The 57,671-nt window shown below is 41.2% G+C and carries 31 protein-coding genes and 1 pseudogene (2 of these 32 cut by a window edge); 26 read left to right on the forward strand and 6 right to left on the reverse strand.

The window, feature by feature from the left end; genetic code table 11:
- Positions 1-327, forward strand: partial view of a mannonate dehydratase gene (locus IPJ09_20090; protein MBK7373692.1) — the 3' end only. 783 nt of this gene lie to the left of the window's left edge; 327 of the gene's 1,110 nt are visible here — the last part of the coding sequence; its start codon lies off the left edge, out of view; it ends in the stop codon at positions 325-327.
- A 259-nt stretch (positions 328-586) separates the two neighbouring features.
- A complete protein-coding gene (locus tag IPJ09_20095) occupies positions 587-1,894 on the forward strand; it encodes a glucarate dehydratase (protein MBK7373693.1) in 1,308 nt (435 codons plus the stop codon).
- A gap of 232 nt (positions 1,895-2,126) precedes the next feature.
- On the opposite strand, the gene IPJ09_20100 is transcribed toward IPJ09_20095, so the two are convergent.
- Both IPJ09_20100 and IPJ09_20105 read right to left on the reverse strand, forming a co-directional pair.
- On the reverse strand, positions 2,127-3,050 hold the full coding sequence (locus tag IPJ09_20100; GenBank protein ID MBK7373694.1) for a 5-dehydro-4-deoxyglucarate dehydratase: 924 nt from the start codon (positions 3,048-3,050) through the stop codon (positions 2,127-2,129).
- Positions 3,051-3,344: 294 nt separating this feature from the next.
- A complete protein-coding gene (locus IPJ09_20105) occupies positions 3,345-4,754 on the reverse strand; it encodes a T9SS type A sorting domain-containing protein (protein MBK7373695.1) in 1,410 nt (469 codons plus the stop codon).
- Between the two features lie 476 nt (positions 4,755-5,230).
- On the opposite strand from IPJ09_20105, the gene IPJ09_20110 reads away from it, so the two are divergent.
- The 4 genes from IPJ09_20110 to IPJ09_20125 all read left to right on the forward strand — a co-directional run bounded on the left by IPJ09_20110 (position 5,231) and on the right by IPJ09_20125 (position 10,724).
- The gene (locus IPJ09_20110) at positions 5,231-7,600 is read left to right on the forward strand and encodes an ABC transporter permease (GenBank protein MBK7373696.1); all 2,370 of its coding nucleotides are present in this window, start codon (positions 5,231-5,233) and stop codon (positions 7,598-7,600) included.
- 552 nt (positions 7,601-8,152) lie between these two features.
- Positions 8,153-8,512, forward strand: a complete 360-nt coding sequence (locus IPJ09_20115) for a hypothetical protein (GenBank protein ID MBK7373697.1) — start codon at positions 8,153-8,155, stop codon at positions 8,510-8,512.
- A 150-nt stretch (positions 8,513-8,662) separates the two neighbouring features.
- Complete coding sequence (locus IPJ09_20120; protein MBK7373698.1) at positions 8,663-9,781, forward strand: Gfo/Idh/MocA family oxidoreductase; 1,119 nt, start codon at positions 8,663-8,665, stop codon at positions 9,779-9,781.
- A complete protein-coding gene (locus IPJ09_20125; GenBank protein MBK7373699.1) occupies positions 9,732-10,724 on the forward strand; it encodes a glycoside hydrolase family 16 protein in 993 nt (330 codons plus the stop codon). Before IPJ09_20120 ends, IPJ09_20125 begins: the two co-directional genes overlap by 50 nt.
- Before the next feature lie 57 nt (positions 10,725-10,781).
- On the opposite strand, the gene IPJ09_20130 is transcribed toward IPJ09_20125, so the two are convergent.
- The gene (locus IPJ09_20130) at positions 10,782-11,222 is read right to left on the reverse strand and encodes a GNAT family N-acetyltransferase (GenBank protein ID MBK7373700.1); all 441 of its coding nucleotides are present in this window, start codon (positions 11,220-11,222) and stop codon (positions 10,782-10,784) included.
- Positions 11,223-11,501: 279 nt separating this feature from the next.
- Between IPJ09_20130 and IPJ09_20135 the strand changes: the two genes are divergently transcribed.
- From IPJ09_20135 to IPJ09_20225, 19 genes and pseudogenes are all read left to right on the forward strand, one after another.
- On the forward strand, positions 11,502-13,874 hold the full coding sequence (locus IPJ09_20135) for an ABC transporter permease (GenBank protein ID MBK7373701.1): 2,373 nt from the start codon (positions 11,502-11,504) through the stop codon (positions 13,872-13,874).
- A gap of 60 nt (positions 13,875-13,934) precedes the next feature.
- Positions 13,935-16,361, forward strand: a complete 2,427-nt coding sequence (locus tag IPJ09_20140; GenBank protein ID MBK7373702.1) for an ABC transporter permease — start codon at positions 13,935-13,937, stop codon at positions 16,359-16,361.
- Positions 16,362-16,478: 117 nt separating this feature from the next.
- The gene (locus IPJ09_20145) at positions 16,479-18,842 is read left to right on the forward strand and encodes an ABC transporter permease (GenBank protein ID MBK7373703.1); all 2,364 of its coding nucleotides are present in this window, start codon (positions 16,479-16,481) and stop codon (positions 18,840-18,842) included.
- Positions 18,835-19,539, forward strand: a complete 705-nt coding sequence (locus tag IPJ09_20150; GenBank protein ID MBK7373704.1) for a hypothetical protein — start codon at positions 18,835-18,837, stop codon at positions 19,537-19,539. The genes IPJ09_20145 and IPJ09_20150 overlap by 8 nt, the downstream gene beginning before the upstream one ends.
- A 348-nt stretch (positions 19,540-19,887) precedes the next feature.
- Entirely contained in the window at positions 19,888-24,837 is a 4,950-nt protein-coding gene (locus IPJ09_20155; GenBank protein MBK7373705.1) for a T9SS type A sorting domain-containing protein, read from the forward strand.
- Positions 24,838-24,845: 8 nt separating this feature from the next.
- Positions 24,846-25,358 carry a T9SS type A sorting domain-containing protein gene (locus tag IPJ09_20160; protein MBK7373706.1) on the forward strand — a complete coding sequence of 171 codons (513 nt, stop codon included), beginning with the start codon at positions 24,846-24,848 and terminating at the stop codon, positions 25,356-25,358.
- A gap of 32 nt (positions 25,359-25,390) precedes the next feature.
- Positions 25,391-28,231 carry a hypothetical protein gene (locus IPJ09_20165; protein MBK7373707.1) on the forward strand — a complete coding sequence of 947 codons (2,841 nt, stop codon included), beginning with the start codon at positions 25,391-25,393 and terminating at the stop codon, positions 28,229-28,231.
- A 57-nt stretch (positions 28,232-28,288) separates the two neighbouring features.
- Complete coding sequence (locus tag IPJ09_20170) at positions 28,289-33,421, forward strand: fibronectin type III domain-containing protein (protein MBK7373708.1); 5,133 nt, start codon at positions 28,289-28,291, stop codon at positions 33,419-33,421.
- 126 nt (positions 33,422-33,547) lie between these two features.
- The gene (locus tag IPJ09_20175; GenBank protein MBK7373709.1) at positions 33,548-35,203 is read left to right on the forward strand and encodes an IS5 family transposase; all 1,656 of its coding nucleotides are present in this window, start codon (positions 33,548-33,550) and stop codon (positions 35,201-35,203) included.
- 269 nt (positions 35,204-35,472) lie between these two features.
- Positions 35,473-36,036, forward strand: coding sequence for a hypothetical protein (locus tag IPJ09_20180; GenBank protein MBK7373710.1), 564 nt, complete (start codon positions 35,473-35,475; stop codon positions 36,034-36,036).
- Entirely contained in the window at positions 35,940-38,885 is a 2,946-nt protein-coding gene (locus tag IPJ09_20185; GenBank protein ID MBK7373711.1) for a hypothetical protein, read from the forward strand. Before IPJ09_20180 ends, IPJ09_20185 begins: the two co-directional genes overlap by 97 nt.
- The gene (locus IPJ09_20190; protein MBK7373712.1) at positions 38,882-39,301 is read left to right on the forward strand and encodes a hypothetical protein; all 420 of its coding nucleotides are present in this window, start codon (positions 38,882-38,884) and stop codon (positions 39,299-39,301) included. The genes IPJ09_20185 and IPJ09_20190 overlap by 4 nt, the downstream gene beginning before the upstream one ends.
- Complete coding sequence (locus IPJ09_20195; GenBank protein ID MBK7373713.1) at positions 39,298-42,315, forward strand: hypothetical protein; 3,018 nt, start codon at positions 39,298-39,300, stop codon at positions 42,313-42,315. Before IPJ09_20190 ends, IPJ09_20195 begins: the two co-directional genes overlap by 4 nt.
- Complete coding sequence (locus IPJ09_20200; protein ID MBK7373714.1) at positions 42,312-43,163, forward strand: hypothetical protein; 852 nt, start codon at positions 42,312-42,314, stop codon at positions 43,161-43,163. The genes IPJ09_20195 and IPJ09_20200 overlap by 4 nt, the downstream gene beginning before the upstream one ends.
- A gap of 23 nt (positions 43,164-43,186) precedes the next feature.
- Positions 43,187-45,655, forward strand: coding sequence for a hypothetical protein (locus tag IPJ09_20205; GenBank protein ID MBK7373715.1), 2,469 nt, complete (start codon positions 43,187-43,189; stop codon positions 45,653-45,655).
- Positions 45,656-45,692: 37 nt separating this feature from the next.
- Complete coding sequence (locus IPJ09_20210; GenBank protein MBK7373716.1) at positions 45,693-51,410, forward strand: fibronectin type III domain-containing protein; 5,718 nt, start codon at positions 45,693-45,695, stop codon at positions 51,408-51,410.
- Between the two features lie 80 nt (positions 51,411-51,490).
- The gene (locus IPJ09_20215; GenBank protein MBK7373717.1) at positions 51,491-51,877 is read left to right on the forward strand and encodes a hypothetical protein; all 387 of its coding nucleotides are present in this window, start codon (positions 51,491-51,493) and stop codon (positions 51,875-51,877) included.
- A 149-nt stretch (positions 51,878-52,026) separates the two neighbouring features.
- A pseudogene (locus IPJ09_20220) lies at positions 52,027-52,329 on the forward strand (type II toxin-antitoxin system HigB family toxin).
- A gap of 15 nt (positions 52,330-52,344) precedes the next feature.
- Positions 52,345-52,701, forward strand: a complete 357-nt coding sequence (locus IPJ09_20225) for a transcriptional regulator (protein MBK7373718.1) — start codon at positions 52,345-52,347, stop codon at positions 52,699-52,701.
- A gap of 51 nt (positions 52,702-52,752) precedes the next feature.
- Here IPJ09_20225 and IPJ09_20230 read toward each other — a convergent pair whose 3' ends face one another.
- From IPJ09_20230 to IPJ09_20240, 3 genes are all read right to left on the reverse strand, one after another.
- Positions 52,753-53,820, reverse strand: coding sequence for a DoxX family protein (locus IPJ09_20230; GenBank protein MBK7373719.1), 1,068 nt, complete (start codon positions 53,818-53,820; stop codon positions 52,753-52,755).
- 497 nt (positions 53,821-54,317) lie between these two features.
- On the reverse strand, positions 54,318-56,465 hold the full coding sequence (locus IPJ09_20235; GenBank protein MBK7373720.1) for a TonB-dependent receptor: 2,148 nt from the start codon (positions 56,463-56,465) through the stop codon (positions 54,318-54,320).
- 111 nt (positions 56,466-56,576) lie between these two features.
- Positions 56,577-56,807 (reverse strand): hypothetical protein, encoded by a 231-nt coding sequence (locus IPJ09_20240; protein ID MBK7373721.1) that lies wholly within the window; start codon positions 56,805-56,807, stop codon positions 56,577-56,579.
- 521 nt (positions 56,808-57,328) lie between these two features.
- Here IPJ09_20240 and IPJ09_20245 point away from each other — a divergent pair.
- Positions 57,329-57,671 carry the 5' end (the start) of an ABC transporter permease gene (locus tag IPJ09_20245; GenBank protein MBK7373722.1) on the forward strand. 2,021 nt of this gene lie beyond the right edge of the window, so 343 of the gene's 2,364 nt are visible here — the first part of the coding sequence; the start codon lies at positions 57,329-57,331; the stop codon falls past the right edge of the window.

The raw sequence follows: 57,671 nt of genomic DNA on the forward strand, positions 1-57,671 counted from the left end.
ATCGGATCCATCGCTGAAGGGCTTAATGATCCTGCTGTAGAGATATTACCGATCATTAAGTGGGTAGGTGATCGCAACCAAATATTTAATGTGCATCTGCGCAATATCAAAGGCGGATACAATAATTTCCAGGAAGTATATCCTGATAATGGTGTGCTCAATTATATCAAATGTATCAGAGCCTTGCGCGATGTCGGATATGATGGTATGGTGATGCCGGATCATGTGCCCTACCATAGCGACCCAAATGCCAACAGCCAATCCTTTGCTTTTTGCTATGGCTATATCAAAGCGATCATACAGGCTGTGAGTGAAGAAAGTGTCTGACCTTGCAACATGGTATTTGAATGATTGGTCAAACAAATTCGCAATTGAAAAATGAAAATTTTTTAACTACGTTAACCAATTGGAGATTCATTTTTCCTTCAATGGCAGATGTGGAGATGAATTGTAGAATTTTAGGATAAAATGTAACCTGCTTTCTTTAAAAATGGAGATCAGCAGTCTCTCTTTGTAATAGTTCAGTGATTAATGCCTGATGAAAGTTTTATATTTGGAAAAACTTATCGCATTAAACTAACAGAACATGATCCCAGTAGTCAATAGTCCTATAATAAAGGATATCCATATTACGCCAATAGCCACGGTAGACCCACCTTTATTGAACTCAGCAGGCGTGCATGCTCCTTATGCTTTGAGAACCGTACTGGAGATCATCACCCACGATGGCATCACCGGCATCAGCGAAATACCCGGCAACAGAGATATCGACCTGGCCTTAGCAGAAGCAAGAAATATTTTGATCGGAGAAGAGGTATTCAATCTCAATAAAATCAAACAGATCCTTACTCAAAAATTTGGGGTAGAATCGACATTGGATAGAGGCCTGGCCCCATGGGATCAGCGAAAACTTGTCCATATATTCAGTGCTGTAGAGGTAGCCTGCATGGATATCATCGGTAAAGTTTGTGAGATGCCAGTGGTGGATCTTTTAGGTGGTAAAATGAGGGAGGCGGTGCCGTTTGCAGCTTATTTATTTTATAAGTACGAAGGAGCAGGCGGTGAGTTGGGCAATAGTACAGATCCAACAGCAACCGGCTGGGACGCTGCGCGTCAAAAAAGCGCCTTGAATCCTTCAGAAGTGGTCGCACAGGCTATAGCGATGTGTAAAGAATTTGGTTTTACATCCATTAAGCTTAAGGGTGGTGCCTTTTCACCGCGGGAAGAAACGGATGCTATGCTGGCTTTATTTCAGGCATTTGGTCCGGAAGTCCCATTGCGTTTTGATCCCAATGCCATTTGGAAACTGGAGACTGCCATTCAATACGGACATGAGATGGAGGGTGTATTAGAATATTTTGAAGATCCGGTAAGAGGCCAGGATAATATGGCTGCTTTGCGCAAGATTTTGAAAATGCCTCTGGCTACCAATATGTGTACTACTTCCTTTGAAGATATTCCGGGAAGTATACGATTGGGTTCGGAAGATATTATATTGAGTGATCACCATTTTTGGGGCGGACTGAGAGCTTCGATGACACTATCGGGTATATGTGATACTTTCGGTAGAGACTTGTCCATGCATTCCAATAGTCATATGGGGATATCGATGGCGGCGATGGTCCACCTGGGGGCTGCATTGCCGCGTATGCCTTATGCGCTCGACACGCACTATCCCTGGCAGTCAGAGGAAATCATTATGGGTGGTCGATTTAAGTTTGAACAAGGTGCCGTCGCTGTGCCTCAAGGGCCGGGCTTAGGCATCGAACTGGACAAAAAAGCGTTGGAAAGATTACATCAAAATTATCTCCGCTGCGGGCTCACCAAACGAGACGATGAGGTTGAAATGCGGAAATTAAATCCTGATTGGAGGTTTATGGCGGTGAGGTGGTAGCTTGGGCAAATAGGCAAATAGGCATCCCGAAACTTCGGGAGGCAATAAACAATAAGCAATAGGCAAATAGGAAATATGCTATAGATTTGAGCACAGGGCAAATAAATTCGCGTTGTGACGCAAAGTCGCGAAGTCGTGAGGAAAAGATTTTGAATGCATGAGGATTTGAGCGTGGTGCGGAAAGAACCTTGCAAGTTTGTCCGCTGGGTAGCATTTGAAAAGGTACAATCAGCTAACTTACCAATGCATTTCCATTTTCAATGATCAGCTTCAAAGCAGCTACTTCTTGTTCAGAGGGCATCACCAACGGGGCTCTTACTGCTCCTGCAGATCGGCCTATGATGGTGGCTCCAGCTTTGATCAGGCTTACGGCATAACCACTTTTCTTTGAGCGTAATCGTACGAGGGGTATATAAAAGGTGTTTAATATAAGATTGATTGTTGCTTTGTCACCCTGGCGCAGGCTTTTGTAAAAAAGATTGGCGAGTTCGGGTACAAAATTAAATGCCGCTGAGGAATAGGTATTTACTCCAATGGAAAGATAGGCTTCAGCTATAATCTCTGCGGTAGGGACACCACCGATGTAAGAGAGTCTGTTGCCTACGGTTTTGATAGTATCATTGAGATCGGCCATGTTACCTGTTCCATCTTTTAGGCCTATAAAATTGGGGCATTGATCTGCCAGCTTTTTTATGTATTCAGCATTTAATACGCCATTGGATCGGTTATAATAAATCACCGGAAGGCTGGTACGGTCCATGATGGTTTTTGCATACGCGTAGGTGCCTTCAGGGGGACATTCAGTCAGGTAGGGCGGCATTAATAACAAAGCATGAATGCCGGCTTTTTCTGCGATTTTGGCAAACTGAATGGCTTCAGGAATACTCCGGCCCACGCTTGAGATTACGGGAGCATTATCTTTCACAACCTCACAAGCAGTTTTTACTATTTGAGTATACTCTTCCATGGACAGGGAGAAAAATTCGCCGGTGCCGCCAGCCACAAATACGGAAGACACCCCATGCTGCAAAAACCAGGCGATACGCTGAGCATAAGTATCAGGATGAAAATTGCCATGGTCATCCATATCTGTGATGGGGAAAGAAAGAAGGCCATCTTCCAAAGAGACTCGTATCTGGGATAGTTGAATAGACATATATAATTGTTTTTGCGAAAGTGTTTTGAGTCAAAAGTAATTAAGGCTATCTCTAACAACCTCCTTTTGCCCGAACGGTAATTTTAATAAAATTACCAAATAAGTTCTTATAAAATCATACTTCGTTGATTTTCAGTTATCCCGTCAAGATCGACGGGACTAGCGCCTTCAACTCGCCTCGTCTAATTTTATAACAACCAATTTCTGAACAAAACTAGGTAATTAGAGATAGCCTTAATTAGTCAAATAATAAAATTTGCTGATCAGCAAGATCTGTCATCACCTTTTTAGCATCTACATCACTAAAAGTTTATTGGCCATTGAACCATGATCGCTTCTTACCACAATGGTATACATGCCTCGCGGCAGTCCCTGCACACTAAGAGGAGTCTGACCATATGGGGGATGTATACGCCGGATTAGCTGACCGTTAAAGTTGTATATCAGAATATGAACATTTTTAATTGAAGACAAATCATCTGACAAATTAATACGAAAGTCATGGTATTCTAAAACTGGATTGGGCGTGATCACAAATCTGGCTGGTATAGAAATATCCCGGGTAGCAACGGTCACTTCCGGGTTGGTGTAAAAAAAGGTTCTGTTTGATCCATGCAGACCGATAGCTGCTATTCTCGACCCGTCTTCATTGAGCGCTACCGCGTGGATGATGCCCATACTGATATTGTCATTGGGGTTAGGTATTGTTTTGGAATCGATAAACTTAGGGTCGTTGCTCAATATATCCAGCCGGAGTATCTGTGAGGTCAATAAGGATCCATTGAAGGAGCCGATCAATCTTCGGTATCCTACGATCAGATTTCCATTGGGTGCAAATTCAAGACTGGTGATCGCTCTGTCGGTAAAGGGATCATTCAACGAAGTTGCGTTCAAAGGAGTACCATTTTTTTCATCATAGGTGAGAATGGTGGCTACATAGAAAAACGGGTCCTGAGGTAAGCCTCTTACACCGACCCCAATGAAAATTTTGTCATTGGCTGCTGCGATCGAACCACCTGCCACCCCATTCCAGGTATATGTCCGCTGGCGCCATTGTATATCACCCTTGTCATCAAAATGAAAGATAGTCGCAGAGTCAGTAAAATTGTGAAAAGCAAAAGAGGTGAAGCCATTGTTTGTAGCGATCAGTCGATAAGGATATTCAAAAGCACAATCTTCACATGAATTAATAGACTTGGTCCATAGGGTATCCAATTGATCATCGATGGCGGCTAGAAAGATGTCTTCTAAGTCCATACCTTCTGCTCCTTGTGTGGCTTGCAGTATAAGGGCCCGGTCATTCCTGGCAATAGTCGGGTTGTAGATCAAGGGCGCAGACTGAGTCTTGCCGTGAAGCAAAGATCGTTGAAGTACGGAGCCTAATCCGGTATCTATGCGAAACAGTGTGATCCTGGCCAGACTATCAGTGGTGACACATTTAGTACATTCTCCGGCAGCGATGAGGGTGTTGTCTTTATCAAGGACCATATCCTTAATCTTCAATGTAGCACCAGGTGTGTAGGACAGGATTAATCTTTTTATTTCTGCACCGGTAGGAGATAGCTTCATGACGATGCCATTGTCATTCCATTCACCGGCCCACAATAGATTGCCACCAGGCAGTTGGATCATTTTCCAGGGTCTATTGATGTCTTTCCCAAGTTCTCCAAAGACCAGGGCAGTATCGTTTTGGGACCAGGTCATGTATGAAAGCAAACAAAGTATTAGTTTTAAAAAAAGCGATCTATAAATCATGGTGCATGCTTCGAATTATGAATTTACTAGTAATATAGCGATTAGCCTAATGATCAAGCTGTGTGCGCAGACATTGAATTGGGATAGAGCGTCCTGCTTAAGGGTCCTTAGGTAAATTAATTTCTAATAAAGCCATCGACAATGAAATAATCAGTCAAAAATCCACTTTTTGCCATAATTATGGCTGATTATTTGTAAATGAACATCTTGAAAGCTTGTGCTTTATAGAAGGGCGAATCGGGAACCTTATTGATTCAAGTTGATTTTAATACACCAGTGTGCGGAATCGATACAATTCAAAATCTTTGCCGTGATGTAATATATAGATAATCAGATATTTGTGATTTGGCACGGATCATGGCAGTAGTGAACTGTATTAGGCCTGTTTAACTATAATGCTAATTTCAATTTAACTATTTGTGTCCATGGTTACCAACTATTTGAAAATAGCCTGGAGGAATCTCGTCAAATATAAAGGGTACACTTTTATCAATTTAAGTGGGCTAGCGGTAGGGATGGCTTGTTGTATCCTGATTTATTTATGGATCAGTGATGAGTATAATATCGACAAATTTCACAAGTCCGGTGAACAATTGTATTCTGTACTCGAAAAACAATATCACGATGGAAGGATCGATGTGGTTTCATCCTCTCCTGGTTTGCTGGCGGATGAACTGAAAAAGGTGTTTCCCGAAGTTGAAATGGCTTGCTCGGTTGATTGGATTAATGTGCGCACATTTCAAGCAGGAGAAAAGATTATTAAAATGCCGGGCATCTATGCCGGTTCTGATTTTTTTAAAATGTTTTCATATCCCATCATTCGTGGATATACTGAGACAGCTCTGCAAGGGCCGCTCGATATTTGTATCTCCCGAAAAATGGCTAAACAATTATTTGAATCTGAAGAAGGAGCAGTGGGTAAGACTCTAAGATTTCAAAATAGCAAAGACCTTAAGATAGCTGCAGTATTTGATGATATCACCAATAACGCGACTCATCAATTTGATTTTGTGATCAATTGGGATTTCTTTTTGAAAGAAAATGGAGGGGCCAATGACTGGGAAAATAATTTTGCCAGCGCTTACATAAAAATCAGGCCAGATGCCAGTGCTCAAAAAACAGAAGCAAAGCTTGAACGATTTCTAGATGGATATAATAAAGACCAAAACGATGCTTTTTACATCAGGCTATTTCTTCAAAAATACACGGATGCATATTTATACAGCTATTTTGAAAATGGACAACAAGCTGGTGGTCGAATAGAATATGTTCGTTTATTTGGTTGGGCAGGATTATTTATTTTAATTATTGCTTGTATAAATTTTATGAATTTAGCTACTGCCCGATCTACCAAAAGAGCAAAGGAGGTAGGGTTGAGAAAAGTAATTGGAGCTAATTCAAAATCATTGATCTACCAATTTATCGGTGAATCATTCTTGATATCCTTGATTGCCTTCTTGATTGCTTTGACTATGGTGAGTTTGCTATTACCTTATTTTAACCAGCTTACACAGAAACAGATGGTAATGCCATTCGGACAGCCAATTTTTATTGTTGTATTGCTTGGCATTTTGATTCTAACAGCTGTGTTTTCAGGAATTTATCCGGCATTCTATTTAGCTTCCTTTAACCCTATTGCAATACTTAAAGGCCATCCGGGCCTCCCTGGCAAGGAGGGTGTCCTGAGAAAGGGGTTAGTTGTATTCCAGTTTGTATTGACTATTGTATTCCTGGTTGGAACAGTGGTAGTGTACAGACAATTGGATTATATTCAGCATAAGTCTTTAGGATATGATAAAGAAAACCTTTTAAACTTAAGAATAGAAGGAGAGCTTGTTAAAAAATTCAATCTATTTAAAGACCGGGCTGAAACGCTTAAAGGAATAAAATCCATATCAGCCATTTCGGAAAGACCGACCAAAATCGGAAATACTACAGGCGGTATTCATTGGCCGGGCAAGGATGAATCAGTCAACATCCAATTTGTTTGGGCATCTGTGAGTTATGATTTAATCCGGACGATGGATTTACAGCTACTGCAGGGCAATGATTTCTCAAAGGAATTGTCAACTGATTCGGTAGGTTATTTAGTGAATGAGACTGCATTGAAGCGGATCGGGTATCAGGATGCTATAGGTAAGTCATTGAGTATGTGGGGAAGATCGGGCAAAATTATAGGTGTTGTTAAAGATTTTCATTATAATTCTTTGCATCAGATCATCGAACCTTTTATCATAAGATTAGTCCCCGTGATGAGTTATGGCAAAGTCCTGGTAAGAACAGAAAAAGGTGAGACTAAAACTGCCCTGGCAGGATTAGGCAGGCTTTACAAAGAGCTAAATCCTGCATTTCCATTTGAATATGAATTTGCTGATGAAGCATATTCTAAATCGTACCGCTCTGAAGAGGTCATCAGTTCTTTGGCAAATATTTTTGCCGGTTTGACCATTTTTATTTCATGTTTAGGTCTTTTTGGACTTGCGGCATTTACGGCTGACCAGAGAATCAAAGAAATAGGTATTAGAAAGGTGCTTGGAGCCAATACTTTTAATATTATTCGATTGATGTCCGGCGATTTTATAAAATTATTAATTATAGCTTTGATTATTTCTTTTCCTTTAGCTTGGTGGGGTATGAATAAATGGCTTGAAGCTTATCCTTATAAAATAGTCATTGGCCCGGGCATTTTTGCTTTCGCGGGTATCACTATTTTGACCATTACCATATTAACCGTTAGTTTTCAGTCGATAAAAGCCGCTATGGCAAACCCTATGAAATCGTTACGAACTGAATAGCTTCGACAAGCTCCTCTTAAAATTCCAGGACAAGTTCAGCTTTATTGCAAACTCAGATATAAAATACTATTTGACTGGCTCTTAAATCTGATTCTTTAAATTTCGATAAACTCAATTTGAAATCTGAATGTATCCTGGCTGATTATCTGAAACTCCGCTGGAGGAACCTTTTCAAATACAAAATGTTTTCCTTCGTCAATATATTTGGGCGGTCAGCTTCTATGCCAGTCTATAGGTTGATCATGGTGAGATGGGTGGATCAAAAACGGTACTATCAGTTTGAGGCTTAATTTTATGATAGTGGGACAAGGCTCTGAATCGGCGACCCTGGTTTCGATTTCTGCCTTAGCACGCATGTTTAGCTTAATAGCCATCATTTTTCAAACTTATAAATTATTTGGTCAGAAACCGATAGGAACCTTAAAATAGTGTGAGACCTTATCTGTAGAACTAAAATAGTTGTTTGCGTGGCAAAATAACTTCATATTAACTTAATATAGCAAGGCCATACTTTTTATTATTCTGTGCACCTTTAGAGCATAATATTTTTTTATGAGGTATACAGGGTTGACCTTGTTATTGTTGTTTTTTATTTTGCAGGAAAGTTGCGCTTACGACACAGCTTTGCCGGATTGCCGTGCTGATCAAAATACTCCAATTAGTTTTAGATCTGATGTTTTTCCCCTCGTCAACAATACTTGTAATGAATGCCATAGTGAAAGCAATCATTCCGGAGGAATCATATTATCTGACTACCAGATGATTAAAATCTTTGTCGATAATGGTGAATTCTATAACTCTATTTATTATACGGACAATGCTATCCCCATGATGCCTATTGGTGGAAAACTGACTGCATGTGAGCTAAAAGCAATCAAATCATGGATTGATCATCAGAGTCCTGATAACTAATTTGCAGAAGGAAATAAGGTTAAATCAAACATTAGGTAAATCACTTTTAATGAACACTTTTCACAGATATTTTTGTGAGATTATTTAATCAAAAGTTGATGCATAAATCCTCTCCCTCCAGAAGGAATTAATGAATAACTTTGTTACACTATGAATAATCAACATAATTTATTAAATCTGTCCCGACGCACTTTTGTAAAGAACATGTCACTGGGTGCTTTGTCGATCCCATTAAGCACGATGACCGATCACTCTTTGTATGAGGATAAAAAGCTGGGCGTAGCCCTCGTAGGTTTAGGCCGGTACGCATTGAAACTGGCAGAGGGAATAGAGCTTTCTAAATATTGTAAATTGACCGGTATTGTCACAGGTACTCCCGCCAAAGCTGCGGAATGGAGTAAAAAATATAATCTCCCTGCAACCAGTGTCTACAATTATGAAACTTTTGATCGCATCGCAGATAATAAAAATATCGATGTGATCTACATCGTCTTGCCTAATGGGATGCATAAAGAGTATGCGCTGCGTGCAGCCAAAGCCGGAAAACATGTCATCGTTGAAAAGCCGATGGCCATCAATGCTGCGGAGAGCCTGGAGATCATTCATGCCTGCAAAAAGGAAGGAGTGAAACTTGCTGTGGGGTATCGCCTCCACTATGAACCTTATAATATGGAGATGATGAGACTGGGACAGAAAAAAATTTATGGTAAGGTACGATTGGTAGAGTCTGAGCTCGGTTATAATATGACCACCATGGATCCAGGTGACTGGCATTTCAATAAAAAGCTTTCAGGAGGAGGCTCACTGCAAAACCTGGGTGTATATTGTGTGCAGGCAGCCAGGTATATCCTTGGGGAAGAGCCTACTGCAGTCACTGCTTATTTTGGACCTAATTCAAAGCCAGAATTATTTAAAGAAGTCGAAGAGTCAGTGCACTGGACCCTGGAGTTTGCCAGTGGGGCCTTAGGACATTCGACCTGTAGTTCTGCCTACCCCCTGGATAGACTTTTTGCATCAGCCGAGCAAAATACGTTTGAACTCAACCCGGCCATCAGCTATGGACCATTTCGAGGATGGACCCGGGATGGAGAGTTTAAATTTCCTGTGACACATATGCAGCAGGTACAGATGGATGAGATGGCCAAAGTATTGCTGGCCGGAAAAGATTTTCCAGAGCATATCAGCGGTTGGGAAGGATATAAAGATGCCAAAGTGATCGATGCGATCTACCAATCTGCACAAACCGGAACGAGGGTGCTCATCAAATAAGCCCGTAAAGCAAATTAAAAAGAAAAAAAAGTCCAATCCATCTAGATCTGCTTCATTCGTTATTAATTTATTTTTTGTGTTGAAATATATTTCTGTCCTGTTATTGCTTTTTGTCTTTGGTCATATTTTTGGCCAGGGTTCACTTGCGGAGGCAGGGTTGGACACTTTCAAAGGAATGAACCTGGTCTGGCAGGACGAATTTAATCAGCCCGGGCCGCCGGATCCAACTATTTGGAGGCACGAGCAGGGATTTAAACGCAATAATGAATTGCAGTGGTATCAACCTGAGAATGCTAGTTGTCATGATGGTATACTGATTATTGAAGCAAAAAGGGTAGTGCGTCCCAACCCTACTTTTGTTGAAGACAGCAAAGATTGGCAGACAAGCCGGAGAGACATCAGCTTTACCTCCTCAAGCATTCAGACCAGGGGAGCTCAAGCATGGCTCTACGGGACCTTCGTGGTTCGTGCTCGCATAGATACCCTGGTAGGATCCTGGCCTGCCATTTGGACCCTGGGAACAGAAGGCCGATGGCCCTCGAATGGCGAGATAGATATCATGGAATTTTATAGAGTCAAAACCGTGCCTACCATTTTGGCCAATTTTGCCTGGGGTACAGAGAAAGTAAACGTTGCGAAATGGGATGATGCAAAAATACCACTCACTCACTTTACAGATAAATATCCCAACTGGGTGAATCAATATCATATCTGGAGAATGGATTGGGATGAAAACCAGGTTAGCGTATACCTGGATGATGAATTGATCAATGAAATAACCTTAAATAAAAGCATCAATCCTGATGGTACCAATCCATTTAAGCAACCTCATTACCTGCTACTCAACCTGGCGATAGGCGGCAATAACGGAGGTGCTCCAGGTATAGAAACTCATTCGATTAAATTTGAAGTAGACTATGTGCGGGTATATCAGAAAAAATAAATCTTGCTGGTTGGGCAGCGATGATGCATCTTGATAGGCTTATTCATGCACAATTTACTACTTAGAGTATACCCACTCCCAAACCTCCCCATCTTCGGGATCGTCCACTATTCCTTTAAAATGAAAATTATTTTTTTCTAATATTCGGGTCGAAAAGTTTTTTTCAGGAAGTGTGCGGGCTGTGATCAAAACTGATGGATCAGTCTCCAGCGCTTTATTCACCAAAAGCCGACATACCTGGGTTCCGATGCCTTTTTGTTGAAACCTTTCTATGGTGCCATATGCTATCTCTATTTGATTATTGAGAGGCTTTCCTTTAAATGCAGCCATAGCTACTATTTGGCCCTCCTCATCCACTGCATAATAACCAATCCATGGTGGATTATAGCCCACCTTTTTGTAAAAATCGATCGTAAAATAAAGACTGTCCTGACAATCCGGGTGATCTGCAAAGTGTTTGTTTCCCTCTATAGTCGCCAGGATAGGGATTAGCTCCATGTTGCTTTTTTTTGTAAAGGTAACCATTGAATATCATCTTGGATTTAGTAGGCTATAGCATTATTTATAAAAAAAGAAGTGTCAATACCGAGCGATACTGTCCGATATCGTACACTTCCGGGAAGAGGTTTTGTTAATAAAGTATTCATATTTAATGACTTATGTTTTTGGTATAGTTACTGGGTCTGGTTAGTTGATTGTGTAATACTAGAATCGGATAGTTGACTACATTTAAAATGTGTCTGAGTTTGTTGTCTTATTCTTCAGATTTTAAATACCATGCTCAAAAATTTCTTCTACATCGCCTTCCGCAATCTTTTTAAAAACAAGGCTTTTTCATTGATCAATATTTCCGGCCTGGCTATAGGTATGGCCGCCGCTGCGTTGATTTTTTTAGTGATTGATTATCAAAAAAGCTATGATCAGTTTCACCTTAACAGGAGTAGGATCTATGAAGCATGGAACAAAGCTCCGATCAGTGGTAAACTACATGCATGGAACACCACCCCGATGCCACTAGCCAGGGCGATGGAAAAGGATCTGCCTGAAGTAGAGAATACAGCAAGGGTAGACTGGGGATCCAATTATTTATTTTCGATTGGAGATATGAGATTAAAAGCGAAAGGCAATATCGTAGATAGTACTTTTTTAAAAATATTTACTTTCCCGATGATTCAAGGCGATGAAAGGACAGCACTTAATGGGATCTATGATTTGGTGGTGACCGCATCTTTTGCAAAGAAACTATTCGACACTGAAGATGTCATGGGTAAAATAGTCAAAATCGACAACCAGGACAATTTCACTATCACTGGAGTATTGAAAGACCTGCCGCCCAATTCCCGTTTCAATTTTGAATACCTGATACCATGGGCATACAAAGCTGCCAAAGATCAATGGGGCGGTAATTGGGGTAGTAACAATACTCGCACCTATGCATTACTTAAAGAAAACGCATCCATCGAAGCTGCCAATGAAAAAATGAAATCGATGAAGCCATTGTATGACAAGGAAGCAGATCCATCCTGGCAGATGTTTCTATATCCTTTAGATCGATGGCGGCTGTACTCCAAATTCACAAACGGCATAGAAGATGGAGGAATGATCGATTCGTTGAAAATATTTGGCATCATCGCTATTTTTTTACTTTTAATAGCCTGCATCAATTTTATGAACCTGAGCACAGCCCGAAGTGAGAAGCGGGCAAAGGAGGTTGGCATTCGTAAAGTGGTCGGTGCGCAAAGAGGATCATTGATCGGACACTTTGTTGGTGAGTCTATTTTGCTTTCATTTATTGCTGGCATATTTGCCTTGGTGATCCTATATGTTGTGATTCCTCCATTCAACCAACTGATCGAAGAAAAGCTATCTTTAAATATAGGTGATCCGCAATTTTGGCTCAAGGGGCTTGGCTTTATTTTGTTCACGGGGATTATCGCCGGATCATATCCTGCCTTTTTTATGTCTTCATTTAATCCTTCAAAAGTGTTGAAGGGCACTTTTAAAGCAGCCAATGCCCTGATCACACCTAGAAAGTTATTGGTAGTGCTACAGTTCACGTTCGCTATCATATTGATCATTTGCACCAGCATTGTAAAACAACAACTGGACCACGCCAAAGACAGAGAGAGTGGGTATGATCGTGAGAAACTCGTATATACCCGTATGGAGGGGGAGGTAGGAAAAAACTATGACCTCATCCGCAATGAATTGCTTCAGAATCAAGTGGCTTCCTCAGTCACAAAGACCAGCGCACCGATCACGCAGGGTTGGTCAGACAGTTGGGGCTATAAATGGGAAGGCAGTACTCCGGAAGATGAGAAAATAGATTTTGATCAGTTTACTGCAGATCAGGACATCGTCAAGACTACTGGCATGATCCTGATAGAAGGTCGCGATATTAATCTAAGGGATTTTGCAACTGACTCATCCGCTATGCTGATCAACGAAAGTGCGCTTAAGATTATGAAATTGAAAAATCCAATTGGACAATTAATCACAGATGGAGATAATAATAAATACCACGTGATAGGCGTCATTAAAGATTTTATCCTGGAATCACCCTTTCAACCGACTCGGCCAATGCTTATCAGTGGTACTTCTGCCAGTTGGTTCAATGTCATCCACTACAAATTAAACGCATCAAATCCTGTAGCAGACAATCTAAAAAAGGCAGAAATAATTTTTAAAAAATATAACCCGGAATATCCCTTTGAATACCAATTCGTAGATGAGGAATATAGTCTTAAATTTAAAACGGAACAAAAGATGGGGTCCATGGCTTCCTTATTCGCCGGTCTCACCATCTTTATATCCTGCCTCGGATTGTTTGGTCTGGCCACATACATGGCTGAAAACAGGATAAAAGAAATAGGTGTACGAAAAGTGCTGGGAGCTTCGGTAGCAGGCATTACTGCCTTGTTGTCAAAGGATTTTCTGAAATTGGTGATGTATTCATTTATAGTGGCTTGTCCGGTGGCATGGTGGCTGATGCGTCAATGGCTGGCCCAATACCCTTATCGTGTGGATATTCATTGGACTGTGTTTTTAATCGCTGGCCTGATGAGTATTTTGATTTCCGTACTATCTGTGAGTTATCAATCTATTAAAGCGGCTATTGCCAATCCTGCAAAATCTTTAAGAACGGAGTGAACCAGATTCAGATATCAGATTCTGAAAATTTTATAAACTCAATTTCAATTCTGAAAAATTATGTTTAAAAACGATTTCAAAATTGCATTCCGCAATCTATTAAAAAATAAGACCTATAGTTTGATCAATATATTTGGTCTTACCATTGGCACTTTGAGTTGTCTGTATATCATGCTCTATGTAGGAGATCAATATAGTTATGACAAGCACCATCCTCAGGCTGAAAATATATACCGGATTACTTCCACTTTGCAATTGCCAGGGGATAAGCATATTAATTCAACCGTATCTCCACCTACTGCACCGGCTATGAAAAGAGATTTTCCAGAGGTGATACAGTATACCCGGGTTGTACCTTCTTTAGGTGTTTCTCAATACATTTTACATTATAATGAAAGATCGGTGACCGAAAAATCAGCGGTGTTCGTTGACTCTACTTTTTTCAATGTATTTGCTTTTCATTTTACAAGAGGAAATGGTCAAAAGGCGCTTTTAGACCCTTATACCGTTGTATTGAGTAAATCATTATCAGATAAATTATTTGGTGATGAAGATCCATTGGGCAAACAAATAGAACTGGAATACTCTTATGATAAAGGTATATACACCGTACAAGGAGTCATTGATAATAGCTTGGGTAAGTCACATCTTAATGCCAATATGTATATCACAATGAATGGCGGTGGTATGGGAGGTTATGCGCGCACCAACGAATCCTGGGCCGGAAATAATTTTGCTTATTCTTATATAAAATTATTGCCTAATTCTGATGTAGTAGCTCTGGAAGAAAAGCTTCCAGCTTTTTTATCTAAATACGGGCAAGAGCAACTAAAAGCCCTAGGTATGGAAAAGCAACTTCACCTGCAGGAGGTAACTGGAATACATACGACAAAGGGATATGAAAATGAATTGGATAAAATAGCCAACCCCTCCTTTCTGAAGATTTTGATGTTGATTGCGGCCATGATCCAGATCATCGCATGCATCAATTTTATGAATCTTTCTACAGCAAGATCTACCAACCGGGCAAAAGAGGTAGGAATAAGAAAAGTGATTGGTGCAAGAAAATACCAATTGATCAGCCAATTTCTTTTCGAATCTATTTTATTATCATTTCTTGGCGTTATGATTGCCTTACCAATTTTGTGGCTTGCAGTACCTTATTTAAACGAAATTACACAGTCCGAAATTTCGATGCCTTATTTGTCAGATTATAGAATGTGGTCGATGGTGTTTGGATTAATAGTCCTTACAGGTATAATAGCTGGCAGTTACCCTGCATTTTATCTTTCAGCTTTTGAGGCAATCAAAGTGATAAAAGGAAATTTTACAAGTCATATTTCTGCACTTAATATTCGTAGATCTTTAGTCATAATTCAGTTTACCTTATCTATTGTATTGATTGCATCTATCATTGTAATCTATAGTCAACTCAATTATATCAAGCTTAAGGATCTCGGGTTTGACCCAAATCAGAAACTTGTATTTACATTACATACCAATGAGACGGTGAGTAAAAGTAAAGTATTTGCTGATGATCTGCGTAGCTTAGCAGATATCAAAGCTGTAAGCAGAACGGGATATTACCTTAGTCAGGCCATCCTTAATGATTGGACCTTTTATCTTTCTGGAGGTACCATGGCTAGTGGCCAAGTAGCCAATTTCATGCAGACTGACCAATATGTAACTCAAGCCAATGGAATAAAAATAATTAGTGGGAGAGATTTTAGGCTAAATGATTCTGGTAAAGTTTTGATTAACGAAACGATGGCGCATCGTTTAGGAATTAATATTGAATCAGCGCAGGGGACTTTCTTGTACTCAAGCCAGGGTAATGAGCAAGAAGTTATTAAATATGAGATCGCAGGTATCATGAAGGATTTTAACTTTAATTCTTTGCACGAGGATGTAAAACCTATATTGTTCATGTTTAATGACCATGATCCTTATTTAACAAATATTACAATTAGTACTCAAACATCTAATTATAAATCTTTATTGGCACAGATGGAAACCATTTGGAAGAAAAACTATCCGTCTATACCTTTTGAATATAGTTTTTTGGATGCAGAAGTGCAAAAAATGTACGAATCGGAAATTACGCTTTCCCGCATTATTAATTCATTTACAGGCATTGCAATTTTTATTTCATGCCTTGGTTTATTTGGATTAGCTACATTTAGTGCGGAAAACAGGAAGAAGGAAATTGGAATCCGAAAAGTATTGGGCGCTAAAGTAAGTGGCATTGCCACATTGCTTTCTAAAGATTTTGTTGTATTAGTGTTCATTGCCATTCTTGTTGCCACTCCTATTGCCTGGTGGGTCATGAATAAATGGTTGCAATCATTTTCTTATCGGGTAGATATAAAGTGGTGGATGTTTGCTATGGCCGGTATTATTGCGGCGATTATTGCTTTGGTCACAGTGAGTTTCCAAGCCATCAAAGCGGCCATAGCTAATCCGGTGAAGAGCTTACGAACAGAGTGAGTATGCTCACAATCCCGATCGAACTAACTTTAAATAAACAGTTTGAATCAGATGTCAGATGGCTGAGTCTGACGCTGAATGCTGACGCTGAATGCTGACTCTCAAATCTCAAATAATATGCTTAAAAATTTATACTCCATCTCTACACGCCACCTGTTTAAGAACAAAGTATTTTCTTTAATCAATCTGTCTGGTTTGACAATAGGGCTGGCTTTGTTTGTACTGATTATTAAATGGGTGCAGTATGAATACAGTTATAATGATTTTCATGTGGACGGCGACAGAATAGCATCGATTCAAACCAATAAATCTTTTACCAATGGCGAGATAGCTACTTTTCCAGCGGTTCCATCAGCCTTAAGTACAGCCTTGATGCGTGACTTTCCTGAGGTTCAATATGCCAGTACGACTTCCTGGGGCGACCAAAGACAGTTTTCGATCAATGACAAAGAGTTTGTTGAATATGGATTATATGTAAGCCCTGAGTTTTTAAAGGTTTTTTCTTTCCCTTTGATTCGAGGGGATGCAGACCAGGCTTTGGGTGAACCAAACACCATCATAATTAGTGAAAAGTTGGCCAGAAAATATTTTGGTGAGGAGGACCCAATGGGCCGTTCAGTATTGATTGAAAGGGATAAATCGTATAAAATAACAGGGGTTACTAAAGATATTCCAGCTAATGCCACTTTGACTTTTGATTTTTTAATGCCTGTTCAGGATTATTTTCGGGATTATGATTGGGTGAAGGAAAGTTGGGACAATAGTAATGTGAGAGCTTATGTAAAACTTCATCCCAATGTCGATAGGCTGGCGCTTGAATCTAAATTGCGAACCTATCTGCACAATAAATCAGAACAACAATTAAATTCTGACCTGATACTTTGGGATTTGAAAGATTGGTATTTGCGCCTTGATTTTAAAAATGGCCAATATGCAGGTGGTGGTAGAATCGTATATGTGCGACTATTTCTGATTATTGCTTTTTTTGTTCTGTTCCTGGCATGTATTAATTTTATGAATTTATCTACTGCTCAAGCCACACAAAGAGCCAAAGAAGTCGGAGTGAGGAAAGCGATAGGGGCAAGCAGATATTCATTGATCAAACAATTCATGGCGGAGTCTGTTTTTTTGGCCTTATTGGCTGGTGCCTTGGCCATCTTATTAGTACAATTGGTATTGCCTGGTTTCAATTCATTTCTGAGAAAAGATATTAGCATTGATTTGGGTGATTTGCAGCAGATGTTTTATTATGGGTGCATCATTTTAATTACGGGTATCATAGCCGGCAGTTATCCCGCCTTGGTATTGTCTGCGTTTCGTCCGATAGCAGTACTTAAATCTGCTTTTGTCCAAGCCACTGTCAGTACGGGTATGATCAGGAAGTCCCTGGTTGTCACTCAATTTGTAGTTTCAATCATGTTGATCATCAGCACCCTGTTGATTAGTCAGCAAATTGATTTTATCAAAAAGAAAAATCTTGGATTTAATGTCAATCAATTGGTGTGGTTCCCAAATAATATTCCGTTAGAAAAATGTGGTTTGGCTATGGAACAAATGAAAAGGATACCTGGAGTGGCACATGCAGCACAAGCATCTGTCACCTTTTCCATGGCAAACAATCGAACATCAGATGTGAGCTGGCCCGGAAAAGCTGAGGGCAATGATGTATTCTTTAATTTGATAGCCAGTAGTCATGAATTGGTTGAGACAATGGGTTTGTCCATCAAGGAAGGTCGATCTTTTTCACAAAAATTTGCTCAGGATACGGGCGCCTTTATTTTGAACGAAGAAGCAGTAATAAAAATGGGCCTTGTGGACCCCATAGGGAAAACAATCAGTACCCCGGGAGGTAGTGGTAAAATAGTTGGCATCGTAAAAGATTTTCATATGGAGTCCTTGCACAATCCGATCAGTCCAGTGCTCATCACCTGCAGGCCCGATTGGACCTGGCTGATGTATTGCAGGTTAAGTGGTAATGATGTGCAAAGCACACTCAAAGAAATCGAGTCAGTCTATCATCAGTTTGCACCTGGATTTATATTTGATTTTAATTTTCAGGACAAAGAATATGAAAGACTGTACAGGAGTGAGACCCAGGTTGGCACGCTGGTCAAATGGTTTGCAGGGTTTGCCATATTTATTTCATGCCTCGGATTGTTGGGTCTTACTTTATTTACCATAGAGAGAAAGGCTAAAGAAATCGGCATTCGAAAAGTATTAGGCGCGACCCTCAACAATATCACTAATATGCTTACTAGTGAATTTTTGGGTTTGATCTTTATATCCCTGATGATAGCTTCTCCTGTCGCGTATTATTTAATGACTAAATGGTTGGGAGGATTTGCTTACCGGATTGATATTGAGTGGTGGATATTTGCTTTGGCGGGCTCCATTACCATTGGTATTTCTGTGTTTACGATCCTGATTCAAGCCGTCAAGGCGGCGATGGCTAATCCGGTAAAGGCGTTGAGAAGTGAGTAGCTTCGACAGGCTCAGCTACAGGAAGACGACAGGCTCAGCTACAGGAAGACGACAGGCTCAGCTACAGGAAGACGACAGGCTCAGCTACAGGAAGACGACAGGCTCAGCTACAGGAAGACGACAGGCTCAGCTACAGGAAGACGACAGGCTCAGCTACAGGAAGACGACAGGCTCAGCTACAGGAAGCGACAGGCTCACACCAGGAGCACAGGCTCAGCTACAGGAAGACGACAGGCTCAGCTACAGGAAGACGACAGGCTCAGCTACAGGAAGACGACAGGCTCAGCTACAGGAAGACGACAGGCTCAGCTACAGGAAGACGACAGGCTCAGCTACAGGAAGACGACAGGCTCAGCTACAGGAAGACGACAGGCTCAGCTACAGGAAGACGACAGGCTCAGCTACAGGAAGACGACAGGCTCAGCTACAGGAAGAAGACAGGGCCAGCCACAGGAAGACGACAGGCTCAGCTACAGGAATACGACAGGCTCAGCTACAGGAATACGACAGGCTCAGCTACAGGAAGACGACAGGCTCAGCTACAGGAAGACGACAGGCTCAGCTACAGAAGACGACAGGCTCAGCTACAGGACTTTTTAAAAATCATACTGTCTTGAAGATTGCAAAAGCCCATGCAATGTTTACCGATTATAGGCCAATGATTTCAATGGTTGTTTATTTGAAATTTCTATCATGATTGCATAGATGGATAAGCTTATAATGCTGATAAGACACTCAAATGGTTAAGCGATAACTAGTGCCTGATTTTCTTTAATTTATAAATTTATATTTTTATCATAGTCTTATATATTCAACATTTTCATAATGTTTATATTTTCTAGATTTTTTTCATCCGATAAATAATGTAGTATGAAGTTCTTAACCTATTGTTAACTAACGTATTGTCAATTTAGTATGGTGCTAATGTCTAAAGAGCCAGCGCTCAATGGCTTGTTGTGTCACTTTCAGAGATTGAAGACGATTCTTTTGTTAGGATTTTTAACATATCTTGTTGCATTATTAACCAACCTAAAAACTAGTCTGGATGTCTCCAATACCGTATAGTAGTCCATCGCTGCGAGCATTCGTTTTAAGTGTTCTTGTTGTTTCGGTGGGTTTGATTCAGAGTAATTCAGGTTATGCTCAAAAGCAACTCGATTTCAATTATACCGGCAGGGTACAGTTGTGGACGGTACCTAGTTGTGTACAAAAAATAAAAGTAGAAGTGTGGGGAGCACAAGGAGGTGGCTCTTACGAATGTGATGAAAACGGTCCTTCCGTATTACAAGACGATGGAGGTCTCGGCGGCTACGCCAACGGTATATTGGATGTTATGGATGGTCAAGTATTATATCTATTCGTTGGAGGGAAAGGTAAGCCAGGCGCAAATGGATCTTTTGAAGGAGGCTGGAATGGTGGCGGAGATGGTGGCAACTATGGAGGTGGCGGCGGCGGTGCTTCAGACATCCGCACGATATTACATGATCTTGATTCCAGAAAGATAGTCGGTGGCGGTGGTGGCGGTGGCAATTCAGGTCACCCTGATCATGGAACCGGAGGAGCTGGAGGTGGCTTAATTGGTCAGACTGGCATTAGCTTATCCGTATTTTCACCGGGCGGCGGCGGCGGTAGCCAGGTAGCCGGTGGTCTAAAAGGATATTTGCCATCTTTTGATGGAATGTGGGCAGTCGGTGGCGGAGCTGGAAGTGGAGAAGATCAGTTTCATATAGCCGGCGGCGGCGGTGGCTGGTATGGGGGTGGCAGTGCCTATGCTTCTGGTGGAGGTGGAGGATCCTCCAATGTATGGTATGTATCCGATTCGAGTAGCGTAGCTGGTATCAGGAGTGGCAATGGCATGATCAGGATATCCTTGTTGGAGACGGATCAATGTGTCGCCTGCGAAGTTCAGTGTAAAAGCAATATTAATATCTCGATGCCTGTGAGTGAATGTTACAGGGTGATCAGACCAGAAGAGATATTATCCAAAGTAAATAGTGAGTGTACCACGTTTGGGTACGATGTATCTATATCCTATCCCTATGGCACTTCGACTTTAAATGGCAATGATGTTGATCGTTCGCATCTCGGTCAGACGCTGGTATTCAGGGTCAGTGACGGAGCAGGCCATAATTGTTGGGGCAATTTTAGAATAGAAGACAAGGCGGCTCCGGTGACCGCATGCAATGGTACTCAATACATCTCCTGTTATCAAATGAACAGACTTCTGGATACCCATACCCAGGCTGTCGACAATTGTTCTTCCAAAAGCAATGTAGCCATCACTAAAGTGACCTTTACAGATTTTGGCTGTGATGATCCGGCTTATTTAGGCAGGGTGTATCGCACGATCGTAGCCAGTGATACCTGGGGCAATTCAACATTCTGCTCTGATACCTTATATATTAGCAAAGACTCCATTGAGGAGACCCAGGCCCCTGACCTGATCAGTTTAAATTGTAAGGTAACCTGCCGTACCATCGCAGATGAAAGCATTCCAGATCAGCCTGATTATGAAGATATTCTGTTTTCCAGCAATGCTTCTGATCCTACTTATCCAAGTCCAGAGCTGCTGATGAAACTTCAAAAGCAAGATACCCTGCTGGGTGGAAAAAAATGTTTACCAGAATACCTTCATACCGTACCATATTTATTTGACAGTGTATTAGTATATGACGAAGGCGAATTTATCAAAATATGGCAGCAAATCGATCAATATCCTACCCACAATACCTTTTGTAAGATAGAAGTGAGTTATACGGATAAGATGGTGCCACTGTGCGGCGATGGCTCCAGTTTTAAGATTAGAAGAGAATGGTTGATCAATGACTGGTGCACCGGAGAAGAAAAGACCTTTGTCCAATATATTGAAGTGATCGACCATACTCCACCATTATTATTTATGCCCAATGGAGGTGTCAATCCTCGGGATGATCGGTTGTATTATAGAGCATTTACAGAAGTGCATTCTTGTGTCGCGACGGTAAATCTTCAACAGTTGGTAGTGATAGACTGTAGCAAAGAAATCAAGCAGACCTTCACTTCTTCTTACACCGATCCTGCCAACGCAAGTAAAGTCATCGTGCAAAGTGGCAATCTTCCTGGAAGGATCACCTTACCGGCAGTGCAGGGAGTATATGGAGTACGATGTCATGACATTTTCGTGACCTTGACCGATGCGTGTTACAATAAAAGAGATACCATGATCCAGGTATGTGTGATCGACGAAACGCCGCCTGAAGTCCTGGCTATAGAAGATACCAAAGTGACGGTCGACCCTGCTACGTGTTGGTCCCGGATCTATGCGCGGGATCTGGATAATGGAAGCAGAGATAATTGTTGTGATGTCCTTCATTTTGCGATAGCTGACATGGATTCTATTGTTGCAGCCCGCAAGTATGTGTATGATGCGATCATCGCCCAGTGCGGCATCGGGGACTATCATGCGACAAAAGAGTATTATGATTTTTACATCGAGGACTATGTGAGTTCTTATATATTCAAGGACTATCTCGATCTGACCGCCTGCAAACAGTATCAGATTGTACTCAGAGTATGGGAGGCCTGCGGTATCCCCCGCTTTGATCCGCATATCTGGCCTTGTTCAGAACATCAGTGGTATATGTATAATGTAGGCTATCCACGCAGCCATTATCGTGCAGATCATAACCTCAATTATGGATTTTCAAGGAATGCCAACTATGCCAAGTTTAAAGCACCAAAGGATTGCAATTGGCGCTATCCATTGATATTCTGTGACCCATTATTAAAAGATTGGTTTGCATTAGCAGGGCTGGATGATTACGAGACATATTATATCGGCGCTGGAGCCAAAGAATTGTGCAATTTCAGTTTTTATTGGCCGAGATTGGGCAATATGGCAGGTAGTTTTAGTGGATCTGGTATCGCTCCGGGCAATACCTGTTCCAGGATGTTGTGGAAAGATGCCATGGTGATGGTGACCGTCGAAGACAAAACACCCCCGGTGGCACAGGATCCACCAGATTTGTTTTGGTATTGTGATAATGTATCGACTACTGAATCGAATAAATACGAGTATGCGGAGTGCAAAGACCACGATTATGCTACTGATAATGCCAAAGACGGTACTTGTATAGATAGCAAAGGCAATCCATATAACGAAATAGAATGTGTCATCGAAAACGACAATATACTTACAGATGCCAAAGATGGGCTAGGCAAATCTTTTGGATGGTATGGTTGCAATGTATATGCAGTCACCCATGAAGACGAACACGGTACCAGTATTCCTTGTTCATCTGGAAAAGGCTCCTGGGCACCGGTATATTGCAGAAGCTGGTTATGCCTCGATGCCAATGATCAGGCTGGTCAGGTAGAAGCTAGCACAGCCTTTTATACACCAAGATTACACAGCGGTCCATTAGATAGTATAGACGCCGGAGCAGGCAGATTCTGGATCTGGGACAATTGTGCTATCGACGCCTCTAGTCTTACTGTCAAAGATGAGTCCTATGTAGATAAATGTAGCAATGGATGGCTGCTGAGGACCTGGACAGCAAAAGATCAGTGTGGCAATGAAGTATCAGTCAATCAAAAAATAGTCACTAGCCATCGATCCGATTTTGAAGTGGTGTTCCCTGCAGACAGGCTTACCTATTGTGATGCAGATGGTGATCTATCGCCGGATGTGTCCGGTAGGCCTCAGATCTCAGACGATGAATGTGAGCAAGTTGGAGTGACTTATACCGATGAAATATTTGATATTGGAGCCGCAGGCGGAAATCCCGAGCAGGGCCTCGGGATAGTGCCAGATGCCTGTTATAAAATCATACGTACCTGGAAAGTCATTGATTGGTGCAAGTATGACCCAAACAACCATGCTACAGACCCTGATATCATCGTCGATGATCGACTCGTAGCCGATACGGCTTCGCGTGCCTGTGTGTACAGAAATATCAAAGACAACGGGGATGGATATATGAGTTATGTTCAGATTATTAAAGTCATCGATACGATCGCACCGGTGATCACGACGAGGGATACGGTATTTTGCATTGATGACCTCACCTGCACCAAGTCAGATATTAATGTATTGTTTCAGGCTGTAGATAATTGCACGACTTCTGACCAATTTCAATATCGGTGGGAACTGGATGTCAACCCGACTTCATCTGACCTGACTAATAAATCATACAATAAAAACAGTATCTATACCCGAAGTGGACCAGGTGTAAAACAATTGACCCTGACACAACCTATTGGAGTTTCACTGGTCCATGTCATTGTCAGCGATCGGTGTGGCAATGAAGACACCAGTACCTTTGTTTTGACAGTCAAAGATTGTAAGCGCCCGACTCCTTATTGTTATAATGGTATCGTCACAGTCATCATGCCGAGCACAGGAGCCATCACTGTATGGGCTAAAGACCTGGATGCAGGCAGTTCGGACAATTGTACTTTGAAACAAAATCTCCGATTTAGTTTTTCAGAGGACAGTACAGAAGTTAACAAAGTGTTTACTTGCGATGATGTCTCTGGTGGTATCAGTCAAGCACATTTTGTAAATATATATGTTTGGGATGCTGCAGGCTTGTATGATCATTGTCAGACTTATATACTATTACAAGATGGAAGCGGCAATGCCTGTCTTGATGGATTTAGGCCTATTTCTCAACCTGCTAGTTTACATCAACAAGATAAGTCTAAACCGACTGAATTGATCTCAGGCTTTCCTGCAAGCCAAGGAAATTTAGCAGGATTTACTTTATTACAAAACAGACCCAATCCATTCAATGTCAGTACATTGATTGAATTTGGACTGCCTCAGTCATCACCGTATATATTAACTATCACCGATATCACGGGCAGGGTTATCAAGACCCTCAAAGGATCAGGACAAAAAGGATTCAATCAAGTCAAACTGGACGGAGCTTCGCTTCGTGGATCCGGTGTCTATTATTATTCACTTTCTTCCAATGGTCAGGTGGCCATCAAGAAAATGATCATCACCAATTAATCAATACCATGAAAAGTAAAATATGTACTTGTTTATTATTAACTGCCATGTGTAGCCTGATGGTGACTTTAGGCTATAGCCAGGTGGAGATAAAATCGCCCTCTGTGATAGGGGCTGCAGGTACCATTAGTAAAACAAATCATGTTACTTTAGAATGGACCTTGGGGGAAACTTTTGTACGAAGCAATATTATTCAGGATGCTTGGTATACTGAAGGGTATCATCAACCCATCTTATTGGTCAAGCCAGGCTCAAGTGTTGATAGACATCCTTTTGATATCCGCATTTTTCCTAATCCTGCATATCAGAAATTATTTGTAGAAATAAAAAGTGCAGTTTCGGAGCCAATCAAATTAAAACTAACTGATCTTGCAGGTAGAACCATTTTATTTCAAAATGCTCCAACCACTGCCGACCAGATCGAAATATCTATGGACAGGGTACCTCAAGGCATGTATTTCCTGTCCGTTGTAAATGATAGAGGTATTCAGTACGGAACATTTAAAGTCATCAAACAATAAGACATTTTTTAAGAATTAGAAATTATATCAAAATGAAAAAAATAGTATCCATCTTTTTTCTACAACTGATTGTGTTGGCAGGATTATATTCCCAAGTAGTGCCTAAGGGTATGAATTACCAGGCCGTAGCACGTAATCAAAAGGGCGAAATTTTAGCGGACCAAAACCTCAGCCTTAGGATTTATCTCTTTAGTGGGGATAATGGCCAGCGGATCAACCATTATAGCGAAGTCCATCAGGTAAAGACCAATGCGCTTGGTTTATTTGATATGATTATTGGGGAAGGCACGAAGGAGCAAGGTGAGTACGGTTTGGTACCCTGGAATCAGGAAAATATTTGGATGGAGGTGGCCATTAAAGATAGATCACTATCCGATTTTGCCACTGTAAGCAGTAGCAAATTATTGGCAGTCCCATATGCATTGCATGCCAATACCGCTGATCGGTTGGTGGTTCAAAAACCAACGACTTCCAGTTTTGCCCCACCGGAGCCTGGAGTAGTCTCTACAGAATGGTCTGTATTTGGTAATGCCAAGACTGATGCGAGTGGCAATCTCTATCGGATCAATTCTCTGGGCACTACTGACTTTGTAGACTTAATCATGATAACAGATAATGTAGAGAGACTCAGGATACTGGCTGGAGGTGATATTGTGACTAAACTCAATTTTGAAGTTGGCAAAAATCTCACAGTCAATGAGAATCTATATGTGCTTTTGAGTGCTACTATTTGTGATTCATTGATAGCTAAGAAAAATGTGCAATTGAATACAGCTGGAGGGTCGACTGTAAATCATGGTGCGTTCACCGTAGCAGATATGAGCCCAACCCTACTTTCAGGCATTCTGACAGTGGATAAGGCAACCTTATTGAACACTTCGCTTACAGTTCAGGGTCCCACCGATCTTAATAGCAGGCTGTTTGTTAATAAAAAGTCTCCTACTAAACTCACTGGTACACTGCAGGTAGATTCAATAGCTGACTTTAACAATCCTGTGAATGTTAATAATATGAGCCCTACTACGCTCACAGGTACGCTTAGAGTCGACAAATACGCTAATTTTCAGGACTCAGTAAGGATCACCTCCACTTATCAGACCGATACTGCAGGATTGTTTCCCACCGGATCATTGCAGACACTTGGCGGGGCCTATATAGGCAGAGACTTTTATGTAAAAGGAGTAGCCAAGTTTGGTGGACCGGTAGCTTTTGGAGGTGCAGTATCTATTTTTGATCAGACCCAATCAGTTGACCCAATGACTGGTGCTTTGAAAGTGTCAGGGGGTGTGGGTATTGGTAAAAACCTGAATGTGGGAGGTATGACTATGTTATATGGCATGACCAAAATAAAAGATCTAACACAATCTACTGATACGGCGACTGGAGCATTAAAAGTTCAGGGTGGAGTAGGAATTGGGCTTAATCTAAATGTAGGAGGTGCGTCCCGATTATTAAGCACGCTTATTGTCGAAGGAGCGACTACAATTAATAATACATTGGCTGTAACTAAAAATATTGGAGGAGGCTATGTGGCTTCTTTTCGAAATACCAATACCACAGTCGGTGCAAGCGGACCTCAAGGCATTTGTATTCAATTAGATCTGCCAATACCTGCAGAAGCAAATCATTTTATTACATTCAAGAATAGCTCAGGAACCCAAGTCGGTACGATTCAGGGACAGACTTTAGACGAATTACACAATTGTTGGTTTTATAAATCAGATCTGAAAGGGAAAATATATGATGTGACTTCAGGCGCTATTGATCTCATATTTGCAACTATAGATCTTGGACAAAACATTGCAAGGCAGATAGGTGCAGCTGCCTCTGTCAATGTTTGTGTTGGTCTTGGAGTGGTGGCTTGTCCTCCGATCATTTCTCTCATTGCAGCTGATGCAGTAGCACTTGGGTTATCAATCGCCCAGGAAATAGTGGTCATCGCTGATGTTGTGTTTGCCTCATATAACCTTGGAGATTTTTTGACTACCCGAGATAATTTTCAAGGAGTCACCTATACTGCAGGAGGTGCTGATTATGCAGAATATCTCAAAAAAGCCGATATCAATGAAATGTTTGAGCTCGGTGATATAGTTGGAGTAAAAGGAGGTGTCGTCTCCAAGGTGACCGATGGAGCTGATAAAATAATGGTAGTGTCCAATAAACCTATCATTTTGGGGAACACACCCGATCCAATAAATGAAAAAGCTTATGAGAAAATAGCTTTTTTGGGACAAGTTCCGGTGACAGTTTTTGGTAAAGTTAATTTGGGTGATTACATCATTCCTAATGGTATGAATAACGGAGTTGGTTATGCAGTTTCACCGAAGGACATTAAAGGGGAAGAAATTAGGAACATTGTTGGTATAGCTTGGTCTACTGCGGAAGACGCACTAAAAATGAACCTGGTTACAGTCGCAGTAGGATTAAATGTAAATGATAATCAAAAATTAGTGGATGACCTAAAACTAGAAATTGCGACACTTAAAAATGAAATGAATAGTAGTTATTCTCAACTGGCCAAACTGGTACCAGGTTTTGTTCCGCCAGCTTCGGCTGTATCAGCCAGTTTGACCTCCTCTTCAACTACAGCGATATCTAATCCTGGATCTGGGGGAGATATCGTCGACATTCCTTATGCCGAAGTTAAAAGAGAAGATATATTGAAAGGATTTGAAATGGCCAAAAATATTATGATTGAAAAGAAAATTAATATTGAAGATCATCCATTTTGGAAAAAATTCAATACTGAACCTGAATATAAAGAAATGTTAATCGTCAGCCTTCAGAAAAAATACAATGCAGCATTGAAACAAGCTAAAATGGATCAACAAGCCAAGATTCAAAAAAACCAAAATACTGGCTCAAAAGATTAGTTTTTTCTTTAATACGAGTTGGGTGGGTTTGAATAGAATCCTTATAAATAATTAAATATGAAATTTGCCAGCGCAAAAAATATAATTCGATTTCAATTTATCCTTATGCTTGGATTGTTTTTCCTTGCAGGTGAGTTGACATCTCAGACTAATTCTGTAGCGCTGCCCCAGAATGGGAATGTATCACAATCTGCCGCTCCACAGGGGGCGCTAAGGTATCAGCGGGGATTTTACTTAATTACTCCAAAAGAAATGATGGCAAGCGGATTGATGATCAATGATACGATCAATTCGATAGGTTTTACCATAGGCATTCCACAAAGTGATACCACTAAAGGCGACTTTAAAGTTTATCTTCAAAATACCACAGATACAGTCAGTAGATCGGATACAGCCTGGACTGAGGTGACTGGAATTACTAATAATTTTTTCCATGCTTTCCCTGTCCATTCAGGAAGGTATGAGTGGGAGGTCGCTACGGACTGCTCTGATTTTTCTTTGCCTACTAATTTTAATGTAGCGAATACCTTATCATGTTACCCGCCCACCCGACAGGTTACCTCTAATATCACGGGGACTTCGGCTACTCTCAATTGGATTCCACCTGCCAATTCGGTATTGGAGTATTATATTGACTACACGAGGATAGATTCCGTAGTCGTCGTAACGGATACGGTCATGGGTCCGGCTTCGAGTCATAATATCTCTGGTTTGGTACCAAATAAAACTTATAAATGGGGGATACGATCCAATTGTACCATCAGCATCTCAGATCTTAACTTCGTATCTTTCAGTACCTTATCTGCTGATGTTTGTAATGAACCAAGCGGTTTGATGATCGTAGCTACTACAGACACTTTAGCCAGACTAAAATGGACTGGAGCTGCCGGAGCTGCTTATTATTCAGTGCGATTTAGGCGGTTAGGGGAGGTCAATTGGCTTAGCACGACTGCATTTGCTGATTCATTGACCATATCCTTTGGATTGGATCCAGGCAATGTCTACGAATGGGAGGTGCAGACCAACTGTGCGCTTGGCAAAGGGCTATGGATTCCTGGCCCGAATTTTACAACAGATGGCATTACCACGTGTTATGCTCCAGTCAACTTGTCCACAGATAGCATTACCACCAATTCAGCGAAATTTAGTTGGTCTCCTGTCACAGGAGCCATAAGTTATACTATTCGTTATAGACTTAAACAGACTATTTCCTGGGCTAATGCCATTTTGCCAATGCAATTGGTACACAATGACAGTATTTGCATCCCGGATACGACAGGGACCTATCTTACCTTTTTTGAGGGAATGAGCATTACCCCTTTTGTTTATAGCGGAGGTGGAGTCTATGTAGCCTGGGAATACCAGCGAGTTCTTGGAGATTTATCTACACCCAACAGTTCCTTTGGGAATACCTCAGTCGCTTCCATTAAAGGAGCACAGGGTCAGGATTCAATTGTATATTTTTTAGCTTTTAATACTGCCGCAGATAGTGCAGCAACACAAATTGATACAGTCTTGGAGTTGAGTAAGATAAGGCCGGAAACTATATTATGTTCGCCAAACCTGGTTGATAGCTCTGCGGTGGTCGCAGTATACACATTGGGTAAGATTGCCCCAAATTATACCTCTACACCTGTCACAGCCTTAATCAGGAATTTTAATTCTACATCGCATGATTATTCAGTAACACTGAAAATAAAAGATGCCGCATCCAATGCTCTGAGATATACTGAGATGCAAACCATTACTATCGGGGCAGATACAGTTGGGTTGGTAGCGTTTACCGGGTGGTTTCCTACCATTAATGAGACAGACTCTATCATCGTTTGCATCCCAGCACAAACCAATGAAGATGTATTAAATAATAATTCTAACTTCTATCTACAGACTGTCAATCCTTATATGGTATCCTTTGCTGATGGTGCTAATCAATTGACCCAAGCCGGTACCGATACCATGGAAGGTTATACGCTGAGCCGACAACTGATGGACGGATGTGGTAAAATAAATTCTGTCGATGTGTACCTCACTTCTTCAGCTACTGATCACGCAGTTTACGCTGTAGTCATGGATACATTAAAAAACCTGATTGCTCTATCTGTGCCATTCACTCCGGATTCTTCCCAGGTCAATAAATATCATACATTTTATCTGACTACTCCACCATCATTGAAAAATGAAGAGTATTATGTAGGCCTCGCCCAGCCTAAGGATGGAGCTAATGCCTACTATCCTGTTGGAGTTCAGTGGGAAGGAGGGCAGATCAGAGACAGTGCGTATTATAGATATCATACGTTGAATGACAGCCTATTTCACCAGGCTTTGCCCGGCAGATTGATGATAAGTGCTGAAATGATACCCGCAGTGCCGATACCCACCATCACGGGTGATTTATTTCTTTGTACCTCCACTGTGGATACATTGATAGTATCTAGTTTGGCGCCTCGGTTTGCTGATAGTATCATCGCTTTTAGCAGTCAATATTCCCCCGAGCAGTATAGCGCTAACCAGGCTTTGGGTACACCCGATGTTTTTCCTGGTGGCGGTCCTAATCCAGGCTCTTGGTTGAGCGCTGCTCCAGATGCCGGTAGGGAATTTCTCGTGCTGAAGTACTCCAATCCGGATTCAATCAATTTTGTTGATATATATGAAACGCTCAATCCAGGAGCAGTAGATACAATAGGATTGATAGATGAGAGTAATATATACCATATCATTTGGTCAGCCAAGGCTATTGCTGCCCCCAATATGGCGAGAAAAAACAGAATAACATTTCCATTGACTCCATATAAAGTAGTCGGAGTCAGACTTGCTCTCGCAGCAGATTCAATTCCGGGATATAATGATATTGATGCCGTGGTAATTGGTAGAATTACCACACCTGGCATATTTTCCAGCGTATTATGGTCTACAGGTGCTACTTCAGATACTATAATTATTAATGCACCTGGTGGATATAAGGTCACTGCTATTGATGCCAATGGTTGTATGGCCATGGACAGTGTAACCTCAATTATGCCTACAGTAGTCACACCGTCCATCATAGCCAGAGGCCCAACCTCTTTTTGCCCTGGAGATAGTGTATGGCTGGTATCTAATCAGCATGGACATCAATTATGGAGTAACGGCGCTACCACTGATAGTATAGCTGTAAAAATAGTAGGCAATTACTCTGTAGTGTATGATGATGGGTCGGGATGTGGTACTACCATGTCCAATGTTATTGCAGTCACAATATTTACCCCTCCGGTAGTCAATATCACGGGTGATACGGTCATATGTCCAGGATTGTCTACTACGCTTGATGCGGGTACTCACACTTCTTATAAGTGGTCTACGGGAGCTACCACCAGGACAACCACTGTGTTCTATGCAAACACCTATAATGTTCAAGTCACAGACATCAATGGATGTAAATCAGTAGATTTCATTAATACCACTTTAGGCATATTGCCGACTCCTTCGATCACAGGAAATCTGAATTTTTGTCCGGGTGATTCAACTACCCTCGATGCTGGCGCAGGTTATTCCAGTTATGTATGGTCTCCGGGCGGTCAAATCAGTCAAACTAAAAAAGTCACTATACCAGGTAACCAGCAGGTCACAGTCACAAATAATGATGGTTGCATTGGTCTGACATCTGTTTTCGTAAATGTTTTCTCGACAGCCAATCCAATCATCTCTGGAATGGATGGATATTGTCCAATGGATTCTGTGACTATCTCTGCCAATAATGGTTTTGCGTCCTATTTATGGTCTAATGGCGATGCAGCTCAAAGTACTACGATAAAAACGAATGGTACTTATACTGTTACTGTGACAGATGCAAATGGTTGTAAAACCCAATCCAGTAAGATCATCACCCAATATACTCCTCCCGATGCTTTTATATCCGGTACATTATCTTTTTGTGATGGTGGTAGTTCTACTTCACTCGATGCCGGTTTGGGATACCAATCCTATGCTTGGAGCACAGGTGCAACAGGACATTCTATAACAGTGACAGATACAGGTTCCTACAGTGTGATGGTAACCGATTTTCATGGGTGCACGGATACTGCCAGTGTCAAGGTTACACTGGATGGAGCTTTACCAGCAACTCCAGGTCCTATTTCAGGAGCTTTGTTTGGCATGTGCAATTCGTCCTCACCAGAGACTTACTCCATCGATAACGTAACTAATTCCACTTGTTATATTTGGACCATGCCGCCAGGAGCAACCATTGTCGATGGTTTTATGGCTGATTCCAACGTGTTTGGCAATATTATTAAGGTTGTTTTTGATAACTCTTTCACGGGTGGTTTTATAGGTGTGGCTGCACACAACGATTGTGGCGCCAGTCCCACTTTTAATGGAAGCACCTTGTACGTTTCGGCTGCCCCGGGCAGTGTGCCAGGTATGATCGAAGGGTTAGCTTCCGGAATTTGTAAACAAGGAGCGGCCACCTATACTTTGCCTCCTATTAACGATGCTACGGGTTATTTATGGACTGTACCTATTGGAGCGACAATAATGAGTGGCCAGAATACTAATTCTATCAAGGTAGTTTTTGCTTCCTCTTATCGGGCAGGTGACATCTGCGTTCAATATTCTACCCAATGCGGCACCAGCCCTTTTGAGTGCATCCAAGTGAGTCCGACTCCGGTGATCAATACTAATATCCTGGGCTCTAATGTATTGTGTGAATTTGCCAAAAATGAAATGTATAGTGTAGTACCGGTCAATGGAGTCAATGAATACCTATGGACGGTGCCTACCGGGGCTTCGATCGTTTCAGGCCAGGGCACCCCTTCTATTCAAGTTGATTTTGGGTCTCATTCTGGCATAGTGACGGTTAGAGCATCCAATGCTTGTGGGTTAAGTCCTATTAAATTTATCAATGTGACCCTGGGTAAATGCAGTGTCATCGGAGGGTCAGGCAAAGTAGCCAGGCAACTGGGTGATGGAGATGTAGCCATCAAGGTATTCCCAAATCCTTCCGAAGGAATTGTAAATATATCTATGAGTGCAGGAAGTACCATCGGTAAAAATTTAATCAAAGTCACGGATCAGATGGGTCGCTTGGTTTACATGACAGCTACTGAAGGTGCTTCAAGTAAATTGGATTTGCGGCAGTTAAGTAAAGGCGTATATTTCATCCATCTTAACAATGATCAACTGACTAGGACCTTTAAGATTTTGTTGAAATGATATGGAGCCTTTGAGCTACAGTAGTAATCATTCATACATATCTTAAGTAGGGTCTGCTGAAAAACATCTAACACATTGTAAATTATGCATATATATACATAACTTAGGGTATAAATGCAAGGATAAATGGCAATAGCACAAAGAAAGCGTGCAGCAAAGACAAAATATTTGAGTCAGCATCAATTAGTATTGGAAGGATTTGACACACCATTCAGTCAAAAGTTGAATGCATCAAACAGATGGGTAGTCTTGGCACATCAAATACCATGGGATATTTTGGTGGGTGTCTACAATGAGCGCTTGCACAACAAGCAGACTGGAGCAAGTGGGATAAATCCGAGGGTTGTGGTTGGTTCTATGATCATCAAGCATATTTGTAATTTGAGTGATCGAGAGACGATGTTACATATCCAGGAGAATATGTATATGCAGTACTTTATTGGCTATAGTAGTTATAGTAATGTTCCACCTTTTGATGCTTCACTTTTTGTTGAATTAAGAAATAGACTCGGAGTAGATCAAATCAATAAAATAAACGAACAAATAATACTACTAACAGGAAGGCACGGAGAACAACGTACTGAAGAAGTAGAAGATAACCCGGCACCATCAGCGCCAATTAATCAAGATCCAGCATCAAACCAAACCAATAGACCTGATACTAAAGACACTCCGATGCCAAGTCAGCCAGCAGACTTCATGGAGTGTAGAGGCATACAAACCGAAGGCGAAGTAACAAGTAAAACACCGACGAATGAAGTAGCACCATATGGTAAAATGATAACAGATGCAACAGCGTGTCCACAAGATATAGCGTACCCAACCGATTTGAATTTATTGAATGAGTCTAGAGAAAAGGCAGAAGAACTAATTGATATATTATACTTATTGAGCAGTGGTGAAGCTGACAAACCAAGGACTTATAGAATAAAAGCTAGAAAGGATTACCTGAAGACAGCTCAAAAGAAAACTAAATCAAATAAGGAAATCCGAAAAGCATTGAGAAAACAACTATCCTATCTGGGCCGAAACATTAAAATTATCCATAAATTATTAGACGAACATGACCGCATACCTTTAAACAAACATCAACTCAAATATTTGTTTGTAATCCAAACATTGTACGATCAACAAATGGAAATGTATATCAATAAAGTACACAGTGTAGCCCATAGAATTACCAATATCCACCAACCTCATATCAGACCAATCGTTAGAGGTAAAACAACAGCCAAAGTCGAGTTTGGTGCTAAGATACAAGTGAGCTTAATGCAAGGATATGCTGTTCTGGATGAAGTCTCCTGGGAATCATTTAATGAGGGTACTCGGCTTATGGACAGTGTAGAGCATTACAATAAATTATTTGGCTACTATCCTAAAGAGGTATACGCAGATAAAATATATTGTACCAGGTCAAACAGAAGTCAGCTCAAGGAGAAAGGTATAGACCTCATTGCAAAGCCTCTTGGAAGACCCAAGGCAGTGCCCAATCACATAAGTCCAGGAGCAAGAAATCCAATCGAAGGGAAATTTGGTCAAGCAAAGACTGCTTATGGAATGAGCCGAATAAAAGCAAGACTCAAAGAAACCAGCGAATCTTGGATTGCAACCATCATTTTGGTACTTAACCTGGTCAAATTGGCCGGGCAAGTACCGTATTTTCTATACCGAACAACTATTACTGGGTATTCAAATTGTCTTCAGTGCCTCAGGCTTAATATACCTGGCTGCCTTACCTTTACTACGAAATTATCAAATTCCTATCTTGTCATGACTTATTAAGCAGGCCCTAAGTATTCATTACTACAGACTGAGGCTGAGACTGATCCAGCCCAAATTTTTTGAAATAATTTAAGTACTATGAGTGATTGTATTCATATAGATACGATTAAACATTACTACTAATTATATGTAAATTCTGCTTTTGGTAAAGTGTAACAATTTATCTATCTTGGTTTTTACCCTGATGTTATCACGATTTAGGTAATCTATACCTCAAATTATTATCAAAATTCCTGTCTCAGTAATGATAAAAATATAGTCATTAAAAAATGAAAAAATTATTCTTTCTATTAAGTTGCTGCTTTTGCTTTTTTGGGGTAACTATAAGCCAGGTGATACCCAAGGGAATGAACTACCAGGCAGTAGCCCGTGATGCCAAAGGAGGCTTGTTGAAGGATGAAAATATTATGCTACAGATTACCCTATTCAGCAATGAAGGAGGTCAGCGGGTGGATTATTATACAGAATCACATTCAGCAAAAACCTCTGAAATCGGACTATTTAACCTGGTGGTAGGTGAAGGAATAAAAGATTTTGGTCAGTATGCTTTAATACCCTGGAATACTGAAAATATATGGATGCAGGTAGCACTGAAAGATAAAAAAACATCAGGCCTGACTATGGTGAGCAATAGCAAACTGTTAGCGGTGCCCTATGCGATCTATGCCGGTACAGCCAATAAATTGGTGGGTCCCCGGGCACCACCGTTTCTGATTTCGCCCCGCCCGAACCAGGAGTGGTCTCCAATGACTGGTCTGTATTTGGCAATGCCAAAACCGATGCCGCCGGCAATCCATATCGGGTCAATTCATTGGGTACTACCGATCTGGTAGATCTGATCATGATCACTGACAATATAGAGCGATTGCGTATTCTCGCCACAGGAGATATCATCACCAAACTCAATTTTGAGATAGGCAAAGACCTTACTGTGGTCGGCAATGCTGCCATCCAGCAGACTTTAATGATAGGTGATTCTTTGATCGTAAAGAAAAATGTGCTCTTTAATGTGCAAGGAGGATCTACCATCAATTACGGCCCTTTTAGTGTGATCCAACTAAGCCCAACTTTGTTGACTGGGACCCTTATAGTGGACAAAGCCACCTTGCTCAACGACTCACTAACTGTGCAAGGACCTACCAATCTCAATAGCAGGCTTTTTGTCAATAACATGAGTCCGACGCACCTCACCGGGACATTGACAGTAGATAAAGCGGCTAATATTAATGACGCGCTCAATGTCAATAATATGAAGCCTTCCCTGCTCACAGGTACCCTTACCGTAGACAAGGCTACTACACTTCAGGATTCTTTTTCTGTCAACAATATTAGTCCAAGTTATATGACCGGGACCTTGACAGTCGACAAGTCAACTAATCTCAATGACTCACTGACAGTGGACGACATGGGACCCACAAACTTATCGGGTACACTGACCGTTGATAAAGAATCTTTTTTTAATGATCGGGTATTATTGAAAGATACGACTCAATCCACATCTTCGGCTACGGGTGCTTTGGTAGTTACAGGAGGGCTGGGTCTTGGTGGCAATTTGAATGTCGGTGGCGCAAGTACTTTTGGTGGACCGGTCGGATTTGATAGCCCTGTAAGCATCACGGATGAGACTCAATCCAATTCGCCTGCAACAGGAGCTTTGATAGTGGCCGGTGGTGCGGGAATAGCCAGAAACTTAAATGTTGGTGGGACATTGATCGTTGACAGCATGACGACTATCAAAAACATGACTCAATCCCTCAATACCACTACTGGTGCTTGGAAAGTAACCGGCGGTGTAGGGATTGCAAAAAATTTGAATATTGGTGGCATGACCAATATTGCCGGTATCATGACAGTATTGGACGGCACAAATTCCGTCAATGCCTCGACTGGGGCCTTAAAAGTCATGGGTGGTGCTGGCATTGGAAAAGAATTAAATGTTGGCGGTATGACCTCTATTCTGGATGCCACTAATTCTACCAGCATTAGCACAGGTGCTCTTAAAGTATTAGGAGGGGTAGGGATATCCAGGCAGCTCAATGTGGGGGGGATGACTTCCATTTTAAATGACAATCAGACGACGGCCCTTGGAAATGGATCTCTTGTAGTGAGTGGAGGGACAGGTATAGGACTCCAGCTTAATATAGGCGGCACTGGAATGATTCTAGATATGACTAACTCTTTTAATCCTACTACCGGTGCCTTAAAAGTATCGGGTGGGGTAGGGATAGGTGGTAAGTTAAACGTAGGGCAAAAACTAACTGTAACAGGCCTAACCACATTAAATGGAGGTTTAATCCAGGCGAAAAAAGGACTATTTGTGACTGCTAATGGGCCTTTCATCGCTTCTTTTATCAGAACAACCAGCTTTAATAACGGCATTAGCATTAAGGTAAACAACCCATCACCAGGTTGGGCAAATAATTTTGTAGAATTTAGAAAAAATGGCGGAGGAGTCATAGGTAGAATCGAAGGCGAAAATCTGAGCCAATACCTCTTAAATCCAAATTATATCAGGGAAATAGAAGTCTTAGACTTTGATATCACCTTTGCTGAAATTACAGTTGCGACAGCGTCGATGTTTGTGGTCGCTGCAGCTGCTGAGCTGGTTGCAGCATTGGCATCAACGACCGCCTGTATAGGATTTGGTGCTTGTGCCACAGCACCGGTTGCTTCATTTATAGTCAAAGCCGGTTTGGCGGTCACAGCCAGGGCGGTCGGCTTAGGATTGGCGGTAGCACGAAGAGATGAAGCTAAAGATCAAAAGACCGCTTACATCGCGTATAAAGGTCCACCAAGAGTAGGAGTTACTTATGAGTCTGGTGCTGGTGATTATGCGGAATGGCTGGAAAAAGCCGACCACGAAGAGGTTTTTTTACCCGGTTATATTGTGGGTATGAGGAATGGAAAAATAAGTAAAACAATAAATAAGCACGAAAGATCTTTGGTGATTTCAACCAAGCCGATCGTTTTAGGGAACATGCCTCAAGGAAATGAATCAAGCTTTGAGAAAGTAGCTTTTTTAGGACAGGTACCTGTATATGTATCTGGTAAAGTAACTATGGGGGACTATATATTGCCATCAGGATTTAATGATGGTGTTGGCAAAGCAGTACATCCTGACCAATTAAGTGCAGAGGATTATTCTCAGATTGTAGGTGTTGCTTGGTCAGCCGGTCAAAGTGATGAGCTAAGCCTGATATTGACAGCTATTGGTCTCCATGAAGGAGATATCAGTAAAGTCATCCTTGAAAATAAAAATGAAATAAAAAATCTTAAGGCTAGCCTGGATAACTCCAGTGTTCTGCTTGCCAATTTACTCCCTGAATATAAATCAAGGGCAAAATTGCCTACTGAGCCAATTGTCAAATTTGACGAACAAAAAGCATTAAGCATGCTTAAGGAGCTTGATGCTGCTTCTCCTTATAACGGTATGGCTCACAATTATATTAAATCAATGTCAGGCAACTCGGATTATTCTGATGTCTCCAGAGAACAAGTAATGGAAGTACTGAACATTTCCGAAATTACTTTATTGAAAAATGGAGGAAATGATCAGCAAAACTCCTTTTTTAGGCAACTTAAAACGGATGCTTCTGCTCAAGATTTTTATATCAAGACCATTCAGGGAATTTATAAGCATGCAGTTGGATTACAGCTGGCAAAAAATAAAACTACCCGATGAATTATTTCACCAAAAATATCATCTACGCGACGCTAATTCATCTTAAAATGAAAATGTCACTTAAACATATAACGTGCTTAGTGATCATTCTATTTGCCTTTAGCACAGTTACTTATGCTCAGGTGATCCCAAAAGGAATGACTTATCAGGCAGTAGCCAGAGATGCTTCCGGAGACATTATAGCTAACCATCAGATCCTTATAAAGGTAAACCTCGTATCCAGGGATGATCGCCAAAAAACCAATCATTATAGTGAAATTCATTCAGTTGCAACGAATGAAATTGGATTGTTTAATGTAGTCATTGGTGAGGGAAATCCTGACTCAGGCCAATTTGGATTAATTCCCTGGAACAAAGAAAATATCTGGCTGGAAGTGAGTGTTCGTGATGGGGACAAAAAAGATTTTATTTTTTGAATAGCAGCAGATTGATGGCAGTACCCTATGCTATGCATGCTGCTGTAGCTCATAAACTGGTCAGCAGCGATATTCAGATACCATCCAGCTTTGCACCTCCGGAACCAGGGGTGATTTCTACAGTATGGTCAGTACTTGGCAATGCCAAGACGGATGCCAGTGGCAATATATTTAGAATCAATTCTCTTGGAACATCCGATTTTGTTGATGTCATCATGATTACAGACAATGTAGAGCGTCTGCGTATCTTACCAGGAGGAGATATTATTACTAAACTCAATTTTGAAATTGGCAAAAACCTGAATGTCCTGGGAAATACAGGGATTATGAATACCCTGACCGTTGGAGATTCTTTAATCGCTAAAAACAATGTATTGCTCAATACTGAGGGAGGATCCACTATTAATTATGGGCCATTCACAGTGGCTAACTTGAGTCCGACTTTATTGACTGGTACCCTGATCGTACAGAAGGCTACTACTTTTAATACTTCCCTGACGGTAGAGGGGCCTACCGACCTGAATAATCTTTTGAATGTAAATAAAATGAGTCCGACCAAATTGACCGGGACTTTACTCGTAGATAAAACCTCAAATTTTAATGATGCCGTCAATGTCAACAATCTGAGTCCAACCTATTTATCCGGCACGCTGGTCGTAGAAAAATCTACCACACTGAATGATTCTTTCACGGTATTGAATATGAGTCCTACTTTACTCTCTGGCACGCTGGAAGCAGACAAGGTGGTAAATCTCAACGACTCACTGACTGTCAATAATATGAGCCCAACTTTTTTATCCGGCACCTTATTGGTAGAAAAAGAAGGCTTGTTGAAAGACAATGTGATCGTCAGTGATAGTACCCAATCCATCAGCATCTTTACAGGAGCAGTTGTTGTAGACGGAGGTTTTGGATTGGGTAAAAATCTAAATGTAGGCGGATCAAGTGCTTTTGCCGGCCCTGTTACTTTCAATAGCCCCGTAAAAATTTCAGACACCACTCAATCTTTATCCACCAATACCGGAGCCCTTAAAGTGAGCGGCGGTGTTGGACTGGGCAAAAATATAAATGTAGGTGAAGATGTATTTGTCGGAGGTATGACTACCCTGACCGATACGGCACAATCTTATGCTATCAATTCAGGAACTCTAAAAGTAGCAGGAGGTACAGGTATTGGCAAAAACCTCAATGTTGGAGGAATTACAACCTTGACAAATATGACGACTATAACCAATACCTCTAGTGCTGACACCTCAGCCCTGGGGGCATTAAGGGTCTTGGGTGGCATTGGAATTGGACTCCAGTTAAATGTAGGGGGTAAGACTAATATAGAAGATAATACGCAATCTACCAATGCCACCACCGGTGCTTTAAAGGTCACCGGTGGCGTGGGTATCGCCAAACAGCTAAATGTAAGAGGTATGACTTCGATATTGGACGGGACTTCATCCTCCAATACCTTAGAAGGAGCTCTAAAAGTAGCCGGGGGCATGAGTGTTGGTCTACAGTTAAATGTTGGAGGGATGACCTCGATTTTAAGCACTGCTGCGTCTACTACTCCTTTTACCGGAGCATTAAAAGTAAATGGTGGGGTAGGAGTATTCATGAATATGCATGTGGCGTCCGATATGACTATTAATAAAGTGGCTACCCTGATGGGTGGTGCGAATATGAATGGTACTTTAATGGTGACTGCGGCCAGTAATTTTATTGCACATTTTAAAAATACCACCAATCAAAATGGAATATTATTCAGAATAAGTAACCCCGCCCCCAATAAGTTTAACAATTTTGTTGAATTCAAAAATTCATTAGGTGGGGTGGTAGGCAGAATCGAAGGGGAAAACCTTTCGGAATATATGTCCAATCCTACTTATATCCGAGAGATCTCCGCCCTGGACTCCAGGATTTATTTGGCTGAATTACTGGTGGCGCAATCCGCCATCAATTTGGCGATGGCTGTCGCGGATTTGGCAGCAGCCTATTCATCAGCCACAGGATGTGCAGGCGTAGGTGCCTGTATAGCTTTCCCAATACCCAGCAGCATTGCTTTGGGCATTGTTAAATTAGCACTTAGAACAGCTATTGTACCCGTAGTAGCGGTAGCCCTTGATGATGCCCATGATGCGAAAGATGTCTATTTGGCTTTAAGGAGTTCTACCTACGGAGTAACCTATGAATCAGGGGCTGGAGATTATGCAGAGTGGCTGCCCAAATCAGATCCAAATGAAAAAATGATGCCAGGATTGATCGTAGGTGTAAAAGATGGTAGGATATCTAAAAAAATAACCTCAGGGAGTAAATTATTTGTGATCTCTACCCAACCTATAGTCTTAGGTAATATGCCGGAAGATAGAAAGGATTATGAAAAAGTAGCTTTCATGGGTCAAGTGCCTATACAGGTGTTTGGCAGGGTAGCTATAGGAGATTATATACTTCCTTCCGGTCTTCAGAATGGCCTGGGGAAAGCCGTTGCACCGACAGACATGAAGCCGGAAGATTTTGCCAATATCGTTGGTATTGCTTGGTCGGCTTCCCTTGATGACCAATTCAACCTGGTCAATGTCGCGATTGGTCTCAATACGATGGATATCAGTAAAGTGGTCATAGATCAAAATAAAGAACTACTGGAATTAGAGAAAGAATTTGATGAATCCAATAAAATATTGGCAGATATCCTTCCAGGTTTTAAAGGAGCAATGGGCTTTTCCGAAGAAGAAATTTTAAAAAACCAATCCCTGGTCTACACAAATAGGATTGGGCAGTCTCTCAAATCGGCGACCTCGAAAGCTGCAGCTTATAACTTTCAAGATTTTAATTTCAATCAGTTTAGTGAGACCATTCAATTTGTAGAAAAAGTATTTTCTAAAAATGGCAAGGACTTGACCAATAATGCATATTGGTCGCAACTTAAAACAGACCCGGGAGTATTTGATCAATTTATGAAAAATATGAAATCGCTCTATCCTGATGTCGAGACAAATTCCATGGACTTAATAAAATCAGGGAAATGATGAATACATTCAAACAAGCATCCGGAGGTGCTTTAAAACATACTAGTTCTTTTGATTTTATTCTTAGGATAGAAAGGCTATTCTTGCTTTTTTTACTTCAATTATGTATCGTGACCTATGGTGCAGCTCAAGTCTTTCCCAAGGGAATGAACTATCAGGCTGTGGCCAGAGACAGCAAAGGCGGATTGATCCAGAGCCAAATAGTAGATCTAAAAATTACACTTTTTGCCAATGTCAGCCAAAACAGAATAAATTATTATTCAGAAGAGCATAAAGTAAAAACAAATCAAGTCGGTTTGTTTGACCTGGTGATTGGAGAGGGGGGCTCAATAGAGGGCAACTACGGATTGGTCCCTTGGAATGTCGAAAATATCTGGCTGGAAGTGGCCGTTGCTACTACCAGTCGTTCAGATTTTTCTATTCTCAGCCAAAGCAAATTGATGGCAGTGCCTTATACCATGCATGCGCTAACTACAAACCAGGTAGAAATACAAAATGATAAAGGCCAACCATATTTTGCACTCCATGCGCCAGGGGTGGTCTCCACTAATTGGTCCATTTTTGGTAATGCTAATACAAATAATAGCGGCAATCTTTATCATACCAATGCATTAGGCACTACAGACAAAGTGGATTTAATCATGATCACTGATAATGTAGAGCGTCTAAGAATATTGTCTGGCGGTGATATTGTCACGAAGCTCAATTTTGAAATTGGCAAAAATTTAAATGTCCTGGGAAATGCCAATATTCAACAAAAGCTGACTATTGGTGATTCACTGATTGTAAAGATGATTTGTCTACTTTGCTCCAGTCCAACTTGGATGTTCATGGTCCGACAGATTTAAATAATAGACTTTATGTCAATAATATGAGCCCAACTCATCTTACAGGTACGCTGCAGGTAGATAAAACATCTGACCTGGAAGATTCATTGAATGTCAATAATATGTCTCCAACTCACCTGACCGGTACCCTGGATGTAGACAAATCAGTTAATTTAAATGATTCTTTTACTATCCTCCAGATGGGACCTGCTTTATTGACAGGGACGCTGATAGTAGATAAAGCAGCCACCTTCAATGATACGCTATCGGTAAACAATATGAGTCCTACAGCATTGTCGGGTACCCTGACGGTCGAAAAAGAATCAAAATTTCTGAAACAAGTCCTCATGAGTGACACGACTCAATCCACAAGTATTGATAATGGGGCATTGGTGATTCATGGCGGTTTTGGTGTAGGGAGAAACTTCAATGTAGGAGGAGCTACTAAGTTTGGAGGTCCAGTAGGTTTTGCGAGCCCGGTACTGGTCACAGATGCCACGCAATCCATCGACACCGTGACGGGAGCTTTGGTCGTGTCCGGCGGCGTAGGAATACAAAAGAATCTGAGTGTCGGCGGTATGGTGACTATCGATGGGATGACCATGATTACCGATACTTCTCAATCCTTTAATCCACTCACTGGCGCATTAAAAGTGCTTGGAGGAACAGGGATTGCTCAAAATTTAAATGTTGGTGGCAATACTACTTTGACCGGTATGACGACCATTTCTAGCCCGATTCAATCTACTTCAACTACGAGCGGAGCTTTAAAAGTAACGGGAGCTGCGGGCATTGGACTAAGATTGAATGTTGGCGGCATGACCACCTTGGTGGATCCTACACAATCCACAACCCCGGAGAGCGGCACTTTGCAAGTCGTTGGAGGTGTCGGTATTGGAAATCGTTTAACCATCGGGGGAATGACCTCTATCATCGATCCAACGCAATCTACAGGAGTAAATTTTGGGGCACTAAAAGTCACAGGAGGAGTCGGTATAGCCAAAAATATCGTAATTGGAGGGATGACTTCTATATTGGATCCTACTAATTCCACGAGTTCGACAACCGGAGCCTTAAAAGTAACAGGAGGTGTTGGGGTTCCACTGAATTTAAATGTCGGGGGGGGGTTAACTGCCAGTGGTTCGATTGTTTTTGAAGACAGCCTTATCCTACAGAATAGTCTGACCGTCACATCATCTAATTCAGCACTTCAATCCTATGTAGCGACCTTTGAAAATACCACCGGACCTAATGGAATAAGTATCGAAATCGCTAATAACAATCCCGGACATAGCAATAATTTCATGGAGTTTCAGAATGCTGCTTCCCAAGTGATTGGGCGCATTGAAGGGGAGACCCTCGCCGAGCTTCCGACTAACCCTGTTTATAAATACGAATTGTCCAAAATGGATTTAAGGGTAACCAATGCAGATATTGCTATCGCCGTAGCTTCTCTTACTTCAGTACTGGCAGGAATATGGCTCACAAGAGCCGTTACCTCCACCACAGGTTGTGTTGGCTTTCCGGTAAATTGTGCTACTATTCCCATTCCATCATTGATAGCAGCTGCCACTGTCACCTTAGCAGCAGGTCTAGCCGATTTGGTTGCCAATATAGTAGGTACCGTGCAGGCTTCTAACAGGAGGGATGATTTTAAAAACTATTATTCTAGCCGGGTTGGAGTCACCTATGAATCCGGTGCAGGTGACTATGCAGAATGGCTGCCCAAAGCAGACTCTGAGGAGAGTTTTTTACCTGGGTATATAGTCGGCCTTAAGTATGGTAAAATCTCAAAAAAAATAGACGCAGCAAGTAAATTAATGGTAATTTCTACCAAGCCCATCGTACTTGGAAATACCCCAGCTGAAAAAGCTAAAACGAATTATGAAAAAGTGGCATTTTTAGGGCAGGTGCCGGTGCATGTAGTCGGCAAAGTACAGGCAGGTGACTATATTCTTCCTTCTGGATTGAATGACGGACTTGGTATAGCCATTGATCCCTCCAAACTGCAGGTGGAAGATTATCCTCGCATCGTAGGAGTAGCCTGGACGGCTTCTGATGAAGAAGGATATAAACTGATCAATGTTGCTGTAGGTTTAAATGGCAGGGCTATTAATAAATTTGTAGTTGATCAAAAAAATAAAATTGAAGAATTAAAGCAAAAAATAGCTAAACGAAATAGGATACTTGCCACCCTGGTACCAGGGTATAGTGAGTCCCTTACCCCTGGTCAAAATGAAAGCGCAAGCCAATCTTTAGAATCTCACATTCGGCTTAAAGTATTTTTGAATGAAAACAAGTTGGATGTATCAAGAGACTTTATTTCAGACCTATTGGCTAAAGCTGAAAAAATAAGTACTACCTATAACAACAATCCTGAAGCTGAACAATTTTGGGGTTTACTCAAATCAGATTCAAATTATAGAGATCAATTTATTGGTAATATTCAATCTGAAATTCAAAAAGAACTTCCAAAGCAATTAGAACTCCTAAAATCTAAATTGAATGATTAAAAGAATTAAAATATATCTAATTCTGGTTTGTTGCTTTATGGTGGGGGTTTCCTCTGCTCAGACTTCCTCTGTAATATTACCCGGTGACGGAAGCACTACTTCAACTGTAGCACCGCAGGCAGGGCTAAGATATCAAAGAGGATTTTATTTGATCACTCCCCAGGAAATGGTTGCCAGCGGATTGATGGCCGGTGATACGATCAATTGTATAGGATTTACTTTGGCAGCTATCCAAAACGATTCTACTCAGGGAGCATTCAAAGTCTTTCTTCAAAATACCTTGGACACCGTAAGCAGAGTTGATACCACCTGGACCACCGTGTCAGGAATAACTTCCAATTTTCTCGTTCAGGGGCTGTTTCCAGGCAGATTTGAATGGCAGGTTAAAACCAACTGTTCAGTATTTGGACCTATTCAGAGTTTTTCAAATGATGATATACTAAATCCTTGCCGTCCTCCGACCCATCTTTTTGCAGATAATGTCACCAATGTCAGTGCTCAATTAAGCTGGATAGCTCCTGCTCATCCGGTCAGCGATTTTTTGGTTGAATATAGAAAACTTAATGATGTAGCCTGGATTGGGGCTAATACTACAAATGAGTTTATCATGATAGCAGGACTGGTGCCAAACACAGGCTATCAATGGCGGGTTACAAGCAATTGTGCTTTGGATACCTCGATTCAGGTATTTGATATATTTTACACACTACCGACCAATAACTGTAATCCTCCCACTCCTATGCCCGTCGGAGCAGTGACTGGTACTACAGCCAAACTTTATTGGAGTGCCGGATTAGGATCAGATTATTATACAGTTAGGTTTAAGCGAACAGGTACATCTACTTGGTCTGAAGTGACTTCCTTTACTGACTCTATTACGCTCAGTTTTGGGCTTGTAGCAGGAACTTCGTATGACTGGGCAGTCAGGTCTAACTGCGGACCTGATAGCGTAGGTGCTTTTATACCAGGGCTATCGTTTGCCACTTCGGGTATGCCTGTTTGTTATACTCCAGTATCTTTTTACCTGGATAGTATCTCTCCTTTCTCAGTAAAATTTGGCTGGGATTCAGTGCCGGGTACCGCCACATATGAATTGAGGTATAGAGCAAAAGATGTGATATCCTGGACTGCTGCCACGGGTCCCATGCAGCTGGTGCATAATGACAGTATTGTTATTCCAGGTATTATTGGACCATATATTATTCCTTTTGAAGGGATGCCGGTGGATACATTTGTATATTCCGGCAATGGTCTGTATGTGGCCTGGGAATATGTTGATTCTTTTGACAATCTTACGGTCCCTAATATTTCGTTGAGTACGATGGCAAATTCAATGATAAAAGGCATAAATGGTCAGGATTCTGTTTTAAAATATATTTCTTTTGTCACCAGGGCTGATACAGCAGCCATGGGCTTAGACCTGATATTAAGAGCTACCAATCAACGACCTGAGACGAGATTTTGCTCACCCTCATTCAAAGACAGTGTCGAAGTGCTAGCCGTCTATGCACTCGGCAAATATGCCCCTGCTTATACATCCTATCCTGTGACGGCTGTGATTAGAAACTATGAAAATGTTTCCAAAAATTATAATGTGACTATGAAAGTCATTGACTTGGCTACCAATATGCTTCGATACATGACCACACAGTCCATTAATGTCGGTGCAGACACAATAGGTCTCATCGAATTTAATGGATGGCTGCCTCAGCTTCTGGAGACGGATTCTATTATCATCAGCATACCACCTGTCCCTGGCGAAAATATCGTAAATAATAACCGCAATTTTTATATCCAAATGGTCAGCCCATCGATTGTATCCTACGCGGATGGCTCAATGGTCGTTGCACAAGCTGGCACAGATACTATGGCAGGGTTTACCTTGAGCCGTCATCTGCTGGAGGGTTGTGGAAAAATAAATTCCGTGCAAGTCTTTTTAAGCCAATCATCTATCGGGCATCAGGTATATGCAGTAGCTATGGATACCAATAAGGTCGTGCTAGCATTATCTGATCCATTTACACCAGATTCTTCCCAAATCAATCAATATCATTCTTTTTATTTTTCTGACACAGCCAGATTAATGAAAAATGAAGAATATTATGTGGGGCTAGGTCAAACAGCCAGCACCATACCTTATTTTCCAGTAGGGGTGCAATACGAACCTGGCAGGATCCGGGATAGCGCCTACTATCGATATCATATTATGAATGATAGTTTGTTTCATCATACTGATCCGGGGAGATTGATGATCAAAGCAGTATGGGTGCCTGGAGTTCCTAAAGCCACTATTACAGGTGATTTGTTTTTATGTGCCGGCACCATGGATACCCTGGTCGCTTCCAGCACGATGGCAAAATATGCTGATAGCCTGGTAAGTTATAGCAGTCAAAATAATAATGCTTCATATTCAGCCCGGCAAGCTTTAGGGTCCCCCGATGTCTATCCTCAATACGGTAACCAGGAAGGCGCTTGGGTAAGCGAAAATGATGGAGGCAAGGAATCCCTGGTCTTGAGATTTTCCAATCCTGATTCGATCAATTTTATTGACATCTACGAAACCTTTAATCCCGGCGCACTGGACAGCATTTATTTGATTGATGACATGGGGACCTATCACCTGGCATTTTTTGACCTGGCTGCTCCAGCTCCTGCGGTAGCCCGGCGAAATCGCATCACTTTTCCGCTGACTTCTTATAAGGTATCCGGGGTCAGGTTAGCGTTTGATATGGATGTAGTCCCTGGCTATAGCGCTATCGATGCGGTGTGTATAGGTAGAATAACGACTCCTGGCAGCTTCACTTCAATTATGTGGAGTGGAGGAGGTACCGTTTTCGGGACTAATATGGATTCTATAAAAGTAAGTGCGCCTGGAGGTTACAAATTGATCACTACAGATATCAATGGTTGTATGACTATGGATAGTGTCACTGTAATCACTCCGGTATTATTAACCCCGGTTATTATGGCATTAGATACTTCGCTTTGTCCGGGTGATAGCCTTAAGTTGAAGTCCAGCCTGACAGGGGGAAATTTATGGAATACAGGTGCAACCACCGACAGTATATTTGTGAGCACCCCTGGTTATTATTGGGTGACTTATGATGATGGGACAGGTTGCGGTATTACGATAGATTCTGTTTCGATTACCCTGGATACCATACCTATCGTGATGATTACAGGTGATACGGTAATTTGCCCTTTAGGAGTAACTACTTTGGACGCGGGTATACATCCTGTTTATAATTGGTCTAATGGCGAGCATACTCAAACGATTAATGTTTCTGATGCAGGACTGTACGCATTGGAAGTAATAGATGGTCATGGCTGCAAAGGGTATGATACTATAGCAACAACGATTGGCATCTTGCCGGTTGCCATGATCACGGGCAATCTCATCTATTGTTCCGGAGATTCCACTTTATTAAAGGCTACCCCTGGCCTGGCTGGATATCTTTGGTCTACCGGAGCCACTTCAGATTCTATTTATGTCAAGACACCGGGTTTGTATTCGGTGACTGTAACGGATATCAATGGCTGTACTGCTACCTCTGCTATGGAGGAAGTCACGATGTCTCTACCTATATTTCCCATGATTTCTGCTCTCGATACTAGTTTTTGTCCGGGGGATAGTGTTTTATTGGTCTCAGATCAGGTAGGAAACAATCTATGGAGCACGGGAGCTTCCACTAATGCAATTTATGTGTCCGTGGCGGGCAGTTATTATGTTCAGTACGATGATGGATCCGGCTGTAGCTCCAATATGTCTAATATGATTACAGTGACTACTGACACTATTCCTGTCGTTCAAATCACAGGGGATACAGCTATTTGCGATGGGAGTACAGTCATGTTAAATGCGGGTATTCATCCTGCCTACCTTTGGTCTACAGGGTCTACTTCAAGCTCTATTTCGGTAGGTGCTCCTGGAACATATAGTGTTATGGTGACTGATGGCAATGGCTGTAAAGGATCTGATACCATTGTTACAACCGTGAGTGCGATTCCGGCCCCGGTAATCACGGGTATTTTTGTAGTATGTCCTAATGATTCCACCACTTTGTATGCAGGGCCGGGTTTGAGTTACCTTTGGTCTACAGGAGCAACTTCGGACTCCATCATAGTGAAGACAGCGGATGTGTTTTCTGTCACAGTCACCAACCTGGATGGTTGTACAGGAAATAGTGCACCAGTTCAAACTACTTTCGGCGTCGCGCCAAATCTTATGATCACCAGCCTTCAAGGATTTTGTCCCATGGATTCGGTGAAGCTGGATGCCGGTGCCGGTTACGTTGCTTATTTATGGTCTACCGGCGAGACGACTCAAAGCATCTTTGTGAGTGCCATTGGCAATTATTCAGTTACCGTAACAGCTGTAAATAGCTGCGAAGCTACTGATGATGAAGATATAGTGGCTTATCCTCCCGCCAATGCTTTTATATCAGGTACTTTGTCTTTTTGTGATATTGGTAGCTCTACTACTTTGGATGCAGGTCTGGGATATCAAAGTTATCTCTGGAGTACCGGTGAAACGACCCATTCTATTGTAGTGACTCAGACTGGAAATTATAGCTTGATGATCGTGGATCAGCATGGATGTTCTGATACAGCTACAGTCACAGTGTCCTTAGAAGGTGGACTTCCAGCTGTCCCAGGACCCATATCGGGCAGCGGGTTCGGTATGTGTAATGTTTCCACTCCGAGTACTTATTCAATAGCACCTGTGCCCAACTCTACTTGTTATATTTGGCACGTACCTGCAGGCGTGACCATCGTCGGCGGATTTATGGCTGACTCCAGTGTATTTGGTGATTCTATCCAGGTGATATTTGATAATACGTTCACAGGTGGAATGATTGAAGTAAGTGCGCACAATGATTGTGGCGCCAGCCCTACCTGGATGGGAAGCAGTTTGTTTGTGGATGCCGCACCAGGCAGTGTACCTGGAGCCATTGCAGGACAGACCGCTGGTATCTGTAAACAGGCAGCAGCCACGTATACACTACCACCCATCAATGATGCTACGGGATATCTTTGGACGGTGCCTATAGGTGCTACTATCATGAGTGGCCAGAATACTAATTCTATAAATGTAGTTTTTGCTTCTTCCTATAGGACAGGGGATATCTGCGTACAATACTCCACCCAATGCGGTACCAGCCCTTTTGAGTGTGTCACAGTGAGTCCCACGCCGGTGATCAATACCAATATCCAGGGCTCTAACGTATTGTGTGAATTTGCCAGCAATGAATTATATAGCATAGCACCGGTGAATGGTGCCAATGAATATATTTGGACGGTGCCTACCGGGGCTTCGATCGTTTCAGGGCAGGGCACCCCTTCCATTCAAGTTGATTTTGGATCTCATTCCGGCATCGTGACAGTAAGAGCATCCAATGCTTGTGGATTCAGTCCTATTAAATTTATCAATGTGACTTTGGGAAAATGCAGTGTCATCGGAGGATCAGGAAAGGTAGTCCGCCAACTAAAAAATGGTGATGTGAGTATAAATATATTTCCCAAGCCTTCAGAAGGTATATTGAACATAGCATTTTCTACCAATTGGGCTCTCGGGGATCTACAGGATATGATCCAGGTGTTGGATCCATTGGGCAGGGTAGTCTATCAATCTATGCTCCAACCTACCAAAGGCTCGACACAACGATTGGATCTCAGACATCTGGACAAAGGCATGTATTTTTTGAATTTTAAAAATGGTCCTAATCTCTATTCTTCCAAAATCATTTTGAGGTAATTTGGCTAATTAATTTCGAAAGAAATCTTGCATGTTTGATCGGGCTAAGCAGCTCATCGAACGTATCAAATCATGCAAAGTTGTCTCATTTTCGTACACATCTGAAAGGGTATCTCCAATGTCTGACTATATTTACCTCATGCCTTGGCTTGTTTGGATTGGTGATTTATATGGCTGGCAGCAGGACTAAAGAGCTTAAGGATAGAAAAATATTAGGTGCTTCAGTTAGTAATATAGTGACGCTACTATCCAAAGATTTATTGGGTTTGATCTGGATCGCTTTCGTTATTGCAAGTTACTGGTTGATGAACAAATGGTTGTCGGATTACACCTATAGGGTCGATATAAAATGGTGTGTCTTTGGTTTGGCAGGTGTGTCGATTTTACTGATAGCCTTGATGACGGTGAGCGTACAGGCCTTCAAGGCTGCACTGGCCAATGAAGGGAGAGCACTTAGGACTGAATAAGATGGTAGAAACTATATTGAATGTAAGAGGCCATGGGAGGTTCAGTAAGCCCTTAGAAAGTCGTCGTAATTTTTTGGCAATGCTGATTGAGCATGGGTTAGAAGGCAATTTATTTATGTTTGCTATTAGAAAACAATCTAAATTTGTAAGTGTTTAATATTGTTGCTCGGAAGACATTATTGGGGTATTGTCGGCAATTTCCTGATGCGGCAAGGTCTTTACAGCAATGGTACTATGAATTTTTGAAATCCGAATTCAAAAACTTTAATGAACTTAAAGAAGTTTATCCTAATCAGAGTTTGGTGAAAGATGATCGAGTGGTTTTCAATATCCTTGGAAACAAGTATAGATTAGTAGTAAGGGTCATCTTTGATTTTAAAGCTGTGCAAATTAAATGGTTTGGTACGCATGCAGTATATGATCAAATAAATGTCGAAAAAATTGACTACAAAAAGGGCAATGAAATTATGATATTAAAAATAATAAAGTCGAATAAAGAATATGAAGCTATGCTGGATTGGGTGGATCAAATGTTTGATCGAAAAGTGAAGCATACATCTCCTGAAGGTGAACAAGTGCAAGTGGCTTTGTTATTGCTTAAAGAATACGAGGACAAATATCACGCAATTCCAATACCTGATCCTTTGGAAGCTATAAAATTAAAAATGGCCGAAAAAAGACTTAAGAGTAAGGACTTAATAGGCTTGGTTGGCAGCAAAGGTTATATATCTTCTATTCTTTCCGGCAAAAAACCACTCACCCTGGATATAGCCCGAAAATTTTATAAAAAACTTGGTGTTCCGGCTGAAATACTTTTGAGTTGATCTGCTTCACGCCGGGGTCTGATTTTAAAGCTCAATAATTTCCCTACTTGCCTATCGATTAAACGGCACTTCATTTATCCAATGAAAACCTCGTTTGACTAAGAGAAAATCTTTTCTTTTCTGTTTCTCCAACTCAATCTGAAGCGAATCTTTACCTAACGTTCCATTAAAAATAAGTCTTGTTGTATCAGGTTGTTGATAAGTGAAAATGTAACTGGAGGTGTCCCCAGCTGTGCTAAATATGGCGGTTTTCGTAGAATCATTTCTTTTTAAGTAAAACCTGTTTCGCACGCCGAATTCATTTGAAACGGAAATCATGTCGGAAGACCCCTTACGGTCAATGAAAAGATTTTCCCATCGCAATGAATCAGTATGAAGTATTTCTACATGGCTTTTAATGTGTTTTGAAACCTTATAGGGACCATAGAAAGTTGTTAATGGCCCTGACTGTGTTTTTTCTATTCCCAATGATTGTTTAATCAAAGGTGATATCAATATAACAAATAACCCAATCTTCAATATAATGCGACTTATTTTATACCACTTTCTATCTGAAAAATAGGTCTCGAACTGAATAGGTGCTTTGGTAGATTTTTGTAGGATAAAAAAGTTTAAAAGTCTTTGAAAATCCTGGGCAGCCAGATAAAGTGCCATTAAAAGCAGTAAAAATGAAAATAGTTTTACCGGTACATCGTAGCACATATTAAGGGCAAAAACATTGGCCATCACACATATAATAATCAATGCCCCTAAAAGTGTCGTTTTTCTGAACAACAATAATAAGCCACCTAGGCACTCCATTAATCCTCCAAAAAATTGATACTTTGTAGAATAGGCCATAAAAGTCCATAACAAACCCATAGGACTCATTTCACCCAATTCTTGATAAAGCCTATCAGTTGTAATTGTCCCAAATTGTGAAGGAAATATCTTGTAGATACCATAGGCTAGCAAGATAAAACCTAAGCAATAGCGTATCCATACATTGTTCCAGTAATTGAGTTCTGGATAATTCCTTTTTTTTCGGTCAAAAAGACTCCAAATAAAACAACCGATGACTGAGAAAAGGAGTATCAAAAACTCCTGCACCCAATTCCATGTTGTGTCACCGCTGCCCAATGGCTTTATAGTGATCTCGGGTATACCAAAAAAGAATTTTCCTCCCCAGTTGATTAATTTATCCCATATATTTTCATATTGCTCAGAAATCCACTCACCTATGACTGGAATATCACTGATGGGGAAAGGAAAATTGTGTAAAGCAAAAAAGATAAAGCAATATCGGAAGATGATTATTCTGAGTGGAGACCAATTAGTGTCTGTACTAGGTTTGATTGGGTTTGCCATGTTATAGAGGATGACAGATTATAGTGAATTTTGCTCAGGAAGTATAGACTTTCATTAGTATTTACAACAAGCTATATTAGAAATATCCGATGATTTGAATAAATTAAGGACTAAAGTAATATATTTTGTTCTCGCAATTTAATTTAAAGAAAAGATTAGTTAATAAGATATAGTTCTTTTGCTTTCGAAGATTAATATGTCAATTGCCCCTTTGCCTAACTAATTTGGCTGTTGGGACTCTTTGGGTACTGCCTATTATGTAATCGAAATCAAAATTCTTTTTCGCCGATTTCACTATTTGGTAATTTCGCTTTGCTAGTAAGTTTATTGAGCTTAAAATTAAAATTTAGTAAAAAAACATCTGTTTCATAAATGTAATTGGTGGTGGTATAAAAGTCAGTACCGTAGGTAGTGATGCGTTGTTGGTTGGCATTCATAAAACCCAGGTTAATATTTTGCCATTGTAAGCTTAGGGAAAGCTTGCCGTCTAAAAAGGATTTCTTTAAGCTGGTATTGGGAGATAAAAATCTTGAGTCCTCGCCTTGAGCAGTCGGGCGGGCTGACACATAATTGGCATTAACTTGCCAGGACCATTCTTTGCCTAAATCTGTAGTTGTATTTACATTGAGAGAGTACACCCAATTGGAATTATTAATGGTTGAAGTCTCTCCCAACACGTTCAATTCGCCGCTAATTTTATAATTGTATAGGTTCGCTCCCATATACAGGGTAAGCCATCGACCAAAATTAGTGGTGCTCCCCATTTCCAGGCCAATTAATCTCGCGCTGGAAGCATTGATAAAAAGTCGATTTAAAATGCTGTCTGCATAGACATTGTTGACTCGCTGGATTGGGTTTTTTATATGCTGAAAATAAAGGGTTGAGAAAAAACTCCCCTTGTTGAAATCATGATTGATGCCAAATTCTACTAAATCAACATATTGGGGCAACAGGTCCGGGTCGCCTTGCTCTAAAGTTTCTGAATGTTCTCTTTCGGGTATGGGGTTTAATTCAAAATTATTGTTTCGTTGCACCCGTTTGCTGTATCCACCTTTTAGATTCCAGGTTTCTTTGAAGGGGAATAGTAGGTTTATCGAAGGAAATAAATTGCTTTGATCTAAATGGTGATGATTGGTATCGGATGACAAAATAACTTCTCTGGAGGCGTATTCGTACCTCAAACCAGCGACATATAGAAGTTCGGATAGTTTGCCCCCATATTGTGAGTATAGAGCATTGATATGATTGGTTGATTTTGCGGTTCCCCTAAATTTTGAAATGTCAGACTGGGGGACATTTGGGGTCACCTCATAATCAAACTTTCCGTCCTGATGGTCTGACCTGAACTGATACCCACTCTCCAATTTGCCAGTTCCAATAGATATGCTGTGGTCCAACTTAAATCTGTATCCACTAATTGGATTTGTATAAGGATTAATAACCTGCTGGAATACCATGTTTTTATCAGGCAGATTTATATTTTTATTCAGCGTGTTTCCAACGAGGTTAGCATGCTCGTACATTGCTGAAGCACTTAGCGTAGACTTATCATGGAAGGTATGGACATAGTCTAAACTGCCCACTAAAAATTCACCCTCTTTAGTCTGTAGATTAGAGTTGAAGTAATTCAGTTGTCGTAAAATAGTATTAGTAGTCAGATCCGAGGTAGAATTGGCATATTCAATATCCGCACGCCTTTGCTGGTATTTTTTGCTGGCGAAAATACCCAGATTAAATACATTGTTTTTATTGGAGGAGTAGTTGATGGAGGTCCTTGCACCATAACTGTAACGGTCAAAACTTCTTTCGCCGAGCGATGGAAACCGGGTGATCGTATGGTTGATAAAATTTTTAGTGAATACATCTCCTTCCCTGCGTCCATTGCCGTCATTTCTCAAATAATTTGCACTCAGGGATAGATCCCACTTGTTTTGTTTGAAATTGATAGTAAAGTCTCCTCCAAATCGTGATGGTTTTTCGAGATTATTAAAATCTGTGGTGCTTGGCAGACCACCCTGCAGGTTGGCTATGATGGCGAGCCCATTGTCAACTCCCTGCCTGGTTACTATATTGAGAATGCCTGCCTTTCCATCGGCGTCATATTTAGAAGACGGTGCCGTAATCAACTCAATATTTTCAATGGTATTAGCAGGCAATTGACTTAAGATAGTCTGTGCATCGGTGACCATGGGCTTTCCATTGATCAATATCAGAAATCCGGTGGAGCCCCTGATACTGATTTCACCTGCACTATTTACAGCAACAGAGGGCAGATTTTTCAAGGCATCGATGGCACTACCTCCTTTGGAAGATTCAAATTGATCCGCACTATAGGTTTGTTTATCCAGCTTGTTGGTGCTGTTTATACGATTGCCTGTCACGGTGATTTCTTTTAATAAATCAGTGGATGATTCCATAGTGATATAGGCCAAATCGATCTCTTTATTATTTTTTGAGACCGATAGTTGAATGTATTTGGTTTTAAAACCTAGAAAGACGATTTGACCGATGTAATCCCCGGAGTCTACTTATGCAAGAAGAAAATCACCTTTTGCATTAGTGGTGGTCCCGGCTATGACTGAAGAATCTAAGTTACTTAATAGAGCCACACTGGCATATTCCAAAGGCAGATTATTTGATTTTTCGATCAGTGTCCCTTTAATGATGGTATGTTGAGATTTTAATGAAATAACTGGAAGTGCAGTCAGAATGCAGACAGCATATACTAGTCTAACTACTAATTTATTTCTTGAATTCATAAAAAATAACTCAGCCAGGTTTTTAATTATTCGCTTTATTCACCAGTAAGTTTACGGAGATTATCTGAATAGAAGGTGAGAAAATGGTTTAGTAAAAAGATGTTGAGGCCGTAAAGGTTATGAAAAAATGAAGGATTCTGCGACTGCTCAAATACTTTTAAATAGTTGGCAATAAGTGACTGCTTTTAGCTCCTGCATGATGGATGATGTCGATTAGTTTGACGGTCCGACTGTAGGCGTTGGGTGTGAGAGCAACTATCGCTGATAAGTATTTTGGGTTTAAGGTATATAGGACTTTTGTTTATGATCCTTTCGGAAAGAAGTATCATTAAATTATCAGCGAGAACTTAATTTGTTTTAACATAGTTGTATCAAAATCGAACACTATGCACTTTATAGTATTAAAATATATATGTGTTAATATCACATAATTAAATACTTATAACTAGGTGTAACCTTTCTCTGCAACCCATAGTATTATAAAGGAGTCTTTAAGGTCTGCCTATTAAAAAACAAATGCTATGCTCAAAAATTTCTTTCGAACTGCCTGGAGAAATCTACTCGCCAATAAAACCTTTTCACTCATCAATATACTAGGACTTGCCCTCGGTCTGGCCTGCAGCCTGGTGATTTTGCTATGGCTCCAGGATGAGCTGGACAAAGATCGTTTCCACCTATACGATAGCAGACTGTATCGGGTCATGGAAAACCAAAACTATTCCGGTGAGATCTCTACTTTCGAATCCACTCCCGGCCTGCTCGCAGAAAATATCGTCAAGGACATACCTGAGATCCAGATGGCCAGTCAATTTTTGTGGGAAGAAGAACCCTTATTTACCGTAGGGAATAAATTGGATAAAGAGA

This window comes from Saprospiraceae bacterium (genome assembly GCA_016709995.1).
Taxonomy (GTDB): domain Bacteria; phylum Bacteroidota; class Bacteroidia; order Chitinophagales; family Saprospiraceae; genus JADJLQ01.

Excerpts from the sequence above, each read along its gene's own strand:
- IPJ09_20120 (MBK7373698.1), top strand. The coding sequence starts at position 8,663 with ATGAATAATCAACATAATTTATTAAATCTGTCCCGACGCACTTTTGTA.
- IPJ09_20200 (MBK7373714.1), top strand. The coding sequence starts at position 42,312 with ATGATGAATACATTCAAACAAGCATCCGGAGGTGCTTTAAAACATACT.
- IPJ09_20160 (MBK7373706.1), top strand. The coding sequence starts at position 24,846 with ATGAAAAGTAAAATATGTACTTGTTTATTATTAACTGCCATGTGTAGC.
- IPJ09_20115 (MBK7373697.1), top strand. The coding sequence starts at position 8,153 with ATGAGGTATACAGGGTTGACCTTGTTATTGTTGTTTTTTATTTTGCAG.
- IPJ09_20125 (MBK7373699.1), top strand. The coding sequence starts at position 9,732 with ATGCGATCTACCAATCTGCACAAACCGGAACGAGGGTGCTCATCAAAT.
- IPJ09_20135 (MBK7373701.1), top strand. The coding sequence starts at position 11,502 with ATGCTCAAAAATTTCTTCTACATCGCCTTCCGCAATCTTTTTAAAAAC.
- IPJ09_20130 (MBK7373700.1), bottom strand. The coding sequence starts at position 11,222 with ATGGAGCTAATCCCTATCCTGGCGACTATAGAGGGAAACAAACACTTT.
- IPJ09_20100 (MBK7373694.1), bottom strand. The coding sequence starts at position 3,050 with ATGTCTATTCAACTATCCCAGATACGAGTCTCTTTGGAAGATGGCCTT.
- IPJ09_20145 (MBK7373703.1), top strand. The coding sequence starts at position 16,479 with ATGCTTAAAAATTTATACTCCATCTCTACACGCCACCTGTTTAAGAAC.
- IPJ09_20170 (MBK7373708.1), top strand. The coding sequence starts at position 28,289 with ATGAAATTTGCCAGCGCAAAAAATATAATTCGATTTCAATTTATCCTT.
- IPJ09_20140 (MBK7373702.1), top strand. The coding sequence starts at position 13,935 with ATGTTTAAAAACGATTTCAAAATTGCATTCCGCAATCTATTAAAAAAT.
- IPJ09_20175 (MBK7373709.1), top strand. The coding sequence starts at position 33,548 with ATGGCAATAGCACAAAGAAAGCGTGCAGCAAAGACAAAATATTTGAGT.
- IPJ09_20105 (MBK7373695.1), bottom strand. The coding sequence starts at position 4,754 with ATGACCTGGTCCCAAAACGATACTGCCCTGGTCTTTGGAGAACTTGGG.
- IPJ09_20165 (MBK7373707.1), top strand. The coding sequence starts at position 25,391 with ATGAAAAAAATAGTATCCATCTTTTTTCTACAACTGATTGTGTTGGCA.
- IPJ09_20205 (MBK7373715.1), top strand. The coding sequence starts at position 43,187 with ATGAGCCCAACTCATCTTACAGGTACGCTGCAGGTAGATAAAACATCT.
- IPJ09_20240 (MBK7373721.1), bottom strand. The coding sequence starts at position 56,807 with ATGAATTCAAGAAATAAATTAGTAGTTAGACTAGTATATGCTGTCTGC.
- IPJ09_20210 (MBK7373716.1), top strand. The coding sequence starts at position 45,693 with ATGGTGGGGGTTTCCTCTGCTCAGACTTCCTCTGTAATATTACCCGGT.
- IPJ09_20155 (MBK7373705.1), top strand. The coding sequence starts at position 19,888 with ATGTCTCCAATACCGTATAGTAGTCCATCGCTGCGAGCATTCGTTTTA.
- IPJ09_20190 (MBK7373712.1), top strand. The coding sequence starts at position 38,882 with ATGAATTATTTCACCAAAAATATCATCTACGCGACGCTAATTCATCTT.
- IPJ09_20180 (MBK7373710.1), top strand. The coding sequence starts at position 35,473 with ATGAAAAAATTATTCTTTCTATTAAGTTGCTGCTTTTGCTTTTTTGGG.
- IPJ09_20225 (MBK7373718.1), top strand. The coding sequence starts at position 52,345 with ATGATATTAAAAATAATAAAGTCGAATAAAGAATATGAAGCTATGCTG.
- IPJ09_20095 (MBK7373693.1), top strand. The coding sequence starts at position 587 with ATGATCCCAGTAGTCAATAGTCCTATAATAAAGGATATCCATATTACG.
- IPJ09_20110 (MBK7373696.1), top strand. The coding sequence starts at position 5,231 with ATGGTTACCAACTATTTGAAAATAGCCTGGAGGAATCTCGTCAAATAT.
- IPJ09_20235 (MBK7373720.1), bottom strand. The coding sequence starts at position 56,465 with ATGGAATCATCCACTGATTTATTAAAAGAAATCACCGTGACAGGCAAT.